Consider the following 55,685-nt stretch of genomic DNA (forward strand, 5'->3'; position numbering starts at 1 on the left):
TCTCGCCGCGCCCGAGCTCGCGGACCATGCGGGACGCGCCGTAGTCGGTCTTCACGTAAACGCGCAACCGACCGCTGACCGTCAGGTAGGCCGCGTCGCCAGGCGCACCCTGTTCCATCAGCACGTCGCCCGCGCGCAACTCCATCCATTGAACGTTGTTCTGAATGTCTTGCAGCGTCTCGTGGTCAATGGCCGGGAAATTTTCGGCAAGATAGCTCGCCAATGCGTTGCGGCGCCGTTGAAATTCGGTGTCGTCTGAAGTCATGTCGCCCTCAAATGTGGTGATGCCACATTTGAGGAAATGCGGCGCTTCAACCTGACGGGGGCTTGATGCCCGCGGCAATTGATAAGCGCGCATACTAACATCGCGCCTGCGGAATCCATGTCGCGTTGGCGTGGACGCAATGGCATGATTCGGTCTTGCATTTGATCCTGAATTCACGGCATCAGTCGGCTTTTCAAAATGGGAGTGATCGCGGTGTTTGAAATGCAAAAAATTCGTTCGCGGATCGCACTGCTGCCGGGCCTTCTGGGCGCGCTGCTCCTCCTCTCAGCCTGCGCTCCCGGCGTGCCGCGCTCCTATGTTGTGCTGGTGCCCGATCTGGACGGCGCTGTGGGCCAGGTCATCGTGAGCGGCCCAAGAGGCAGCCAGGTGTTGACGCGCGCCGGGCAGGCGGCCGGAATCGATGGCAATGAGGTCAAAGCCCAACTCGCCGGCCCGAAATTGGACGCTGACTTTTCAGAGGCCAAGGCCGCGCAGCCCACACCGCCCGAGCATTTCATGCTGTATTTCGTCAGTGGCGGAACTCGCTTGACCGATGAATCTGAAATTCAGTTCACGGCCATATTGGCGCGCTTGAAAGCCCGTGGCGCGCAGGCGATTGTCGAGGTGGTGGTGATTGGACACACCGATACCGTGGGCAGCACCGACAACAACGTTACGCTTTCAGCACAGCGCGCCAAATCGGTAGCCGATCGGTTGCATGCCACCGGTCTGAAGCTCTCGGCATTGACACTGGAATCACATGGCGAAAAAAACCCCCTCGTTCCCACCGGGGACGGCGTGTCTGAGCCACGAAACCGCCGGGTGCAGGTCACGATACGCTGAGTGGCGCGAACCTGCTCAACCACGCTTCCTCCGCGCCGCATACTCCTCCCGCACCCGCTGAAACGCCTCGGTGCATAGCCGGTCGCGCAGACGCTGCATGGCGGGGCGCACCAGTGAGACGGCCGCATCGCGGCCGAGCAGATCGCCCGACGCGACCCTGGTCGAGACCGGATGGGCGTAGGCGCTGTCGACCTGGGCCACGGTGTCTTCGCCTGTCGGCGAGGGCTGCGACACCGGGCCGCGCCAGGCTGCGTCGGCCTCAGACCAGGGATATCCCGAGGGACACATGCAGCGTTCGACCGGCCACCAGGCCAACAACCGCGCTGGCCTGCGGCAGCCTCGCGCGCGCTGCTTCGATGGCCACCGGATCCACGAGTGGCCTGACGGGTGGGGCACGGCCCGCGATCACGTCGGCCTGCGGCGTGCGCGTCACACCCGCCGGGTCGGCGAAGGCTTCCACCCTCGCCTCGATCTGCGTGGTGATCACGTCACAGGGACCTGCCAACCCGGTCGTGACCGGGATGCCGGCCACCGGCACCAGGGCCTCGCCACGCCAGTCCGACAATCCGCGCGCCAGCACCTGGCCGGCGCTGACCACGCGCAAAAGCACACCACCCAGAGCCTCGCCGCCGTCGATCTCGCGCACGCTGAGGCTGAGCGCGGCCCAGTTGGGTCCGAGGCGGCCAATGCAGCTCGGGTACATCGGCACCTGAAGAGGGCGGAACAGCGAACCGGGCAACGCGGTGCCGGAAGGACTGGCGTCACGCGGAAGCTCAACCCGCACCAGACGCGGCAGGTAGTGGCCTGTGGGATCGGAAATGCCCACCGTGAGCGAAAGCATGTCCGCAGGTCCGGGTGGAGGGCCGAGGAACGCCGTGGCATGGTCCACCGGCGGCGCCCATTCCTGGATCACGAACAGCCCGCTGCGGTTGCGCTGGATGCGTGCCCCTGCGGGTGCGTCGATGCGCAGGGCGTAGCGCAAGGGCGCGGATGTGGTGGCGTCGACGCAGCGCAGCGCTCCCAGCACACGGCGCTCGACCCGGTCGAGTTCGCGCGAGGTCTCCAGAACGAAGCTCATGAGAGCGCCCCGAAGCGGCACGAGGGCATGCTCAACCCGTCCCGGCTGACAGGGTAGGTGTTCTGCAGGAACATCGCGATCGACGCGCAGACGGAATGCATCGCGAAGACGTTGGCCATGGAACTCCCTTGCGGTTCGAAACCTTTTTTCACCCCATGCAGGCATCTCGTGGAGACAACTGCTGTGTGATCTATGCGGGGCTTTTTTTATACCTTCCGCAAGCGAAGCGCCGCAGTAGAAATACCTTTTTGCAGTGGGGGTTACATGTATTCACAGCATTCCGCTGTGACGCATCAGGGCCTGCGTGCGCCCATGAAAAAGGGGCCATTCGGCCCCTCGGTCATGGGTGAAGGGAGAGCGTCCCGCCCGGCTCAGTTCGGGCGGATGTTGTTGCGCCGGATCACCTCGGACATGGCGGCGGTGTCGCTCTTGATGCGGCGCGCCAGGCCTTCCGGACCGGTGCCTGCGACCTGCCAGCCCTGCGCGAAGATCTTCTGGCGGATGTCCTCGCGGCGCACGATCTCGGTCAGCAGCGCGGCGAGTTTGTCCACGTGGGCCTTGGGCATGCTCACGGGCGCGGCCACGGCGTTCCAGATCTCCAGCGCGAAGTCGCGCACGCCCGCCTCGGACAGGCTGGGCACCTCGGGCACCACGCTGCTGCGGCCGGCCGAGGTCACGCCGATGGCCTTGAGCTTGCCGCCGCGCACCTGGGCCATGGCCAGGCCCGGCGGCAACAGCGACATCTGCACCTGGCCACCGAGCATGGCCGTGATGACCTGCGGGTTGCCCGGATAGGGCACGTGCACGGGTGCGATGCCCGAACGGCTCTTGAGCAGTTCCATGCCGAGGTGGCCCACGGTACCGACACCGGGCGTGCCGTAGTTCCACTTGTCACCGGCCGCGCGGGCGGCGGCCATGAAGGCCGCGCCGCTCTCCACGGTGGTGGCCGGCACGCTGAGCACGAGCGGGGCCACGGCAATCAGCGAGACCGGGGCCAGGTCCGTGATGGGGTCGTAGGTGGTGGCGGGGTTGAGGATCTTGGCGATCGTCATGTTGCCGTTGATCATCAAGCCGATCGTGTGGTCGTCGTCCGCCCGGGCAACCTGGGCCGCGGCGATGTTGCCACCCGCGCCAGGACGGTTCTCCACCACCACCGGCTGGCCCAGCGCTTGCGAGAGCGGCTCGGCCAGCAGACGCGCGGTGAGGTCGGGCGAGGAGCCACCGGGAAAGCCCACCACCATCTTGACCGGACGGTTCGGCCAGGCGCCGCTCTGCGCGTGCGCCACCGGCAACACGGTGGACGCGACCAGCGCGGCGGCGGTGGCCAGGGCGTGGCGGCGGGTGGAGGTGATGGAGATATGGGTATCGGTCATGTCTGCCTCTGGTTCGGGGGAAAGGATCAGGGACCGGTCACCGGCTCGGGCTCGGGCGGTCCGTCGTAGAGCCAGGTATTGTCCAGCAAACGCTCGCCCAGCAGACCCATGGCCCGGTCGCGCGCCCAGCGCAGCGCTCCGTGGGCGTGAAAAACGGTGCCATTGCGCTGCGAGATCTGCTGCACGCGCGCGTTGCGCCGCCAGCGGGTGCGCGCGTAGGCGGCAAGCAGGCCGTGCCAGTCGGACTGCGCGGCAGGTGCCTGCGCCAGTTGCCCGAGCGTCCACGCGTCTTCGATCGCCATGGCCGCACCCTGCGCGAGGTAAGGCCGCATCGGATGTGCCGCATCGCCCAGCAGCGCCACCGGACCTTGCGCCTGCTCGTGCGCACCGCGCAGGCACGCGCGGTCGTGCAGGGGCCACAGCGTCCACTCGGGCACGGCCGCGATCATGGCCAGCAGCTCGCCGCAGGCCGGCCCCAGCGCGCGCCGCAGGTCGGCCGCGTGCGCGGCATGCGTCCAGCCGTGAGGGTCGCCGCCCGGCGCCAGTGTGCCCTCCACCACGGCGACCACATTGATCCAGTCACCCTGCTTCACCGGGTAGTGCACCACGTGCAGCCGGGGCCCGAGCCAGGCCGTCACCACGTTGGCGCGCAGCGGCGCGGGCAGGTCGACCGCGCGCACCAGGCCGCGGTAGGCCAGGTGGCCGGTGGCGCGCGGCGGCTGATCGCCGAGCAACTGCCCGCGCACACGGCTCCAGAGGCCGTCGCAGCCGATCAGGGCATCGGCCCCAAGAACCTCGCCGTTGTCCAGCGTGACCTGCACGCCCGGCCCCTTGACCTGGAATGACGCCATGCGGGTGCCCAGCATCAGCCGCGCCTCAGGACGCCGCCGCACCGCCGCCAGCAGCAGGCCGTGCAGGTCCGCGCGGTGCAGCGTGGCGTAGTGTTGCCCGTGCCGGGCCAGGGCCATGGCACCCAGGCGCAGGTGGCCCAGTTGCCGCGACTGGTGCGCGTCGCGCACGCGCAGCGCTTCGGGGAATGCCGCGCAGGCCTGCAAGGCGTCCATGAGACCCCATTCGGCCAGAACACGCACCGCGTTGGGCCCGAGTTGCAGGCCGGCGCCTACCTCGCCAAAGGCCTCGGCCTGCTCCAGCACCACCACCTGCACGCCCGCGCGCGACAACGCCAGCGCGCACGCCAGCCCTCCGATGCCGCCACCGGCGACGATGACTTGTTGGTTCATGCCGGCGATTGTGCCGGGCTGTGGGCGGACCGGGTGCGCGAGGTCGCTGCCTCAACGAGGGCGCCAACGCTACAGCTGCACGGTATCCACGTCGCGCTCGGGCCGTGCACCCAGCGGCAACACGCACAGCGTGACGCCGTCCAGTGTGAGCACCAGTCCCAATTGCCCGGCCACCTGCACGACGCCAGAGGGGGTCGCACGCGGCACTGCATCCGCCCTGGCGCCCGCCAGGGGCTGCGCCGCCGCCAACGCACTGACCGGTGGCTGGCGGAGCATGGCCCACAGCGCCCGCGGGTCGCGCAACTGCAATGACTGCAGGTACAGGCGCAAGCGGGCCTCTTCCACCGCATCCAGTTCGGGCTGCGGGCGGCACCCGGGTGCACCACCGACCTGCCGCAGCCGCAACAGCGCCCGACGCAACCACTGCCGGCTGCCGGCTTCGGACCTGCCGCTGGCCAGAGCGAGCTCGGCATGGCCTGCGTCGAACACCTCGTGCAGCAACACGGCGGCTCCCTCTTGCGGCGTCAGGTGGGCCGCGATCAGGCGCAGGGCGTGGTGGACCTCTTGCGCCAGCGCTGCATCCATCTCGGCCGAGGGCGACGCCGGTTCGGCATGTCCGGTTTCTGCCTGGGCCAGCCAGTGCTGCATCCAGTGGCGCCGCCGCAGGCGGTCGATGGCGAGATGGCGCACCACGGTGAGCAGCCAGGCCTGCGCGGCGTTGAGGCTTTCGGAATCGCGCTCCAGCGCGCGGACGTAGGCGTCCTGCACGGCGTCCTCGGCGTCGGCCAGCCCCAGAAGGCGGGTGGCTGCGCGCACCAGGCGGTGGCGGTCGGCGTCGAGCAGGCCCAGCTTGTGTTCGTCGTTCATGCGCAGAGCTTGCCACAGCGCGGACGCGCGCGTGGCGTCACACAACCTGCGCGCCGTTCGTCAAGGCAGCTCAACCACAAGGACCTCACCCTATGAACACCCCTGATACCACCGCGCCGTCCAGCGGCACCGAACCGCGCACCTCCTACCTGGAAGAAAAGGCGTTCAAGGCGCGCACGCTGCTGATCTTCGGCACCGTCACGGACGCCGTGGCGGCCGATGTCACACGCCGGCTCATCGCACTGGACGCAGAGAGTGCCGACCCGATCGACGTGCTGGTGAGCTCGCCAGGCGGCCACCTGGAGTCCGGCGACGCCATCCACGACATCGTGCGCTTCATTGCCGCGCCAGTGAACATGATTGGCACCGGCTGGGTCGGCAGCGCCGCCACCCACCTGTACCTGTCGACATCCCGCGAACGGCGTTATTGCCTGCCCAATACACGCTTCCTGATCCACCAGCCCAGCGGCGGCGCCGGCGGATCGGCCAGCGACATCGCCATCCAGGCGGTGGAAATCGTCAAGGCCCGCGAGCGCATCGCGCGCACGATCGCGCGCCAGACAGGCAAGTCACTCGAGGTGGTGCTGACCGACATCGAGCGGGACCGGTGGTTGTCGGCCGAGGAGGCGGTTGAATACGGGCTGGTGTCCCGGATCATCGAGCGCAAAGTCGAGATACTTGGCGCTTGATGCCCGCAACGGAGGCACAGCGCGCGGTCGAAGGCTTGAGCCGTCACCCCGATCAGCATCCGGGCTACAGATCACGCGCCTTTGGCCGATAGATCCAGAGACAGCCCCGAAACCGACCTCAACAACCCACCCACCATGTCCCTGCCTCCCCTCTCCGGCACATCGGCCGCCGCCATCGGCCTGAGCGGCATGCGCGCCGCGCAGGTGCGTATGGACACGCATGCCCACAACGTGGCCAACCTGCAGACGCCCGGTTTGCAGCGCCAGCTTGTCACGCAGACGGCGCGGCCCGACGCGGGGGGTGTGGACGTGCAGGTCGGCCGGGAGACCGCCGCCACATCGTTGCAAGGCGGTGACGGTTTCGACCACCTGGCGGAGGACCTCGTCGGCCAGCGCATGAGCCTTTACAGCTTTGCCGCCAACCTGCGCACCGTGCAGACACAGGACGACATGCTCGGTACCCTGCTGGACGAGAAGGCCTGAGCGAAGCCCTCGGGCAGTTGCGGCATCATGCGGGTTGCGCGTCCCGCACCGATGGGGTCGCATCGCCAGGAGACCCCATGCTCAAGACCTACCACGGCAGCTGCCACTGCGGCGCCGTCACCTTCGAGGCCGATCTCGACCTGACGCAGACCAGCTACCGCTGCAACTGCTCGATCTGCCGGCGCAACCGCTTCTGGCCGGCGGTGGCCAAGCCGGAGAACTTCCGCTTGCTCACGGGCGAAGACGACCTCACGCTCTACGTGTTCAACACGAAGAAGAACCACCACCTGTTCTGCAAGCATTGCGGCGTGCGCTGCTTCGGCATCGGCAACGAGACGCCCATGGGCACGATGTACGGCGTCAACCTCGGATGCCTCGACGACGTGACCGACGAGGAACTCTCCCGCATCCCCATCACCTATGTGGACGGCCGCGATGACCGCTGGCAGTCCGCTCCCGAGTTCTTCACGCACCTTTGAGCCCGGCAGGCTCGCCGTGTCACAGGATGCGGTTGAACCACAGCACCGACAACCCCGCCGAGAACAGCGCCAGGATCGAAGCCACGAGCGCGAGCAGGCCCGAGATCTCGGTCTCGCGCTTCTCCACCGTCAGTCGCGAGCTCAGCGTCTCGTAGACCTTCTTGAGGTTGTCGGCGGTGCCGGCGTAAAAATACTCGGCCTGCGTCGCGCGGGCCACTTCCTTGAGACTGTCTTCATCCAGACGGACGCGCATGGACCAGCCCTCGAAACCGATGATTTCGCCGTCGACCGTGCCCACGCCCACGGTGTAGACGCGCACGCCACGGTCGGCCGCCATCTTGGCGGCCTCGGCGGTTTCCACGCCGGTGGTGCGCTGGCCGTCCGTGAGCAGGATGATGGCCGCCGAGCTGTACGAGCCCGGCGCCACGGGCGTGAAGGGTTTTTCATCGGGCCGGGGCTGGTCGAGCGAACGGCCCTTTGGCGCGAACGGGTCGGTGTTGCGGCTGTAGGTCATGTCGCCGAGGTTGATGCGCTGCTCGGGGAACAGCTCGGAGAGCGAGACCACGATGGCGCTGCCGATGGCGGTGGCACGCTGCAACTGGAACTTGTCGATCGCGGCAACCAGGTCTTCGCGGCTGAGCGTGACGGGCTGCACCACCTGCGCGGAACCGGCAAAGGCCACGATGCCCACCTTCACATGGCGCGGAAGTTCCGCCAGAAAGGCCTTGGCCGCGTTCTGCGAGGCCACGAGCCGGTTGGGCTGCACGTCCTCCGCGCGCATGCTGCCCGAGACGTCCATCGCCAGGATGATGGTCTGCTGGTTGGACGGCAGCACGATGGTGGCCATGGGCCGGGCCGAGGCCAGGAGCATCGCCGCAATGGCGATGAGCAGCAGCACGGGCGGCACATGGCGGCGCCAGCCTGGACCCTTGCCCATGGCTTCGCGCACGATGGACAGGCTGGCGTAGCGCAGCGCGGCGTGCTTGCGCCGGCGCAGCAACCAGACGTAGAGCAGGACCAGCAGCGGCAGCGCGAGCATCAGCCACAGCAGCTGCGGCCACAGGAAGGTGACGGGCAGGTCGTTCATCATGCTCGGGCTCCTTCACGGTGCGTGGTGAGGCTGCGCCGGTCGCGGGTGGGCAGTTGCGTGGGCACGTGGCGGGTTGCGAGGCCGTTGCGCGCTTCGCGCAGGCGGCGCTTGCGCAGGTCGATGAAGCGCAGCACGGCTTCGGCCAGGTCGTCGTCCGTGGCGAGTTCGAGCGTGTCCACGCCAGCGCGCGCAAGGCTCTCGCGCAGTTGCGCCTCGCGTTGCGCGGCGATGCGCGCGAAGCGCTGGCGAAAACCGGCGTCGTGCGTATCCACCATCAGTTGCTCGCCGGTCTCGGCGTCGCGGATCGGGATCAGGCCGAGGTCTGGCAGGTCGAGTTCCAGTGGGTCGAGCAGGCGAACGGCCACCACGTCGTGCCGGCGCGCGAGTTCACCCAGCGGCTTTTCCCAGCCGGGTTCGCTGATGAAGTCGGACACCACAAACACGGTGCCGCGCTGGCGCACGGTGTGCACCGCCGTGCGCAGCAGGTCGGCGAGCTGGGTCACGCCATCCTGGCGGTTCGCTCCGGGTCTGACCGCGGGCGGTTGCAGCACCATCTGCATCAGGCGCAGCACCTGTGTGCGGCCACCGCGCGCGGGCAGCACCGCGTCCACCACCGGCTGGCCGCGCGAACCGTACAGCACGGCACCCACGCGGTTGCCATGGCGGCCGATCAGCCGCGCGAGCACGGCGGTAAAGTCCAGCAGCACCTGGCTCTTGCGCTGCTCGCCCGAGCCGAAGTCCACCGAGGGACTGAGGTCGAGCAGGAACCAGGCGGCCATCTCGCGGTCTTCGGTGAACACGCGCACATGGGGTGTCTGCAGGCGCGCGGTGACGTTCCAGTCGATGTGGCGCACGTCGTCGTGGTGCTGGTATTCGCGCAGGTCCGCCAGGTCCAGTCCCGAGCCCCGCATCAGCGTGCGGTGGTCGCCCTGCAACAGGCCGTCGAGACGGCGCAGCACAGTCCATTCCAGCCGGCGCAGCAGGGCATCGGCCCGGCGTGCCACGGGCGTGGCCAGCGCACCCGCGCCCGGGTCGGCCCCGGGGGTGGGGGATTTGCCGAGCAGGCGCTGGAAGAACATGGTGGTGGCCCTGGCTCAGGCGGCGCGTTGCTCGCGCTCGAGCGGGCGCGCCGGCGGCGGGATGTGTTTCATGATGCGGGCAATCAGGGCCTCGCTCGTGAGGCCCTCGGACAGGCCTTCGTACGACAGCACCACGCGATGACGCAGCACGTCGGGCACGAGGTCGCTCATGTCCTCGGGCAAGGCGTAGTTGCGACCGCGCAGCATCGCCAGGGCACGCGCGCCTTCAACCAGGCCAATCGTGGCGCGCGGGCTGGCACCGAAGGTAATGAGGTGGGCCATGTCCTTGATGCCGTGCTTCTCCGGCGTGCGCGTGGCCGAAACAAGCCGGACGGCGTACTGCACCAGCGAAGGATCGACATACACCTGCCGGCACTGCGCCTGCAGGCCCGCGAGCTGGTCGGTGGTGGCCACGGCATTGACGGTCACGGCCGGCCCGGTGACACGCTCGACGATCACGTATTCCTCCTCGTCCGTGGGGTAGTCCACCATCACCTTCATCATGAAGCGGTCGACCTGCGCCTCGGGCAGCGGATAGGTGCCCTCGGTCTCGATCGGGTTCTGCGTCGCCATCACGAGGAATGGGTTGGGCACCTTGTGGGTTTCGCCTGCGATCGTCACCTGGCGTTCCTGCATCACCTCCAGCAGCGCGCTCTGCACCTTGGCCGGCGCGCGGTTGATCTCGTCGGCCAGCAGCAGGTTGGCGAACACAGGTCCCAATGAGGTGCTGAAGTCGCCGGTCTTCTGGTTGTAGATGCGCGTGCCCACCAGGTCGGCCGGCACGAGGTCGGGGGTGAACTGGATGCGCTTGAAACGCCCCTGCACCACGCCGGCCAGCGTTTTCACGGTGAGCGTCTTGGCCAGGCCGGGCACGCCCTCGACCAGCAGGTGCCCCTGGGCCAGCATGGCGACCATGACGCGCTCCAGGAACCGGTCCTGCCCGACCACCACGCGCTTGACCTCGTACAGGATCTGCTCCATGAGCTGGGCGGTGTCGGGGGGGGTGCTTGTGTCCATGGAGCGCTCCTGGGAAAGAGAAACAGACTCAGAAAGGTGGCAGGCCGGCGGCGCTGGCGGCGCTCTCGATCGGCACGGCAAAGCCGATACCGACAAACGTGCGGTGGCTGGTGGGGTTGAGGATGCCGGTGACGATGCCGACCACCTCACCATCCAGGGTGACCAGGGGCCCGCCCGAGTTGCCCGGGTTGGCGGCCGCGTCGAACTGGATCAGGTTGCCAATTTCCTGCTCACCCTCGGGCGACTTGAACGCGCGGTCGAATCCGGAGATGACGCCCGAAGAGGTCGAGGGGCCGATGCCGAAGGGAAATCCCACGGCCACGACGCCATCACCCGGCATGAGATCGCTGGTGGAGCGCATGGTCGCGGCGATCAGGTCGTCGGGAATGGTGTGGGCCTGCAGCACGGCCAGATCGTTCTGGGCCTGCACGCCAGTGACGCTGGCGCCGGACTCCGTGCCGTCGGCGAACACGAGCTTGATGATCTGCGCGCCCTGTACCACGTGCAGGTTGGTCAGGATGATGCCCTTGTCGACGATCACCACCCCGGTGCCCACGCCCTGCTCCTGTTCCTCGCCCTTCTTGTCCTTGGCGTAGGACATGACGCGCACCACGGCGGGGCGGATCTTCTCCGCCGCGCGCGCGGCCGCCGAGGGCAGGTTCTGGGTGGTGAGGGTGCGCAGCACAGCCGCGTCGATGTCCTTCTGCGTCAGGGACTTGGGGGCAAGGGCCCCACCCTGCCAGACGCTGGCTGCGAGCAGGGCCGCCAGCAGCGCCAGGGCCGACCACATCACGCGCGGGCTGCTGGCCGCGCGGCTGGCGGCGGCGCGCCAGCGGCGGCGCGGCACCGCGACGCCCGGACCGGTCGTCGCCTCAGCGGGGGCCTGCCCGTCCTGCGCGCCCGCCTTCGGAGCCGCCGGGCGGGCGGACGGGCTGTACAAGGCAGGCTTTCGCATGGCGACTCCTGAAGGAGGGACGAAAACACATCATGCCGCGTTGCGGCATCCGGCTCAAGCGGCCAACAATTGCCTGAGCACGTAGGGGAGGATTCCCCCTTCGCGGTAATAGTTCACCTCCACCGGCGTGTCGATGCGCAGGATCACCGACAGCTGGCGGCGCTGGCCATCCGGGCGGGTGATCACCAGTTGCGCCTCGCTCTGTGGCAGCAGTTCGGGATGCGGAATCACGTCGATGGTTTCGTCGCCGGTCAGCCCCAGGTTCTCCCAGGAATCGCCGGCCTTGAACTGCAGCGGCAGCACACCCATGCCGACCAGGTTGGAGCGGTGGATGCGCTCGAAGCTGCGCGCCACGACGGCCTTGATGCCCAGCAGCTGGGTGCCCTTGGCGGCCCAGTCCCGGCTGGAGCCGGTGCCGTACTCCTCGCCCGCGAACACCACGGTGGGCACGCCGGCGGCCTGGTAGCGCATGGCCGCGTCGAAGATGCTCAGCTTCTGCCCCTGGCCCACGCCTTCGAGCTGGTAGATCGTCCAGCCACCCTCTTCGCGCGAGCCATCGGGCCCGGGAGCCAGCATCAGGTTCTTGATGCGCACGTTGGCGAAGGTGCCTCGCATCATCACCTCGTGGTGACCGCGACGCGCCCCATAGCTGTTGAAATCGGCTTTGAGCACGCCACGCGCGAGCAGCCATTGCCCGGCGGGTGATTGCTCGGCGATGCTGCCGGCCGGCGAGATGTGGTCGGTGGTGATGGAATCACCAAAGAGCGCCATGACACGCGCGCCGCGCACGGCCGGTGGCTCACCCGAAGTGGGCATGGTGAGCTTGAAGTCGGCGAAGAACGGGGGTTCGGCAATGTAGCTGCTCAGGGGCCAGGTGTAGGCATTGCCCGAGACGCCCTTGATGTGCTCCCAGAGCTTGCCCGGCTCGCTGGCCACGCGCGCGTAGTTTTCGCGGTAGGCCTTGCCGTTCATGGCGAACTTCATGAGCTTGTAGATCTCGTCGCTGCTCGGCCAGATGTCCCCCAGGTACACCGGCTTGCCACCCTTGCCCTTGCCGATCGGTTCGGTCATGAGGTCCTTCATGACATTGCCGGCGATCGCATAGGCCACCACCAGCGGCGGGCTGGCCAGGAAGTTGGCCTTGAGGTTGGGATGGATGCGCGCTTCGAAATTGCGGTTGCCCGAGAGCACCGCCGCGCAGATCAGGTCGTTCTGCGTGATCACCGCATTGAGTTCGGGCGTGAGGTCACCCGCATTGCCAATGCAGGTCGTGCAGCCATAACCCGCGAGCGCGAAGCCGAGCTTTTCCAGATAGGGCAACAGGCCGGTCTGCGTGAGGTATTCGGTGACGATGCGCGAGCCGGGCGCCAGTGAGGTCTTGATGTGTGGCTTGACCTTGAGGCCAGCCTCGACCGCCTTCTTCGCCAGCAGGCCGGCGGCCAGCAGCACGCCCGGGTTGCTGGTGTTGGTGCAACTGGTGATGGCCGCGATCAGCACGTCACCATTGCCGATGGTGAGGTCGCCGCGCGGCGCCTGTGCCGGCGCGCGCGCGCGCTCGGGCCGGTTGTCCACCATCTCTGCCACATCGCGCGGCGCGCCCTCGGGCGTGGGTGGCGCCTGCGGCACCGCCGCCTCGCCGTTGTCGGCATGGAAACGGGTGTGCAGCAGTTCGGCCGGGCGGTTGAAGCCGTTCTGCGCGTTGGGTTTGCTGAACAGCTCGGCAAACTGGCGCGCGACCTGGCCGAGCTCGATGCGGTCCTGCGGGCGCTTCGGGCCAGCCAGGCTGGGCGTGACCAAGCCGAGGTCGAGCTTGACCACCTGCGAATACTCGATCTCGCCCGCGGGTTGCGATGCGCCGGCAGCGCCGGGCACGCCGAACAGGCCCTGCGCACGGAAATAGGCTTCGAACGACTCGATATCTGCCTTGCTGCGGCCCGTGCCGCGGAAGTAGTCGAGCGTTTTTTCGTCGACCGGGAAGAAGCCCATGGTGGCACCGTACTCGGGCGCCATGTTGGCGATGGTGGCGCGGTCGGGCAAGGCCAGTGAGGCCGTGCCCTCACCGAAGAACTCGACGAACTTGCCCACCACCTTGTGCTGGCGCAGGATCTCGGTGACGGTGAGCACCAGGTCGGTGGCGGTGACACCTTCGCGCAGGCGGCCGGTGAGTTCGAAACCCACCACGTCGGGCGTGAGGAAGTAGACCGGCTGGCCCAGCATGGCGGCCTCGGCCTCGATGCCGCCCACGCCCCAGGCCACCACACCAATGCCGTTGATCATGGTGGTGTGGCTGTCGGTGCCCACCAGCGTGTCGGGGTAATACAGCCCGCCCTTCATGTGCACGCCGCGCGCGAGGTACTCCAGGTTCACCTGGTGCACGATGCCGAAGCCCGGGGGCACCACGCCGAAGGTGTCGAAGGCCTGCATGCCCCACTTCATGAACTGGTAGCGCTCGTTGTTGCGCTGGAATTCCAGCTTCATGTTGAGGTCCAGCGCCTGCTTGCTGCCATAGTGGTCGACCATGATCGAGTGATCCACCACCAGGTCCACCGGCACCAGTGGCTCAATCTTCTTCGGGTCCTGCCCGAGGCGCTGCGCCACGCTGCGCATGGCGGCCAGGTCGGCCAGCAGCGGCACCCCGGTGAAGTCCTGCAGCACCACACGCGCCACGGTGAACGGAATCTCGTCGGTGCGCGCGGCGTTCGGCTGCCATTGCGCGAGTTGCGCGACGTGCTCTGGCGTCACGCGCTCGCCATCGCAGTGGCGCAGCACGCTCTCCAGCACGATGCGCAGCGACACCGGCAGGCGCTTGATCGAGGGGTACTGTCTGGCCAGGGCCGGCAGCGAATAGAAGCGCCCGCTCTTGCCCGAGGCGGTCTTGAAGGTCTTGACGGTCGAGGCGAAGGGGTGGGAGAAATGGCTGGTCTCGGGCATGGGGAGCTCCTGACGATGGGGTGCGATGGCGACCCATTCTGTCAGGAGCGTGGTTCACCATGCTGACAGTCGTGCTTTGCCGACTGGCCCGCCGGTATTCAGATCGCGGCAGGCGAACGGGAGCGCCGCAACGCCATCCACTGCAACTCGGCCAGCGCCAGCACCGCCAGCGCCTGTAGCACCAGGTAGGCCTGGCCCAGCGGCGTGGGCGACACCGCCCCGCCAAACAGCAGCACCAGGCACGCGGCCACCCAGGCGAAATTGCCCGCCACCAGCACACCCAGCAGGTGGCGCGGCGGCGAAGCCTGCAGGGCCAGCGTGCCGGCCAGCGCCACGTACAGGAGCAACAGAATGCCGGTAGCGCTCAGCAGCCCGGCGGGCAGACCCAGCAGCGTGGACAGATAGCCCGCCAGCGCCAGGTGCAGCACGGTGGTGGCAGAACCGGAGAGGGCATCGACCCAGAGGACACGGCGCAGGCCGGCGGGAGACGTGAGATAGGAAATCACGGACATGACGCACTCCTTGAAACATGGAAATGAGGGAAATCGAATCGATTCGGAATGTGATGCTCGGGCCAGCGAAGCGGCACGTCCATGACGTCGCACGTCATGGCGGATGCGCATGCCGTGCCCTACCATGCCGCCCATGACCGCCCTCACCCCTGCATCCCGCGTCTCGTCGTCCACCCCGTCGCCCTTCGGCGAACGCCTGCGCCACTGGCGCCAGCACCGCCGCCTGAGCCAGCTCGATCTGGCCCATGTGGCCGACGTGTCCACGCGCCACCTGAGCTATGTGGAGACCGGCCGCGCCAGCCCCAGCCGCGACATGGTGCTGCGCCTGCTCGACCGGCTCGACATCCCCCTGCGCGAGCGCAATGCGCTGCTGGAGGCGGCCGGTTACGCGCCCATGTACCGCGAACGCTCACTGGATGCGCCCGACATGGCATCGGCGCGCGCCGCGGTCCAGCGCATCCTGGCCTGCCACGAACCCTGGCCCGCCCTCGCGATGGACCGGCACTGGAACCTGGTGATGGCCAACCGCATGGTGCCCATGCTGATGGCCGGCGCCGCGCCCGTGCTGCTGCAGCCGCCCGTCAACGTACTGCGCCTGAGCCTGCACCCGGATGGTCTGGCGCCCCGCATCGCCAACCTGCGGCAATGGCGCGAGCACCTGTTCGAGCGCCTGCGCCAACAGATCCACGCCACCGGCGACGACACCCTGGCGGCACTGCTGGCCGAACTCAAGGGCTATCCGGAGTCGTTCGGTGCCGAACCCCTCACCCTGCCCGGCGAACACCATGGCGTCCTCATGCCGTTCGAGTTCCGCACGCCAGCAGGGGAGTTGCGGTTGATCAGCACCACCACCGTGTTCGGCTCCCCGGTGGACATCACGCTGCAGGAGCTCGCGCTGGAGACCTTCTTTCCGGCTGACGAAGCGTCGGCGAATCTGCTGCGGCAGCTCGCCGCGGAATCGTAAAAAAGCCGCTGCGTCTGCAGCGGCTTCCGGGCACCCGGTCGCGACAGAACCGACTGGAAGGATGCCCGCCTTACTTGCCCCAATAGCCGGACTTGCTGGGGAAATGACCCGTTTTGCCTTGCTTGCCTCCATAGGCTGCTTTACCCGGGAATTGACCGCTTTTACCCGTCTTTCCTGTGTAGGCGGCTTTACCCGGGAGTTGCTCGGCGTTGTTCACCTTGTCTGAATAAGCGGCCTTACCGGGGAGGGGTCCGACCTTTCCCGTTTTGTCCGCGTGATCCATTTTTTCAGGATATGGGTCGGCCTTGCCCATCTTGTCTGCATGGCCCGATGGTGGGGTCATGCCCTTGGAGGCCTCCAGCTTCATGTTCGAATCCTGCATGCCGCCGGCTCTTGCGGTGTCGTCAATGGCGAACACGGGTGGGGTCCATGCGAGCAGGCTCGTGACGCCGAGCCAGAGCAAGTGATGCGTTCTCATGGGAGTCTCCTTGTCGAGGTGGCACCTGGCAATGGGGGATTCAGAAGGAGTCTGGCTGACCCCGAAAAACCCGACACACGGCCGCAAGCACCTGAAAGACTACCCCACACCAGCCCCAACGTCCACCGGCCGGCCCGCGCCATTCCGCCCATCACGCCATGGTGCCCCGCTCAATCACCTGAGCCAGCGAAAAAAAGGCCCGGAACCATCGCTCCGGGCCTTCTTCCTGACAACAGCATCAATCCTCTCAGGCTGTCACACCCTTGGCCGCTTCGGCGTACTCCTCGATCTGGTCGAAATTCATGTACTTGTAGATCGCGGCACCGTCCTTGTTCACCACGCCCATCGCCTCGTGGTACTCGGCCACAGTGGGGATATGGCCCAGCTTGGAGGCGATGGCGGCCAGCTCGGCCGAGGCCAGGAACACGTTGGTGTTCTTGCCCAGGCGGTTCGGGAAGTTGCGCGTGGAGGTGGACACCACGGTCGCGCCCTCGCGCACCTGCGCCTGGTTGCCCATGCACAGCGAGCAGCCGGGCATCTCGGTGCGGGCGCCGGCGGTGCCGAAGGCCGCGTAGTGGCCTTCCTTGATCAGCTCGCTCTCGTCCATCTTGGTCGGCGGTGCCACCCAGAGCTTGACCGGGATGTCGCGCTGGCCACCGAGCAGCTTGGCCGCGGCGCGGAAGTGGCCGATGTTGGTCATGCACGAGCCGATGAACGCCTCGTCGATCTTGGTGCCGGCCACGTCGGACAAGGTCTTGGCGTCGTCCGGGTCGTTCGGGCAGCACAGGATGGGCTCATGGATGTCGGCGAGATCGATCTCGATCACGGCGGCGTACTCGGCGTCCTTGTCCGCTTCCAGCAGGCTCGGGCTGGCCAGCCAGGCCTCAACCTTCTCGATGCGGCGCTGCAGGGTGCGGGCATCGGCGTAGCCGTTGGCGATCATGTTCTTCATCAGCACGACGTTGCTGGTGAGGTATTCCTTGATCGGCTCGGGATTGAGCTTGATGGTGCAGCCGGCGGCGGAGCGTTCGGCCGACGCGTCGCTCAGCTCGAAGGCCTGCTCCACCTTCAGGTCCGGCAGGCCTTCGATTTCCAGGATGCGGCCGGAGAAGATGTTCTTCTTGCCGGCCTTGGCGACCGTCAACAAGCCGGCCTTGATCGCGTACAGCGGGATGGCGTGCACCAGATCGCGCAGGGTCACGCCCGGCTGCATCTGACCCTTGAAGCGCACCAGCACCGATTCGGGCATGTCCAGCGGCATCACGCCGGTGGCGGCACCGAAGGCCACCAGGCCGGAGCCGGCCGGGAAGCTGATGCCGATCGGGAAACGGGTGTGCGAATCACCACCGGTGCCCACGGTGTCGGGCAGCAGCAGGCGGTTGAGCCAGCTGTGGATCACGCCATCACCGGGGCGCAGCGCCACACCGCCACGGTTGCTGATGAAGGCCGGCAGCTCGCGGTGCGTCTTCACGTCCACCGGCTTGGGGTAGGCCGCCGTGTGGCAGAAGGACTGCATCACCATGTCGGCGCTGAAGCCCAGGCAGGCCAGGTCCTTCAGTTCGTCGCGCGTCATCGGGCCGGTGGTGTCCTGGCTGCCCACGGTGGTCATGCGCGGCTCGCAGTAGGTGCCGGGGCGCACGCCCTGGCCTTCGGGCAGGCCGACCGCGCGGCCCACCATCTTCTGCGCCAGGGTGAAGCCGGCCTTGGTTTCGGCGGGTGCCTGGGGCAGGCGGAACACGGTACTGGCGGGCAGCCCCAGGAACTCGCGTGCCTTGGCGGTGAGGCCGCGGCCGATGATGAGGTTGATGCGGCCACCGGCGCGCACCTCGTCGAACAGCACATCGCTCTTGAGCTTGAACTCGGCCACGGTGGCGCCGTTCTTGACCAGCTTGCCGTCGTAAGGCAGCACGTCGATCACGTCGCCCATCTCGAGCGAGCCCACGTCCACCTCGATCGGCAGCGAACCCGAATCTTCCTGCGTGTTGAAGAAGATGGGCGCGATCTTGCCGCCGAGCGTGACGCCGCCGAAGCGCTTGTTTGGCACGAACGGAATGTCCTGCCCGGTGGCCCAGATCACCGAGTTGGTGGCGGACTTGCGCGAGGAGCCGGTGCCGACCACATCGCCCACGTAGGCCACCAGGTGGCCCTTCTTCTTCAGATCTTCAATGAACTGCATCGGGCCGCGCTTGCCGTCTTCCTCGGGTTTGAACGCCGCGCCTTCGCGCGTGTTCTTCAGCATGGCCAGGTAGTGCAGCGGGATGTCGGGGCGGCTCCAGGCGTCCGGCGCAGGGGACAGGTCGTCGGTATTGGTTTCACCGGGCACCTTGAACACGGTGACGGTGATCTTTTTCTCGACTTCCGGGCGGCTGGTGAACCACTCGGCGTCGGCCCAGCTCTGCATCACTTCCCTGGCCTTGGCATTGCCGGCCCTGGCCTTCTCGGCCACGTCATTGAAGAAGTCGAACATCAGCAAGGTCTTCTTCAGGCCCTCGGCGGCCACGGTGGCCACCTCGGCGTCGTCGAGCAGCTCGATCAGCGGGTGCACGTTGTAACCACCCACCATGGTGCCCAGCAGCTCGGTCGCCTTGGCCTTGGAGAGCAAACCCACCTTCACATCGCCATGGGCCACGGCTGCCAGGAAGCTGGCCTTGACCTTGGCCGCGTCGTCCACGCCGGGCGGCACGCGGTGCGTGAGCAGGTCCAGCAGGAAGGCGTCTTCCCCGGCCGGCGGCGCCTTGATCAGTTCGATCAGCTCGGCGACCTGCTTCGCTTCGAGGGGCAGCGGCGGGATGCCCAGCGCGGCGCGTTCGGCAGCGTGGGCGCGGTAGTCGGTAAGGAAGGTGGACATGGTGCTCTCTCCGGAAGGATTTGAAATGCGTGGGGTCAGGAATGGGATGGGATGGCGGACAAGCAAACTCAATGCCGCAGCGTGATCGTTTCGGTGAACAGCGCACGCGCCGCCTCGGGTAGAAGCAGACCGGTCTGGTGCGCGCGCTCCAGCAGTTGCCAGAAGTAGCGGTAGCTCGCGCGGTCGTGCAGGCGACCATCGAACTGCACCGGCGCCCAGTCGGCGGCCATGGCGCGTTCGATCAGCGCCGCAGCGGTGTCTACTTCACGCGCCGATGGTGCGAACGCCGCCAGAATGGGCCGGATCTGGTCCGGATGGATGCTCCACATGCGCGTGTAACCGAGTTCGCGGGCGGCCTTCTTCGCTGCGGCGCGCAGCGCGTCGAGGTCCTTGAATTCGGTCACCACGCAATGCGACGGCACCTTGCCATGCGCATGGCACGCCGAGGCGATGTCCAGCTTGGCACGCAACACGAGCGGGTGTGCAAACTGACCCGCCACGCTCATGCCATCGGCGGGAATCGCCCCGCCGTGCGCCGAGACGAAATCCATCAGGCCGAAACTCAGGCTCTGCACCCGGGGATGGGCCGCGATGTCGAATGCGCGGTGCACGGCGGTGGGCGACTCGATCAGCACATGCAGCGGCAATGCCGTCGCGCCGGCTGCATCGAGCGCGGCCGCGGCGCGATCCACGTCGGCGACCGATTCGACCTTGGGCACCATCAGGTGCGTGAGCACGTGGCCGGCCCCTCCGGCGATGGTGGCCACGTCGACATCGAACGCCGGGTGGTCCACCGGGTGCACGCGCACCGCCACGCGTGCTCCGGGCGCGGCGCCCAGGGCCAGCTCGGTCACCAGCACGGCGTGGTCGGCCTCGCCACCCACGGGCGCGCCGTCCTCACAGTCCAGTGTCACGTCGAACACGCAGGTACCGAACTCCTCGGTCATTTCGGCCTGCAGCGCCAGGCTCTTGCGCATGCGCGCCTCCACCCCGCTGTAGTGGTCACAGACCGGCAGCGCGAACGCGCCGGCCTGTGCCCCGAGCAGAATGGATCGCGGGTGGGTCACGTTGCGGTTACCAGCCGGTTACAGCAGGTGCTTGACGCCGTCCTGCTCGCCCTGCAGCTCGGCCAGGGTCTTGTCGATGCATTCCTGCGAGAAGGTATCGATCTCCAGACCTTCGACGACCTTGTACTCGCCGTTCTCGCAGGTAACGGGGAAGCCGAACATGGTGTCCTTCGGAATGCCGTACCAGCCTTGCGAGGGGATGCCCATCGTCACCCACTCACCCTTGGTGCCCAGCGCCCAGTCGCGCATGTGATCGATGGCGGCGTTGGCGGCAGAGGCGGCAGAGGACAGGCCACGCGCTTCAATGATCGCGGCACCGCGCTTGCCAACGGTCGGCAGGAACACGTCCTTGTTCCAGACCTGATCGTTGATCATGTCCTTGACCGATGCGCCATCGATGGTGGCGAAGCGGTAGTCGGCGTACATGGTGGGCGAGTGGTTGCCCCACACGGCGAGCTTCTTGATGCTGGCCACGGCCTTGCCGGTCTTGGCGGCGATCTGCGAGGCGGCGCGGTTGTGGTCCAGGCGCAGCATGGCGGTGAAGTTCTTCGCCGGCAGGTCCGGTGCGCTCTTCATGGCGATGTAGGCGTTGGTGTTGGCCGGGTTGCCGACCACCAGCACCTTGACATTGCGCGACGCCACGGCGTTGAGCGCCTTGCCCTGGGCGGTGAAGATCGCGCCGTTGATGGCCAGCAGCTCGGCGCGCTCCATGCCGGCCTTGCGCGGCATCGAACCCACCAGCAAGGCGTAGTCGGTGTCCTTGAAGGCGGTCATCGGGTCGCTGTGGGCTTCCATACCCACCAGCAACGGGAATGCGCAGTCTTCCAGTTCCATCATCACGCCCTTGAGCGCCTTCTGCGGACCTTCCACCGGCACTTCCAGGAGCTGCAGGATCACGGGCTGATCCTTGCCGAGCATCTCGCCCGAGGCAATGCGAAACAGCAGGGCGTAACCGATCTGGCCAGCGGCGCCGGTGACGGCAACGCGAACGGGCTTCTTGTTCATGGTGAAAACTCCGGAAAAGGACGATGAAAGGGGGGGAAAGGCACGGGGGAAGACCCCGGAACATTGGCGGTGGCTGCGCCTGACAGACGACAGCCCGTGGACCCACGGTCAGCCTGCGAGTGTACTCTCGCAAACCCTGATACGTCAATTTGTCTTATGTCTTATATAAGATATGATTCGCATTGGCGCCGCCACCCGGCAAAGCCGCAAAAGCATGGCCACTTCATCACCGAATCCCACCGATGCGTCCCCGGTCGATGCCGGCGTGTACGACGCCACCGCGCCGGCCTTCAGCCCGCTGTACCAGCAAATCAAGACACTCATCCTGCGCAGCCTGCAGGCGGGCGAATGGAAACCCGGCGACATGATTCCCAGCGAATTCGACCTCGCCGCGCGCTTTCGGGTCAGCCAGGGCACGGTGCGCAAGGCGATCGACGAACTCGCCACCGACAACCTTCTGGTGCGCCGCCAGGGCAAAGGCACCTTCGTGGCCACGCACGCCGAGGTCCACACGCAATACCGCTTCCTGCGCCTGTTGCCCGACACGGGCACGCTGGAAGACCAGGGCCGCGCGGAACGCCGCATCGTGGAATGCCGCCGCCTGCGCGCACCGGCCGAGGTCGCGCGCCAGCTCGGGTTGCGCACCGGCGACGCGGTGCTGCAGGTCAAGCGCGTGCTGGCCTTTGCCGGCACGCCAGCGATCGTCGAGGAACTGTGGCTGCCCGGTGGCCCGTTCAAGGGCCTGACCCTCGAAACCCTGTCGGACGACCAGGGCCCGATGTACGCACTTTTCGAAGCGCAATTCGGCGTGCGCATGGTGCGCGCGCTGGAGAAGATCAAGGCCGTGAGCGCCGACCAGGACACAGCCACGCTGCTTGGCGTTTCGCCTGGCCACCCTCTGCTGAGCGTGGAACGGCTGGCCTACACCTACAACGACGAACCGATGGAACTGCGGCGCGGCCTGTACCGCACCGACACACGGCACTACCGCAATGAACTGAGCTGAAGGCGACCCGCAACGACCGCTGTGGCGGTGGCAGCGTCCCAGTGTCAGGCTGAGGTATGGTGCGTTGCAATAGAATTTGACGCACCTTGGTACAAGTTACCAACGCGTTACCAACCTTCCCCCACGCCTCCCCACCGGAAGAAAGCCCCACCATGACCGAGTTGACCAAGAAGCGGCCCGAGTTCCGCAACATCAACGCCTTCAAGGACCTCACCACCTACCGTCTGCCGCCAGCAGGCTGGGTGTCGATCCTGCACCGCGCCAGCGGCGGCCTGATGTTTGTCCTCCTGCCCCTGATCGTCTGGCTGTTCGACACCTCGGTGTCGTCCGAGATCTCCTTCGGGCGGTTCACCTCGGCTTTCTCCGCCGGTCTGGGCTTCGTGCCCGGCTGGCTGTTCAAGCTGGTCGTGCTGGCCCTCATCTGGGCCTACCTGCACCACCTCATCGCGGGCGTGCGACACCTCTACATGGATGTCTGCCACGCCGTAAGCAAGGAGTTCGGTAAATCGTCGGCCCTGTTCACCCTGATCGCCAGCATAGCCCTCACGCTGCTGCTGGGCGCCAAGCTGTTCGGCCTCTACTGAGCGACGCCTCCCCTCAAGGACCTCACAACATGTCTGTCAACTACGGTTCCAAGCGCGTCGTCACTGGCGCCCACTACGGCCTGCGCGACTGGCTCGCCCAGCGCATCACCGCCGCCATCATGGCCCTGTTCACGCTGATCGTGCTGGTACAGGTGCTGTTCACCAGCGGCCCCATCGGCTACGAGAGCTGGGCCGGCATCTTCGCCGCCCAGTGGATGAAGGCGCTGACTTTCGCCGTCTTCCTCGCCCTGGCCTGGCACGTGTGGGTCGGCATGCGCGACATCTGGATGGACTACGTCAAGCCGGCCGGCATCCGCCTCGTGCTGCACGTCTTCACCATCGTCTGGCTCCTGTCCTGCCTGGGCTGGGCTGTTCAAGTTCTCTGGAGGCTCTGAAGCCATGTCCGCATCCGCATCCCTTCCCAAGCGTCAGTTCGACGTCGTCATCGTCGGTGCCGGCGGCTCCGGCATGCGCGCCTCGCTGCAACTCGCGCGCGCCGGCCTCAAGGTGGCCGTGCTCTCCAAGGTGTTCCCCACCCGCTCGCACACCGTGGCGGCACAGGGTGGCATCGGCGCCTCGCTGGGCAACATGAACGAGGACAACTGGCACTACCACTTCTACGACACCATCAAGGGCTCCGACTGGCTGGGTGACCAGGACGCGATCGAGTTCATGTGTCGCGAAGCGCCCAAGGTGGTGTACGAACTCGAGCACTTCGGCATGCCGTTCGACCGCAATCCCGACGGCACCATCTACCAGCGCCCCTTCGGCGGCCACACCGCCAACTACGGCGAGAAGCCGGTGCAGCGCGCCTGTGCCGCGGCCGACCGCACCGGCCACGCCATGCTGCACACGCTGTACCAGCAGAACGTGCAGGCGCGCACCACCTTCTTCGTCGAATGGATGGCGCTGGACCTGATCCGCGATGCCAGCGGCGACGTGGTCGGTGTGACCGCGCTGGAAATGGAGACCGGCGAGACCTACATCCTCGAAGCCAAGACCACCCTGCTGGCCACGGGTGGCGCCGGTCGCATCTTCGCGGCATCCACCAACGCCTTCATCAACACCGGCGACGGCCTGGGTATGGCGGCGCGCGCGGGCATCCCGTTGCAGGACATGGAGTTCTGGCAGTTCCACCCCACCGGCGTCGCCGGCGCGGGCGTGCTGCTGACCGAAGGTTGCCGGGGCGAAGGGGCGATCCTGCTCAACAGCGAAGGCGAGCGCTTCATGGAGCGTTATGCGCCCACGCTGAAGGACCTGGCACCGCGCGACTTCGTCAGCCGCTGCATGGACCAGGAGATCAAGGAAGGACGCGGTTGCGGTCCCAACAAGGACTATGTGCTGCTCAAGCTCGACCATCTGGGCGCCGAGACGATCCACAAGCGCCTGCCTTCCGTGTACGAAATCGGCGTGAACTTCGCCAACGTCGACATCACGCGCGAGCCGATCCCTGTCGTGCCCACCATCCACTACCAGATGGGCGGCATCCCGACCAACATCCATGGTCAGGTCGTCACACCCGACGGCCAGGGCAACCAGAAGGTCGTCAACGGCCTGTACGCCGTGGGCGAGTGCTCCTGCGTGAGCGTGCACGGCGCCAACCGCCTGGGCACCAACTCCCTGCTCGACCTGCTGGTGTTCGGCCGTGCGGCCGGCAACCACATCGTGCAGTTCAACGACAAGAACAAGACCCACAAGCCTCTGCCCGCGGACGCCGCCGACAAAACGCTGGCGCGCCTGGCCCGCCTGGACAGCACCACCAGCGGCGAGTATGCGCAGGACGTGGCCAACGACCTGCGCGCCGCCATGCAGCAGCACGCCGGTGTGTTTCGCACCCAGGCCAGCATGGACGAAGGCGTGGCCAAGATCAACGCGATGCGCGCACGGGTCGGCAACATCGCGCTCAAGGACAAGTCCAAGGTGTTCAACACAGCGCGCATCGAGGCGCTCGAGGTGGAGAACCTGATGGAATGTGCCCAGGCCACCATGACCTCGGCCGCCGCGCGCCACGAGTGCCGCGGTGCGCACACCGTCAACGACTACGAGCGCCCGGCCGACGATGCGCAGTTCCCACTGGGCCGCAACGACGCCGAGTGGATGAAGCACACGCTGTGGCACAGCGCCGACAACAGCCTGACGTACAAGCCTGTCAACCTCAAGCCCCTGACCGTGGAGTCCGTGCCGCCCAAAGTGCGCACTTTCTGACACCACTCGAACCCACGACGCTCGGAGAAGAAAACACCATGGCCCAACGCACATTCAAGATCTACCGCTACGACCCGGAAAAGGACGCCAAGCCCTACATGCAGACCATCGAGGTCGAACTCGACGGCCACGAACGCATGTTGCTGGACGCGCTGATGAAGCTCAAGGCGGTCGACCCGTCCATCTCCTTCCGCCGCTCCTGCCGCGAAGGCGTCTGCGGCTCGGACGCGATGAACATCAACGGCAAGAACGGCCTGGCCTGCCTGACCAACATGAACACGCTCAAGGGCGACATCGTGCTCAAGCCGTTGCCCGGCCTGCCCGTGGTGCGCGACCTGATCGTGGACATGACGCTGTTCTTCAAGCAGTACAACAGCATCAAGCCCTACCTGATCAACGAGACCGTCGCGCCTGAAAAGGAAAGGCTGCAAAGCCCCGAGGAACGCGAGGAACTCAACGGCCTCTACGAGTGCATCCTGTGCGCAAGCTGCTCCACCAGCTGCCCGAGCTTCTGGTGGAACCCGGACAAGTTCGTCGGCCCGGCCGGCCTGCTGCAGGCCTACCGCTTCATTGCCGACAGTCGCGACCAGGCGACCTCGGAACGCCTGGACAACCTCGAAGACCCGTACCGCCTGTTCCGCTGCCACACCATCATGAACTGCGTGGACGTTTGCCCCAAGGGACTGAACCCCACCAAGGCCATCGGCAAGATCAAGGAAATGATGGTGATGCGCTCGGTCTGAGCTCTTCACGACGCCACCCTATCCCATGAACGTCACCACCACCACCACCGCCGAGACTTTGCTCGACGAGCGCGCCCTGAGCAAGCTCCGGTGGAGGTGCCGCCGCGGGCTGCTCGAGAACGATCTGTTCATTGAGCGCTTTTTCGCCAGGCATGAATCTGGCTTGACGGTCCGTCAAGCCGATGCCCTGGGGGCCTTGATGGATCTGTCCGACAACGATCTGCTCGATCTGCTGTTGGGCCGCAAAGCCCCCCAGGGTGACCTGGCCCGTGACGATGTCACGCACCTTCTGGGTCTGCTGCGCGCAACCCGGCCAACCCTTTAAGTCAGCCGCAAAGGAAACCGCATGAAACTCGTAGACAACAAAGCCACCCTGTCGTTTTCCAATGGCAGCCCCAGTGTGGATCTGCCGGTGTACGCCGGCAACATCGGCCCGGACGTGATCGATATCCGCAAGCTCTACGCACAGACGGGCATGTTCACCTACGACCCTGGCTTCCTGTCGACGGCCTCGTGCCAGTCCGCCATCACCTACATCGATGGCGACAAGGGCGAACTGCTGTACCGCGGCTACCCGATCGAGCAACTGGCCACGAAGTGCGACTACCTCGACACCTGCTACCTGCTGCTCAATGGTGAACTGCCCGACGAGAAGCAGCGCGGCGATTTCCACAAGCTCGTGACCAACCACACCATGGTCAACGAGCAGATGCAGTTCTTCCTGCGAGGCTTCCGCCGCGACGCGCACCCCATGGCCATCCTGACCGGCCTGGTCGGTGGCATGTCGGCCTTCTATCACGACAGCACCGACATCAACAACCCGGAGCACCGCGAGATCGCGGCCATCCGGCTGATCGCCAAGATGCCCACGCTGGTGGCCCTGGCCTACAAGTACAAGATGGGCCAGCCCTACATGTACCCGCAGAACAACCTGTCCTATGCCGGCAACTTCATGCGCATGATGTTCGGCACCCCGTGCGAGGACTACGTGGTCAACCCCGTGCTGGAACGCGCACTGGACCGCATCTTCATCCTGCACGCCGACCACGAACAGAACGCATCCACCTCGACCGTGCGCCTGTGCGCCTCGTCGGGCACCAACCCTTTCGCAGCCATCGCAGCCGGCGTGGCCTGCCTCTGGGGCCCGGCCCATGGCGGCGCCAACGAGGCCTGCCTGAACATGCTGGAGGACATCCAGCGCTCCGGGGGCGTGTCCAAGGTCGGCGAGTTCATGGAGAAGGTCAAGGACAAGAACTCTGGCGTCAAGCTCATGGGCTTTGGCCACCGCGTGTACAAGAACTATGACCCACGTGCCAAGCTGATGCAGGAAACCTGCAACGAGGTGCTGCAGGAACTCGGACTGGAAAACGACCCGCTGTTCAAGCTCGCCAAGGAGCTGGAGAAGATCGCCCTGGAAGACGAATACTTCGTCTCACGCAAGCTATATCCGAACGTAGACTTCTACTCGGGCATCGTGCAGCGCGCCATCGGCATTCCGGTCAACCTGTTCACCGGCATCTTCGCGCTGGCCCGCACCGTCGGCTGGATCGCCCAGCTCAACGAGATGATCGGCGACGCCGAATACAAGATCGGCCGCCCGCGCCAGCTGTTCACTGGCTCGCCGCGTCGCGACATCAAGTAAACCGGCGCTCCACGCCGCTTAGTCTGCAAGCCCGCCTCCGAGCGGGCTTTCTTTCGCCCCTGTCTTCGCATTGCGGCAACAGGGTCATCGCGTTTGGAGACGGCCACCGGCCACGTCTAGTGGGAAAATACCCGATCGACATCTCGTATCGAGAAGCCAGTCCCCATGCTCTCCGAACGCAACTTCGCCCGCCAGATCGACCTCACCTCGCTGCAGCTCTTCGTAGCCGTGTGCGAGCTGGGCAGCATCGGTCGCGCGGCCGAGCGGGAGTTCATTGCCGCCTCGGCCATCAGCAAACGCCTGTCAGACCTCGAAGCAGCGCTGGGCACCACACTGCTGCTCCGCCATGCGCGGGGCGTGCGCCTCACGGTAGCGGGCGAAGGTCTGCTGCACCATGCGCGCGCGGTGCTGTTCGGGCTGGAGAAGATGCAGGTGGAACTGGCCGAGTATGCCGACGGCGTGCGCGGCCATGTGCGCGTGCACGCCAGCATCTCGGCCATCGTGCAGTTCCTGCCCGAAGACCTGGGTGCCTTCACCCGACTTCACCCACAGATCAAGATCGACCTGGAGGAGCATCTCAGCCCCGAAGTGCTGCGCGCCGTGCAGGAAGGAGCTGCAGACCTGGGCCTGTGCAACGGAGCCACCGGCATCGGTGGCCTGCAAAGTCTGCCCTACCGGCGTGATCGCCTGGTGCTGGTGGTGCCGCGAGGCCATCCACTGGCAGATGGAGGCCCGGTCGCTTTCGAGACGTCGCTGCCCTTTGACCATGTCGGCCTGCACGCCAACAGTTCGATCCACCTTGCCACGCACCAGGCTGCCTCGCGGGCCGGTACCTCGGTGCGTGTGCGCATCCGAGTGACCGGGCTGGACGCGATGTGCCGCATGATCGCCAACGACCTGGGCGTGGGCGTGATGCCCGAGCGCGCTTTTAAGTTGCTGAACGCCACCGACACGCTTCAGGCCCTGCCGCTCACCGACCCCTGGGCCTTGCGCCAGCTCGTTCTGGTCGCCCGCAACTTCTCGAGTCTGCCGGCCACCGCGCGCCTGCTGGTCGATCACCTGCAGGCCGTCGAGATGCAGCAGGCCGCATAAAATCTTTCCTCCACCACGAGCCCCACCCCATGCCACGTACGCTCTACGACAAGATCTGGGACGAACACGTCGTTCACACCGAAGAGGACGGCACGTCCGTGCTGTACATCGACCGGCATCTGGTGCATGAAGTCACCAGCCCGCAGGCCTACGAAGGCTTGCGCCAGGCGGGGCGCAAGGTCTGGCGCGTGAGTTCGGTGGTGGCCACGGCCGACCACAACACCCCCACCACCGGCTGGGAACTCGGCTACGACGGCATCACCGATCCGATCAGCAAGGAACAGATCACCACGCTGGACAGCAACATTGCCGAATTCGGCGCGGCCGCCTTCTTCCCTTTCATGTCCCAGCGCCAGGGCATCGTGCATGTGATCGGCCCGGAGAACGGTGCCACCCTGCCCGGCATGACGGTCGTCTGCGGGGACAGCCACACCTCCACGCACGGGGCCTTTGGCGCCCTGGCCCACGGCATTGGCACCAGCGAGGTCGAGCATGTGCTGGCCACGCAAACCCTGCTGGCCAAGAAGGCGAAGAACATGCTGGTGCGTGTTGATGGGCAGCTTGCCAGGGGCTGCACGGCCAAGGACATCGTTCTCGCCATCATCGGCAAGATCGGCACCGCTGGCGGCACCGGCTACACCATCGAATTCGGCGGCTCGGCCATCCGCTCGCTGAGCATGGAAGGCCGCATGACGGTCTGCAACATGGCCATCGAAGCCGGTGCGCGCGCGGGCCTGGTGGCGGTGGACGACAAGACCATCGAATACGTCAAGGGCCGACCGCTCTCACCCACCGGCCTGGAGTGGGACCAGGCCGTGACCTACTGGACATCGCTGCACTCCGATGCAGACGCCCGATTCGACGCTATCGTCGAGCTCGACGCATCGCAGATCGTGCCGCAGGTCACCTGGGGTACCTCCCCCGAGATGGTGCTCGGCATCGATGGTTCGGTGCCCGACCCGGATCGCGAGAAGGATGCCAGCAAGCGCGGCGCCATCGAACGCGCCCTGACCTACATGGGCCTGCCCCCTGGCAAGCCGATCAACGACATCTTCGTCGACAAGGTCTTCATCGGCTCCTGCACGAACAGCCGCATCGAGGACATGCGCGAGGCCGCGGCCGTCGTCAAGAAGCTCGGACAGAAGGTCGCAAGGAATGTCAAGCTGGCGATGGTGGTACCGGGCTCGGGCCTGGTGAAGGCGCAGGCCGAGCGCGAAGGCCTGCACGAAATCTTCAAGGCCGCCGGTTTCGAGTGGCGCGAGCCCGGTTGCTCGATGTGCCTGGCCATGAATGCCGACCGCCTCGAGCCCGGCGAGCGCTGCGCCTCGACCAGCAACCGCAACTTCGAAGGCCGCCAGGGCGCAGGCGGCCGCACCCACCTCGTGTCCCCCGCGATGGCCGCAGCCGCGGCTGTACACGGTCACTTCGTGGACGTGCGCACGATCGCCTGACCTGCCCATCCACCCACAGGAGAACCACATGAAAACCATCGCATGGATCGCAACGGCATTGGCACTCTCGCTGTCGCTGGCGGGCTGCAACACCTGGAGCGGCGTCAAGCAGGACGCCAAAGAGGTGGGGCAGGCTGCGGGCAAGGGCATCGAGAAGGCCGGCGAGAAGGTTCAGGACATCGCCAAATAACGCGGACACAAGCTCATGCAGAAATTCACCCTTCACAAGGGCCTGGTGGCCCCGATGGACCGCGAGAACGTCGACACCGACGCCATCATTCCCAAGCAGTTCCTGAAGTCGATCCGCAAGACCGGCTTTGGTGAAAACCTGTTCGACGAGTGGCGCTACCTCGACAAGGGCGAACCGGGCCAGGACCCGGCCAGCCGCAAGCCCAACCCGGATTTCGTGCTCAACCAGCCGCGCTATGCGGGCGCCTCCGTGCTGCTGGCGCGCAAGAATTTCGGTTGCGGCTCCAGCCGCGAACATGCGCCCTGGGCCATCGACCAGTACGGTTTTCGTGCCCTCATTGCGCCAAGCTATGCCGACATCTTCTTCAACAACTGCTTCAAGAACGGCCTGCTGCCGATCCAGTTGCCCGAGTCGCAGGTCGCTCAGCTGTTCGATGAAGTCGCGGCTTTCCCCGGTTACCAGTTGACCGTCGACCTGGAACGACAGGTGATCGTCAAACCCCAGGGTGACGAATTGCCCTTCGAAGTGCAGGCGTTTCGCAAGTTCTGCCTGCTCAATGGCCTCGACGACATCGGCCTGACCCTGCGCTACAAGGACAAGATCGCCGCCTTCGAGGCCGAGCGCCTGGCCACCAAGCCCTGGCTTGCCCACACCATGGCCACCTGAGCACATCCGCCTGTTCTGCCTCGACGAGGCCAACCGCCCCGGCCACGCGCCGGGGTTCCAATTCCGCATCACATGAAAATCGCAGTTCTTCCAGGTGACGGCATCGGCACCGAAATCGTGGCCGAGGCCGTTCGTGTTCTTCAGGCGCTCGAGTTGCCCATGGAAATGGAATCGGCCCTGGTCGGCGGCGCGGCCTACGAGGCCCATGGCCATCCGTTGCCCGAGTCCACGCTCAAGCTGGCGATGGACGCCGACGCAGTGCTGTTCGGTGCGGTCGGTGACTGGAAGTACGACAAGCTGGACCGCCCCTTGCGTCCCGAGCAGGCGATCCTCGGCCTGCGCAAACACATGGGCCTGTTCGCCAATTTCCGCCCGGCCATCTGCTACCCGGAGCTGGTAGGCGCTTCCAGCCTCAAGCCCGAGCTGATCTCCGGCCTGGACATCCTCATCATCCGCGAGCTCACGGGCGACATCTACTTCGGCCAGCCGCGCGGTCGTCGCACCGCCACCGATGGCCACTTCCCGGGCGCCGAAGAAGCTTTCGACACCATGCGCTACAGCAAGCCCGAGATCGAGCGCATCGCCCATGTGGCCTTCCAGGCCGCGCGCAAGCGCAGCAAGAAGGTCACGAGTGTCGACAAGGCCAATGTGCTCGAAACCTTCCAGTTCTGGAAGGACGTGGTCACCGAGGTGCATGCCCAGTACCCCGACGTGGAGCTGGAGCACATGTACGTGGACAACGCGGCCATGCAACTCGTCAAGGCACCCAAGAAGTTCGATGTGGTCGTCACCGGCAACATGTTCGGCGACATCCTCTCCGACGAGGCCTCCATGCTCACCGGCTCCATCGGCATGCTGCCCTCGGCCTCGCTGAATACGAAGAACCAGGGACTGTACGAACCCAGCCACGGCAGCGCGCCCGATATCGCAGGCAAGAATCTGGCCAATCCTCTGGCTACAATACTGTCCGCTGCCATGATGCTCAGATTCACGTTCAACCAGACCGAAGCTGCCGACCGCATTGAACATGCGGTCAGCAGCGTGCTCGCGTCCGGCCTGCGCACGACCGACATCTGGTCGGAAGGCACGACCAAAGTCAGCACCCGAGGCATGGGTGACGCTGTCGTGGCCGCCATCACCAAAACCATTACCAAGGGCTGATACAGCTCCGGTTCGTCACGCCCCTCCCCGGCACGACGAGCCGGGGCACACAGGTTTTTCAACTTGAAAGGGCGTTGACATGACAAAACTCGTAGGACTCGTAGGCTGGCGCGGCATGGTGGGTTCCGTGCTGATGGACCGCATGCTCGCGGAGAGCGACTTCGACCTGATCGAACCGCTGTTTTTCTCCACCTCCAACGCGGGCGGCAAAGCCCCCGCCATGGCAAAGAACGAAACCCGCCTGCAAGACGCCCACGACATCGCGGCCCTGCAGCGCTGTGACATCGTCATCACCGCGCAAGGTGGCGACTACACCAGCGAGGTCTACCCCAAACTGCGTGCAGCCGGCTGGAAAGGCCACTGGATCGACGCCGCGTCCACGCTGCGCATGGACAAGAACGCGGTCATCATCCTCGACCCGGTCAACCTGCCCGTGATCCAGAACGCGCTGGCCCGCGGGGGCAAGGACTGGATCGGCGGCAACTGCACCGTGAGCTGCATGCTCATGGGCGTAGGGGCGCTGTACAAGGCGGGTCTGGTCGAGTGGATGAGCACACAGACCTACCAGGCGGCCTCCGGGGGTGGCGCGCAGCACATGCGCGAACTGCTCACCCAGTACGGCACGCTCAACGCCGAGGTCAAGGCCCTGCTCGACGATCCCAAGAGTGCCATCCTCGAAATCGACCGCAAGGTGATCGCCAGGCAGCGCGCACTGACTGGCGCCGAGACCGCCAACTTCGGCGTGCCGCTGGGTGGTTCGCTGATCCCCTGGATCGACAAGGATCTGGGCAACGGTGTGTCCAAGGAAGAGTGGAAAGGCATGGCCGAGACCAACAAGATTCTCGGCATGGGTGAGGGCTTCGAGGCGCCGGCCATCCCGGTGGACGGTTTCTGCGTGCGTGTGGGGGCCATGCGTTGCCATAGCCAGGCCTTGACGTTCAAGCTCAGAAAGGACGTTCCTCTGGCCGACATCGAAGCCTTGATCGCGGCCGACAACGCCTGGGTCAAAGTGGTACCGAACACGCGTGAAGCGACGGTGCAAGACCTGACCCCGGTGGCCGTGACCGGCACGATGACAATCCCGGTGGGCCGCATCCGCAAACTGGCCATGGGACCCGAGTACCTGGGGGCCTTCACCATTGGTGACCAGTTGCTCTGGGGCGCAGCCGAACCGCTGCGGCGCATGCTGCGCATTCTGCTCGACGCCTGATCCGCGCGGGGTCGACGTACCGAGGTAACAAATCGAGGTGTTCGCGTTGCGCCTCTGCAACGCGAACACCTGCCATCAGGACGACGGATGGTCAGCTGGGAAACTCAAGCGGATTCTCAGCTTGTCACTGTAATCCGTTGATGTTAAGGTCAATTCTCGGTTTTTTACGTCGAGGTCAAAGTGCCATCCAACTCCCGCCACACCCCTTCCCACAAGCCCCGCCAACTGCAACAAAGTGCTGGTTTCAAAGGGCTCGCGCGGTTGCATGCGGTCGCTGCGGCGGCGCTGCTGTGTGCGGGCCTGATCCAGCACAACGATGCGCGGGCACTGGCCCTTGGACGCGTCGTCGTTCAATCGGCTCTCGGCGAACCCCTGCGGGCCGAAATCGATGTGCCGGAAATCAACGCCGACGAAGCGGCCACCCTTCGGGTGGGCTTGGCCTCTGGCGACACCTTCCGCGCCGCAGGCGCTGAAATCAACGCTGCGCTGACCACCCTGCAGGTGTCCCTGCAGCGCCGCGCAGACGGTCGTGCCTATCTGCGCCTGACCGGTTCACGTCCCGTGACCGAACCCTTCGTCGACCTGATCGTGGAGGCCAACTGGTCTTCCGGTCGCATCGTGCGCGACTACACCCTGCTTTTTGACCCCCCGAATCTGCGCGCCGCAACCCCGCCGACACCGGTGGCCCCTGGCGTTGCCGCGCCCGCCACCGCGCAGGCGCAGCGCCCGGCCCCCGCGCCAGTGGCACCGCAGATTCAGCCACCCCGCCCAGCCCCCGCGCCAGCACCCGTGGCACAGCAACCAGTTCCCTCTCCCGCTCCAGCGCCCAGTGGCAGTGAAGGTGGCGGACAGGTTCGTGTGCAACGGGGAGACACCGCCAGCGGTATCGCCGCTGCCAACAAGCCCGCCAATGTGTCGCTGGATCAGATGCTCGTGGCCATGCTGCAGCAGAACCCGAATGCCTTCATTGAGGGCAACGTCAACCGCATGAAGGCTGGCGTGGTGATGGACCTCCCGACGGCCGTGCAGGCAGGCGCCATTCCCGCCGCCGAGGCCCGTCAGACCATCACGGCGCAAAGCCGTGACTTCAACGAGTTCCGCCGCCGCCTGGCCGGTAGCGCACCAGACGCTGGCGTACCAGCGGCGGACCGCCAGTCCGCAGGACAGGTCCAGACCGAGGTGAAGGACGCCAGCCCCGCCGCTCCCGCAGCCGACAAGCTGACTTTGTCCAAGGAAGCCGCGCCCGGCCAGGCCACAGGCGAAGACAAGATCGCCCGGGATCGTCAGGCCCGGGAAGCCTCTACGCGCGTGGCCGAACTGTCCCGCAACATCGAGGAGTTGTCCAAACTCGGCGCGGGTGGTACCGCCCCCGCCGCCACGCCGGCAGCCCCCGCACCGCCAGCGGCCGCACAGGCTGAAACGCCGGCCCCGACGGTGACGGTGCCTACCACCCCCACTCCTGCGCCCGCCGACGCCACGGCGCCCGCTGCGGCGACACCCTCCGCGGAGCCCACGCCCGACCCAGCCGCTGCGCCCGCTGCAGCCGCCCCCTCCACCACGCCCGCGCCGGTGAAGCCACCGCTGCCCGTGCCCACGCCCTTGCCCGACGAGCCGTCGTTCATCGACCAACTGCGCGACAACCCACTGGTCCTGCCTCTCGCCGGTGGCCTGCTCGCCCTGCTGGCCGGCTTCGGCATCTACCGAATGCGCCAGCGCAAGCACGGTTCGAGCGTGGACAGTTCGTTCCTGGAGAGCCGTCTGCAGCCCGACTCGTTCTTCGGCTCCAGCGGCGGACAGCGTATCGACACGGCCGAATCCGTCGCGTCGGGCTCGTCCATGGTCTATTCGCCCAGCCAGCTCGACGCTGCAGGAGACGTGGATCCGGTGGCCGAAGCCGACGTGTACCTGGCCTATGGCCGGGATCTTCAGGCCGAGGAAATCCTCAAGGAGGCCATGCGTAGCACGCCCACGCGCGTGGCCATTCACAACAAGTTGCTCGAGATCTACGCCAAGCGCCGAGACGCCCGGGCGTTCGAGGTGGTCGCCACCGAGGCCTATGGGCTCACGCAGGGTGAAGGCCCCGAGTGGGAACATGCCTGCGAACTGGGCAAGGAACTCGATCCATCCAACCCGCTTTACCAGCCCGGCGGTAGCCCGGCGGTAAAAGTGGCCGCTGCGGTGAGTGCCGAAGGAGGCGCCATGAACACCATGCCATTCGGCAGCAGCACCCTGGCCGAGCCTGGCAAGTCGTCTGGCACGCCTTCCGGCATGGGTGACCTGGACCTGGATCTGGACTTCTCCCTCGACGAGCCTTCGGCATCAGCCCCCATCGAGAAACCGGGCGAGGCGGCCCTTTCCGGCATGGACGACCTCAAGGCCACAGAAGAACTGACCCAGCAGGCAGAAGCTGCCAGGGAAGGCCCTCCGTCGTCCATGTCCATGGACTTCGACCTGGACTTCCCATCAGGCCCCGCACCGCTGTCGACAGCCGATCCGATCAGTGCCGGGCCCGAAGCCGACGCCATTTCGCCTGAGGCACCCACTTTCGACGACGAACCAATCATCGATCTGGGCACGGCGAGCAACACCGACGAGGGCCCGCGGAGCCAGCCTGCGGCAGCTCCCGAGATGATGTCGTTCGATCTCAACAACATCAACCTCGATCTTGGCGCACCACCGGTACAGGAAGAAGTCACATCGGCGGGCCGCCTGACAGAAGAGAACCCGCTCGAGACCAAGCTGTCCCTGGCCGAGGAATTCCGCGCCATAGGTGATTTCGAGGGCGCGCGATCGCTGGCCGAAGAAGTGCTGGCCGAAGCCTCCGGTTCGCTCAAGACCAAGGCCGGCACCTTCCTGGCCGATCTGGCCTGACACACCGCGCCGGTTTCGTCTTTGCCTCTCCCTTCCCCGGCGTCCGATTCCGCAAAGACCCGCATAGCGCTGGGTGTGAGCTACAACGGCCGCGCCTACGACGGCTGGCAAAGCCAGCCGGGCGGTCGCACAGTACAGGACCAGCTGGAGCGGGCTATTGCCCACTTTTCGGCCGGCTCTCCCGTCAGGACGCTTTGCGCCGGTCGCACCGATGCCGGCGTACACGGCCTGATGCAGGTCGTGCACTTCGACTCCCCGCTGGACCGCGCCGAAAATGCCTGGGTGCGTGGCACAAACAGCTTTCTCCCTGACAACATTGCTGTGCAATGGGCGCGCAAGGTGCCGGCCAGCTTCCATGCCCGCGCTAGCGCGCGCTCACGCAGATACGCCTATGTCCTGCTGGAGTCTCCCGTGCGCCCCAGCGTGGATACCGGTCAAGTGGGCTGGGTATTTCGCCCGCTCGCCCTGGAGCCCATGCTGATGGCCACGCGGGCGCTGGTAGGCGAACACGACTTCACTTCCTTTCGCGCGGCGCAGTGCCAGTCCCATTCTCCCGTCAAGCATCTGTTCCGGCTGGACATCGCACGTCGTGGCGGCTACTGGCGCTTCGAATTCGAAGCCAATGCGTTCCTGCACCACATGATCCGCAACATCATGGGTTGCCTGATCGCAATCGGCGCCGGCAACCGCCCGCCCACCTGGATGACCGAGGTATTGCAGGCGCGCAGCCGCGACGCGGCAGCGCCGACCTTTTCCCCCGACGGTCTGTATTTCCTCGGACCGGTCTACGATGCAGCCCTGGGTCTGCCACAGCGCACACCCGCCTTTGACTGGTTGCCATGAACACCCACCGCACCCGCATCAAGATCTGCGGCCTCACGCGTGAGGCCGACGTGGATGCCGCCGTGCGCGCAGGAGCCGATGCGGTGGGCTTCGTGCTGTACGAGCAGAGCCCGCGCCACGTGAGCGCGGAGCGTGCGGGCGAGCTGGCCAGCCGCCTGCCCCCGTTTGTCATGCCGGTGCTGCTGTTCGTCAATGCCAGCCCGGAACACATCGCGCGCGGTTGCATAGCCGTACCGCAGGCGCTGCTGCAGTTCCATGGCGACGAAACGCCGGCAGACTGCCAGGCCGCAGGCCGACCCTACCTGCGGGCCGCGCGCATTCCCACCGGGTCCGCGGGGACAGGCTTCGATCTTCTAGAATACGCAACGGAACACGCAGCTGCCCAGGCCATCCTGCTCGACGCCCTGGTCGAAGGTTATGGCGGCGGCGGTCAATCCTTCGACTGGACAGCATTCCCTTGGTCACATCCACTTCTAAACGCCAGCTCTCGCCTCGTTTTGTCTGGTGGACTCACGCCTGCAAACGTGACCGATGGCATCTCTCGCGTACGGCCCTGGGCCGTTGACGTGAGCTCCGGGGTCGAAGCCGCCAAAGGCATCAAGGACCCCGACAAGATGCTCGCCTTCGTGGCCGCCGTGCGTGCGGCCGATGCGCAGATTTCCCGCCTGCCCTGACCACTCCTGACCGGGAGCCGGGCAAGTGGCCCTATCGAGACTCCCCATGCAGACTTATCAGCAACCCGACCCCCGAGGCCATTTCGGCATCTACGGCGGCAGCTTCGTGAGCGAAACGCTCACCCACGCCATCAACGAACTCAAGGTTACGTACGCGAAGTACCAGCATGACCCCGAGTTCCTCGCGGAATTCCAAAGCGAGCTTGCCCACTTCGTGGGCCGACCAAGTCCGGTCTACCACGCCGCCCGCATGAGCCGCGAGGCCGGTGGCGCGCAGATTTTCCTCAAGCGCGAGGACCTCAATCACACCGGCGCGCACAAGGTGAACAACACCATCGGGCAGGCCATGCTGGCGCGACGCATGGGCAAGCCGCGTGTGATTGCCGAAACCGGCGCCGGCCAGCACGGCGTGGCCACCGCCACCATCTGCGCGCGCTACGGCCTGGAATGCGTGGTTTACATGGGCAGCGAGGACGTCAAGCGCCAGAGCCCCAATGTCTACCGCATGAAGCTGCTTGGGGCCACCGTGGTGCCAGTGGAGAGCGGCAGCAAGACGCTCAAGGACGCACTCAACGAGGCCATGCGCGACTGGGTGGCCAACGTGGACAACACGTTCTACATCATCGGCACCGTGGCCGGCCCACACCCCTACCCCATGATGGTGCGCGACTTCCAGAGTGTGATCGGCAAGGAATGTCTGGTGCAGATGCCCCAGATGCTCAAAGCTGCCGGTTGCCGTGGCAAGCAGCCCAACGTGGTGATCGCTTGCGTGGGCGGCGGCAGCAACGCCATGGGCATCTTCCACCCCTATATCGATCACGAGAAAACGCGCCTGATCGGCGTGGAGGCGGCGGGTGAAGGACTGGACAGCGGCAAGCACTCGGCCTCGCTGCAGAAAGGCAGTCCGGGCGTTCTGCACGGCAACCGCACCTATGTGCTCCAGAACGACAACGGACAGGTGACCGAGACGCACAGCATCAGCGCCGGCCTTGACTACCCCGGCGTCGGGCCAGAGCACGCATTCCTCAAGGACATCGGTCGCGCCGAATACGTGGGCATCACCGACACCGAAGCGCTCGAAGCCTTTCACCACCTGTGCCGCACAGAGGGCATCATCCCGGCGCTGGAATCCAGCCACGCCTTGGCGTACGCGATGAAGCTGGCCAAAACCATGAAACCGGATCAATCCATCCTGGTCAACCTCTCGGGCCGGGGTGACAAGGACATCGGCACCGTCGCCGATCTGTCGGGTGTCGACTTCTACGACAGGCCGTCCATGCGCGGGCACACCGTCAAGGGAGGCAGTCCGAAATGAGCCGCATCGAAAACACGCTCTCACAACTCAAGGCTCAGAACCGCAAGGCCCTGATTCCCTATGTCACGGCCGGCTATCCGTTCGCCGACATCACCCCCGAACTGATGCACGGCATGGCCGAGGCCGGTGCCGACATCATCGAGCTGGGCGTGCCGTTCTCCGACCCTTCGGCCGATGGTCCCGTGATCCAGAAAGCCGGCGACCGCGCCCTGGCTCTGGGCATCGGCCTGGTGCAGGTACTGAGCATGGTGCGCGCGTTCCGCGAGCGCAACATCACCACGCCCGTGGTGCTCATGGGATACGCCAACCCGGTGGAACGCTACGACCAGAAACATGGCGCCGGGGCCTTCGTGCGCGATGCGAGCGCCGCCGGCGTGGACGGTGTGCTCGTTGTCGACTACCCGCCGGAGGAGTGCGAAGACTTCGCAGCCGCGCTGCGCGCACACGGCATGGACCTGATCTTCCTGCTGGCCCCGACCTCGACCGACGAACGCATGGCACAGGTGGCACGCGTGGCCAGCGGCTATGTGTATTACGTCTCGCTCAAGGGTGTGACGGGCGCGGGCACCCTTGACGTCGGCCAGGTCCAGGCGATGCTGCCGCGCATCCGCGCGCATGTGAGCATCCCGGTAGGTGTGGGCTTCGGCATCCGCGACGCGGAAACCGCGCGCGCCATCGGCCAGACCGCCGACGCGGTCGTGATCGGCAGCAAGATCATTCAGTTGCTGGAGAACGAACCACACGAAAAGGTGGTGGCCGTGGCCATCCAGTTCCTTCGCACCATCCGGAAAGCGCTCGACGCATAATTCGCCCATTGCGCCCTGCCGGCGCCACCGCACGGAGAAGCACCATGTCCTGGCTCGAAAAACTGCTGCCGCCGAAGATCACCCCGACAGACCCCACCGAACGCCGCAGCGTGCCCGAGGGCCTGTGGATCAAGTGTCCGAGCTGCGAGGCCGTGCTCTACAAGAACGATCTTGAAAAAAATCAGAACGTCTGCCCGCACTGCAGCCACCACCATCGCATTGGCGCGCGCGCGCGCCTCAACGCCTTTCTGGACGCCGAAGGCCGCTACGAGATCGCTCAGGAGGTGCTGCCAGTCGACGCACTCAAGTTCAAGGACAGCCGCAAGTACCCCGAGCGCCTGAAGGACGCACTGGAGACCACCGGCGAGACCGACGCACTGGTCGTCATGGGCGGCGCAGTGCACGGCATCAGTCTGGTGGTGGCCTGCTTCGAATTCGATTTCATGGGTGGCTCCATGGGTTCGGTGGTGGGGGAACGCTTCGTGCGCGGCGTCGAGGAAGCCATCGCGCAGAAGGTGCCCTTCGTGTGTTTTACCGCCACCGGCGGCGCGCGCATGCAGGAAGGCCTGCTCTCGCTGATGCAGATGGCCAAGACCAACGCGGCACTCACCAGGCTCGCGAAAAAGGGACTGCCTTACGTCAGCGTGCTCACCGACCCGACCATGGGCGGCGTGAGTGCAGGCTTTGCCTTCCTGGGCGACGTGGTGATTGCCGAGCCTCGCGCACTGATCGGCTTTGCGGGTCCGCGCGTGATCGAGAACACCGTCCGGGTGAAGCTGCCCGAAGGTTTTCAGCGCGCCGAGTTCTTGCAGACCAAGGGCGCGGTCGACTTCATCTGCGACCGGCGCGAACTGCGCTCTTCCATCGCCAACACCCTGGCGATGCTGCAGCGCCAGAGCGCAGACGCGGTGGTCGACGATTGATTTCCGTGCGCCCGGCAGAGGCGCTCACGCTGTCGCAACTGCCCCTGTTCCCGCTGCAGACCGTGCTGTTCACGGGAGGCTGGTTGCCGCTGCGCATCTTCGAGGTGCGCTACCTCGACATGATCGGCCGCTGCCACAAGGCCGGTGCACCTTTCGGCGTGGTGTGCCTGAGCGAGGGCAGCGAGGTGCGACGGATCGATCCGGCCTCCCCCCCCACGGGCGACGGCTTCGCGCGGGAGGTGTTCCACCCCGTGGGCACACTGGCACACATCGAAAGCCTGGAGCGGCCTCAGCCGGGTTTGATGATGATCCGCTGCCGCGGCCTGCAGCGCTTTCACGTGACGCGCCGCAGCCAGTTGCCGCACGGCCTGTGGGTGGCAGACGTGCAACTTGACGAGCCGGAGGCCGTGGTGCCGCTGCCCGATCACCTCGTCCACACCCGCGACGCATTGCAGCGCCTGCTGCGGAATCTGCAGGAACGCGATCCGGGCAACCTGGACCAGCTCCCCCTGCAAGCCCCCTATCAGTGGGACGACAGTGGTTGGGTGGCCAACCGGTGGGCCGAACTTTTGCCCGCGCCAGCCGAACTCAAGCAGCGGCTGATGACTCTGGACAGCCCCGTTCTGCGGCTGGAACTGGTCTCGGACCTGCTGGACAAGCTGGGACTGGGCGGCGTTTGAAGCCCCCCCGCCGGCGTGGGCGGCGTGTCAGCCCGGCAGCAGTGACAGCGCCTGCATATAGCGTTCGCTGACCATGAGCGCCTCCCATCGGGGGGATGCCGACCTCGGCAGGAGTGCCAGGCGGCGCCCCTCGCTCGCGGCGCTCGGTTGCCAGTGCCCTTGCAGAACAGCTCGCGAGAGCGCATCGATGGCCTCGTCGATGGGAGCGCCGCCGTCCACCACCGACTGATTGCACAGCAGGACCATGTCAGCGCCCGCCGCGAGCGCGGCCAGCGCGGCCTCGGTGAAACTCACCTCGCGGCCACCGATCTGCCGTGCGGCGGCCATGCTCAGGTCGTCGCTGAAGATGGCCCCCGTGAAACCCAGGCGATGCCGCAGGACGTCCTGCAGCCAGCGCGACGAGAATCCGGCGGGCCGCTTGTCCACCCGGGGGTAGATCACGTGCGCCGGCATCACGGCTTCCAGGCTGGCCGAGAGCCAGCCATAGGGCGCCGCGTCATCGGCCAGTATGGCCCCGAGGCTGCGACGGTCCACCGGAATCGCCAGATGCGAGTCGGCCTTGACGAAACCATGGCCCGGGAAGTGTTTGCCGCAATGCGCCATGCCGCTTTGCCGCAGGCCATGTATCAGGTTCTGCGCCAGCACCGTTACCGCACGGGGGTCACGGTGGAAGGCGCGGTCGCCGATCACGGTGCTTTCGCCGTGGTCGAGATCGAGCACCGGCGCAAAGCTCAGGTCCACGCCGCAGGCACGCAACTCGGCGCCCAGCACGTAGCCCGTGGCCACCGCCGCATTGGCCGCTTCCAGCGCGGCAGAGCCTTCGGACTCGCCGGATTTCGCGGCGCGCATCCACATCGCTCCCAGCGCAGCCATCGGCGGCAGATGAGTGAAGCCATCGGTGCGGAAGCGCTGCACGCGCCCGCCTTCGTGATCCACCGCGATCAGCAGATCGTGCCGCACGGCCTTGATCTGGCGACACAGCGCGCCGAGCTGGGCGCGGTCCTTCCAGTTGCGGCCGAACAGGATGACACCGCCCACCAGCGGATGGGCCAGGCGCTGGCGGTCCAGCGTGGTCAGGCTGTGGCCGGCCACGTCGATGATGAGGGGTGCATGTGCGTGCATGGGATTTCAGTCTCGTTCCACCACCACGAAGCTGGCGGCATAGTCGGTTTCGTCGGTCACGGTCACATGGGCGCGCAGGCCCTGCGCCTCGAACCAGGTCCTGAGCTCACCATGGAGCACGATGACAGGCTGACCACTCGGCAGATTGTTGATTTCGCAGTTGCGCCAGGACATGGGCAGGCGCATGCCCATGCCGACGGCCTTGGAGAACGCTTCCTTGGCCGAGAAACGGGTAGCGAGATAGCGCACCCCTCGCTGGGGCCAGCGCGCACCGCGCCGCTGCCAGACGACGAGCTCGGCATCGCTCAGTACCTTGCGGGCAAAGCGCTCGCCCTGGCGCTGCAACACGGCTTCGATACGCCGGATATCGCAGATGTCGGTGCCGATGCCGTAGATCATCGGGCGTCGTCGATGCAGCGCTGGTACGCGGCGACTGTCTCGCCATAACCGAGTTCGAGCGCATCGGCGATCAGGGCGTGGCCGATGGATACCTCGCTCAACCCCGGCACCGCACGCACGAACGCGGTGAGGTTCTCGCGATTGAGATCGTGTCCGGCATTCACGCCCAGCCCAACATCCAGCGCGGCCTGCGCGGCAGCGCGGAAGCGCTCCAGTTGCGCGCTGCGCTGCGCTGAGTGCCAGGCCGCGGCATACGGCTCGGTATAGAGTTCCACGCGATCCGCACCCACGGCCCTGGCACCGGCCATCTGTTCGGGCTCGGCGTCCATGAACAGGCTCACGCGCGCGCCCAGCGCACGCGCCTCGACCACCAGCGAGCGCAGGCGATCGGCGTCGGCCGGAAAGCTCCAGCCGTGATCGCTGGTGAACTGCCCTTCGCTGTCGGGCACGAAGGTGACCTGGTGTGGCCGCACCGCACGCACGAATCCCATGAGGTTGTGAAACGGGTTGCCTTCGATGTTGAACTCGCGCCCGGGCCAGGCCTTGAGCAGTTCCGCCAGATCGTGCACATCGTGCGCGCGGATGTGGCGTTCGTCCGGCCGCGGGTGCACAGTGATACCGTGCGCGCCCGCCTGCAGGCACAAGGTGGCCGCGCGCGTGACCGATGGAATGCCGAGATGGCGCGTATTACGCACCAAGGCGACCTTGTTGAGGTTCACCGACAGCGCGGTCTTCGGGAGCAGGGTGCGTGAGGCCGCGTTCATGGTGCGCTCAAGGTAGTGAGGGATTCCGGAAGGGCATCGGGATCGATCCCCCTGGGTGGGTGCGACCGGGTCATGGCCTGGACGTCGAGCATCAGTTGACGCGTCTTGAACACGCGCACGCCACTATGGTAGTGCAGCAGATTGCGCAAGGGCTGCCGCAGGGCTTGCAGGCATGCGGCACAGGCACGCAAGGTGGGAACGAACGGTGCCGGGTCGTCCATGGCCTTCTGCAAGTCCAGCCACCGCTCGCCGGTGAGCGCGCTGTCATCGCCGCTTTGCGCAGGGCTCAGCCCGCTTTCGGGCACCAGCACATAGCGCCGCCGCGGGTCAAGATCGGTCAGTGCGCTGCTTTCCTGTGCCAGATCGGGCAACAGGCCGATGTCGCGCAGCAGCAGCAGTTCGAACGCGCGCAGCACCAGTTGCTGCGCATCGCTTTTCTCAGCCAGCAACTGCACAGCCGTAGTGAAGTGATCGAACAGGCGCTCGTGCGGATCATCTCGCGCCAGCAGGCGCATCAGCAACTCGTTGAGGTAACTGCCTGACAACAACGCCTCGCCTGTGGGCATGACGTGGCCACCCTGCCAGTGCGCCGCCTTGAGCGTGCGCACCTCGGCGTCACCCGTCCAGGAGACATGCAGTGGCTGCAGCGGCAGCAGTACAGGGCGGAACTGGGACGTGGGTCGCTTGACTCCCTTGGCCACAAGGGCGATCCGGCCATGGTGGCGGGTGAAGACCTCGAGCACCAGACTGGACTCACTCCAGTCGTAGCGGTGCAAAACGAATGCGGGCTCTTCGGAGAAACGTTTCAGGGCCATGGCATGCGGCCGTGCGCGACTACTCGTAGCCGAACGAGCGCACACGCGCATCGTCGTCAGCCCAGCCCGAGCGCACCTTCACCCAAAGCTCCAGGAACACCTTGCAGTCCCAGAGCTTTTCCAGTTCCTGCCGGGCTTCGGTGCCGATGCGCTTGAGTTTCTCGCCCTTCTCGCCGATGACCATGCCCTTGTGCCCTTCGCGCTCGACGACGATGGTGGCGGCGATGCGTTTGAGCGCGCCCTCCTCCTCGAACTTGTCGATGATCACGGTGGACGTGTAGGGCAATTCGTCGCCGGTCAGCCGGAACAGTTTTTCTCGCACCATTTCGGCGGCCATGAAGCGCTCGCTGCGATCGGTCAGGTCATCCGGGTCGTGCATCCAGGGCTGTTGGGGCAGGTATTTCTCGCAAATGCCGAACAGGCGCTCGATGTCCTTCGGCGTCTTGGCCGACATGGGCACGAACTCCGCGAACGGATGGCGCTCCTGCATGGAGCGCAACCACGGCGCCAGGTCACCCCGGCGGTGCACCAGGTCGAATTTGTTGGCCACCAGCATGGTGGGCACATTGGCGGGCAGCAGCGAAAGTACCTTGGCATCGGCCAGGTTGAAGTGCCCCGCCTCCACCACGAAGAGGATCAGATCCACGTCGTTCACGGCACCGAGCACGGTCTTGTTCAGCGCTCGGTTGAGCGCGTTGCCGTGCCGGGTCTGGAATCCCGGCGTGTCTACAAAGACGAACTGTGTAGGGCCCAGCGTGCGCATGCCGGTGATGCGGTGGCGTGTGGTCTGGGCCTTGCGCGAGGTGATGCTGACCTTCTGCCCCACCAGCGCATTGAGCAGGGTGGACTTGCCTACATTGGGCTTGCCGACGATGGCGACGTATCCACAGCGCTGAACGGCAGGATCCACCGGGGCAGACATGACAGATGTCTCGCTGGCGGGGGCATCGTCCGCGGCGGGCGGACTTGCGGAGTCCTTGCCCAGGACCCGGGCCAGCATGGCATCCAGATCGGGATTGGCGGGCGCGGGAGCAGGGGAAGCAGGCATGATATGTCTTCAGCGAGGCCGAATAGGTTGAGCCGCGGTCGGCGCGTCCGCTTCCGGGGACGTCGTCGCTGCAGCGAGAGGCGGTTGCGCCGTAAGGTGTTGCAGCATGGCAGCGGCTGCGGCTTGCTCACCCGCCCGGCGCGAGGCGCCAATGCCGCGCTCGCTGCGGCCGGTCTCGGAGACGGTGCATTCCACGTCGAACGTCTGCTTGTGCGCCTCACCCAGCGTGGCCACCACGCGGTAAACAGGCAGCCTCATTTTGCGCGCCTGCAACCACTCCTGCAATTCGGTCTTCGGGTCTTTCCCCATGGCACTCATCTGCGCGTTGAGTTCGATGCCGCTGTACAGCCGCCGAACCAGCGCGGCAGCGACGTCAAACCCGGCATCGAGGTAAACAGCGCCGATCACCGCCTCAAGCGCATCGGCCAGGATGGAGGGCCGCTTGTGCCCACCCGATCGCTTCTCTCCGTCACCCAGCCGCAGCCCCGCAGACAGCCCCAGATCGGAGGCGATCTGGAACAAGGTGTCCTGCTTGACGAGGTTCGCGCGCACCCGGGAGAGATCGCCCTCGGGCAATTGGCTGAGCCTCTCGAACAGAAGGCCGGACACGGCCAGACTCAGTACAGAGTCTCCCAGGAATTCCAGCCGTTCGTTGTGGTCGGCAGAGAAGCTGCGATGCGTCAGCGCGCGCTCAAGCAGGCGCGGATTGGCAAACGGATGCTCCAGGCGCTTTTGCAGCGCCAGCAACTCTGAGTTCAAAGGAACCTGCGTCCGCAATGGCGCTGCCGGCCCGTCGCGTTGATCACTTCGACCGGCCTTCGTACTTCATCACGAGATGGGCAGGCCCCGCGAGGTGGATCTCGCGCACGTAGGCAAACGACACCACGACGCGGTCGCCTTCCTTCCCTACCGCCAAGTCCTTGCCGGTGATGGTTCTGATGTCGTCGATGGCTGCGGCCTTGTCGAAGATGCTGCGCACCTCGGCCACTGTGGAACCTGCCGACGCCTTGTCGACCGCCTTCTGGACCGCGATGTACTCGATGTACGTGGGAGCGACCTGCGCCAGGATCACGCCCGAGTAGGCGAGCAGGATGCCCACGATGAGCAGGCCGAAAAAGGTCAGGCCCTGTTGTTGCCGTTTCAGTTTCATAGTCATCTTCCTCCTGAAGCTTGCATGTTCACTCGAACCGGCCGATGCGGCCGAGATCGCCAAAGTTCATCCAGACGAAAAATGCTTTGCCCACGATGTTGGCCTCCGGGACGAATCCCCAGTAGCGCGAGTCGAGGGAGTTGTCGCGATTGTCGCCCATCATGAAATAGTGACCCGCCGGCACCTTGCAGGTGACGCCCTCCACCGAGTAACGGCATTGATCGAGGAACGGGAAGTCCGAGGTGCGGTTGATGAAAGCGGCACGGTCGTCGTCGTTGAGCGTGTTGTAGCTGCGCGTGCCCAGCGTCTCGCGGAACTGGCGGGCATACCGCATCGTCTCGTTGTCGAAGAACTCGGGCTGCGCCGCCCGAGGTACCGGCTCGCCATTTACCGTGAGCTGCTTGTTCAGGTAGGCCACCTCGTCGCCGGGAACCCCGATCACCCGCTTGATGTAGTCCAGGCTGGGTTGCGGCGGGTAGCGGAACACCATCACGTCCCCACGCTGAGGATCGTGGTTGTCCCACAGCTTGGTGTTGAACACCGGCAGGCGCACTCCGTAGTGAAATTTGTTGACCAGAATCAGGTCGCCCACGCGCAGGGTGGGAATCATGGACCCCGATGGAATCTTGAAGGGCTCGTACAGGAATGATCGCAGCACAAATACCGCCAGGATCACCGGGAACAAGCCTGCAGTCCAGTCCAGCCACCAAGGTTGCGCGAGCAGCTTTTCGCGCGCCGTGTCCACATCACCCTCGATGTGAGTAAAGCCTTGTTTGAGCAAGGCCTCCTTGCGCTTCGCGTGCTCAACCATCAACTGTTGGGCTGCGCCACGGCGCCGCGGCAGGAACACCAGTTTTTCGGCCATCCAGTACACCCCGGTCACCGCAGTGGCCAGCATCAGCAACACAGCGAAGTTGCCCTCGACGACGCCGGTGTACCAGGCGCCAGCGTAGCCGGCAAACGCCGCAAGGATCACGGCAGTGATCGTTCCCATGACCGCCTGCATCAGTCCTGCACCTGCAAAATGGCGAGGAAAGCCTCCTGGGGCACTTCGACCGAGCCGATCTGTTTCATGCGCTTCTTGCCTGCTTTCTGTTTTTCGAGGAGTTTGCGTTTGCGCGTGATGTCGCCGCCGTAGCATTTTGCCAGCACGTTCTTGCGCAGTGCCTTGATGGTTTCTCGCGCAATCACGTTGCCGCCAATGGCCGCCTGAATCGCCACGTCGAACATCTGCCGGCTGATGATCTCACGCATCTTGGCCGCCACTGCGCGCCCCCGGTACTGCGCCTGCGTGCGGTGCACGATGATGGACAGCGCGTCGACCTTCTCGCCGTTGAGCAGGATATCGACCTTCACCACATCGGAGGCACGGTACTCCTTGAACTCGTAGTCCATCGACGCGTAGCCACGGCTGACCGACTTGAGCTTGTCGAAGAAGTCCAGCACGATCTCGCCCAGCGGCATGTCGTAGGTCAGCATGACCTGCTTGCCGTGGTAAGCCATGTTGAGCTGCAGGCCACGCTTCTGGTTGGCCAGGGTCATCACCGCGCCCACGTATTCCTGTGGCATGTACAGATGCACGGTCACGATGGGTTCGCGGATTTCCTCGATGCGCCCCTGGTCGGGCATCTTGGAGGGGTTCTCCACCATGATGACCTCGCCATCGGGCTTGACCACCTGATAGACGACGCTCGGGGCCGTGGTGATCAGATCCTGGTCGAACTCGCGCTCCAGGCGCTCCTGCACGATCTCCATGTGCAGCAGGCCGAGAAATCCACAGCGGAAGCCGAAGCCCAGCGCCTGCGAGACCTCTGGCTCGTAGTGCAGCGACGCATCGTTGAGCTTGAGTTTTTCCAGCGCATCGCGCAGCGCGTCGTACTGGTTGGCCTCGGTCGGATAAAGACCGGCGAACACCTGCGGCTGCACTTCCTTGAAGCCTGGCAGGGCCTCGGTCGCCGGACCGGCGTTGTTCGGCAGCTTTTTCTCCAGCGTGATGGTGTCTCCCACCTTGGCGGCCTGCAGCTCCTTGATACCGGCAATGATGTAGCCCACCTCACCCGCCTCCAGTACCTCACGGGACTCGTTGGCCGGCGTGAAGACACCCAGGTTGTCGGCGTTGTAGACCGTGTTGGTGGCCATCATCTTGAAGCGCTCGCCCTTGAGCAGGCGACCGTCCACCACGCGCACCAGCATGACCACACCCACATAGGCGTCGTACCAGCTGTCCACGATCATCGCGCGCAGCGGTGCGTCAGGCTTGCCGCGCGGCGGCGGGATGCGCGCCACCACGGCCTCCAGAATGTCTTGAACCCCCATACCCGTCTTGGCCGAGCAGGCAATGGCGTCGGTTGCGTCGATGCCGATCACGTCCTCGATCTCGCTCCTGGCGTTGTCCGGGTCGGCGTTGGGCAGATCCATCTTGTTGAGCACCGGCACCACCTCCACGCCCAGGTCCAGCGCGGTGTAGCAGTTGGCCACGGTCTGGGCCTCCACGCCCTGGCTTGCGTCGACCACCAGCAACGCGCCTTCGCATGCCGACAGGGAACGCGAGACCTCGTAGGAGAAATCGACATGCCCCGGTGTGTCAATCAGGTTGAGGTTGTACACCCGGCCGTCGCGGGCTTTGTACTTGAGCGCGGCGGTCTGGGCCTTGATGGTGATGCCACGCTCCTTCTCGATGTCCATGGAGTCGAGCACCTGCTCGCTCATTTCGCGATCAGACAGCCCACCGCACAGGGAGATGATGCGATCAGCGAGCGTGGACTTGCCATGATCGATGTGCGCGATGATCGAAAAATTGCGGATGTGATTCATCGGGAAAAAGCTCGGACACGAGAAAAACCGCGCGAACACGGGGAACGGGCGGCCATAAAAAAGGGCGCGTCAGCTGCTGACGCGCCCATAACCAACAATCAATGGCAACTGCGATAGTTGGGGTTTCATTGTAGGCAAAAAGCCCGTGATGCACACCACCGAACCAGCGTCGTCACCTTGTTGCAGCGCAGCAACATCCGAGTTACTCACAGCCTGTCCACAGGGCGCTCAAAGAGTCCATTGGACGGCTGTGGATGACCGGGACGGTGAGCGGCAACACTCCCACATCGTGGGTTTGGCAAGCACATCGGCACAGGAATCTGTTCAGAACGGCCGCCATTTTAGCGAATTCGGTCATGAGCACGGCAATGATTGTGAGCAATCACTAACAAATTGGGCGGGGACAGCTTGATCGCATCAGGAAAACCCGGTGTGGCGAATCGGCCACCTTCAAAAAAATCCCCCCAATCCCAATCGGGACGGGGGGTTATTGGCAGGTCGACGGCGCTTCAGCGTGGTGCGCGTATGACGGCGTACTGCGCCCACTCACCACGGCGGAACAGCACATTCACCGGTCTGGATTTCTCCAGTTTGGCGAGGGCCGCCTCCACTTCCTTGACACTGGTGGTCTCCGTGTTGGCGATCGCCACGATCACATCGCCCTCGCGCAAGCCTGCGCGTGCGGCCGGCCCTTCTGCGGAAGCCACGCGCACACCACCCCGGATGTTGATCGCCTTCTTCTCGGCGGCTGTCAGCTCCGTCAGGCTCAGGCCGAGCGACTGCAGCGCATTGCTTGACTGCGCCTTGGGGGGTTCGGGCGCCGCAGCACGGGTATCCGGGCGCTCGGGTTCAAGTTCAGCCACCGTGATCGAGAGCTCACGCTGGCTGCCGCGTCGAAACACCGTCATGCTGCTCTTGTTCCCGGGCTTGGTATTGCCTACCAGGCGCGGCAGGTCCACCGATTTGTCGACATCCTTGCCGTCAAACTTCAGGATGATGTCGCCCGGCTCCACACCAGCCCTGGCTGCGGGCGAGTCCGGCTCTACGCCACGCACCAGCGCGCCTTTGGGTTGGCCCAGGCCGATCGACTCGGCCACCTCCTTGCTGACCTGATCGATCTGCACGCCGATGCGCCCGCGCGTCACACGCCCCGTCGTCCGCAGCTGGTCGGACACACGCACAGCCTCGTCGATTGGAATGGCAAACGAGATACCCTGAAACCCACCAGAGCGCGAATAGATCTGGCTGTTGATTCCGACCACCTCACCGCGCATGTTGATCAGCGGGCCACCTGAGTTACCGGGGTTGATCGCCACATCGGTCTGGATGAAGGGAAGGAAGTCGCCGGTGTCGCGCTGCTTGGCACTCACGATGCCCGCCGTCACCGTGTTCTCCAGGCCAAAGGGCGATCCGATGGCCATGACCCATTCACCCACCCGCAGGCGGTTGATATCGCCGATCTTCACGGCGGGCAGACCGGTGGCCTCGATCTTGACCACCGCCACATCGGTGCGTTTGTCCGCCCCCACGAGCCTGGCCTTGAATTCACGCTTGTCCGGCAGCGTGACGATGAGCTCGTCGGCGCCGTCCACCACGTGGGCGTTGGTCATGATCAGGCCGTCGGCGCTCAGCACGAATCCTGACCCGACACCGCGTGGTTGCGCTTCATCTGAAGGCCCTGGGCGCGGGCCGCGCGGCGTCATGCCGGGCGGAATCGGAATGCCGAAGCGCTTGAAGAATTCCAGCATCTGCTCATCAGGCGTACCTCCCCGGCTTTCCGCGCTGGCTCGCTCCAGGGTGCGGATATTGACCACGGACGGTCCCACCAGGTCCACCAGATCGGTGAAATCGGGCAGCCCACGCACGCTGGCGGTCGGCGGCACTGTCGGCACCTGAACGGTCTGGGCATGCAATGACGAAGGCAGGGTCAGTCCACCGCCAGCCAGCACGGCGACGGCCAGCGCCGCCTTCAACGGGTTTTGAACCAAGGGGGTGTGCGTCATCGTGATCCTTTACACAAACACCAAACAACCGATCTCGTCGGGACAGGCAACGGGGTCGGGCCTGGCCCCTGTCGACAGGAGTACGGCAACAACTACCGCGTGCGTTCCAACGCCATCGCGAAGCGCCGCAGCGTGGCAGTGGGCACTTCACCCAGCACGGTCAGCCAATGATCGCCCACGCGGCGATTGACCGAGTGCGTGGCCCCTACCACCGCAGAAGACTCCTGCGTATGCCGTTGCGCATCGAACGGTTCGACGAACAGCGACACCGAGGCCAGCCCGTCGGAAAACACCCATTGCATGGGCGCCATACCAGGGGCTGGCGCGCCAGCACTGGTCGCTTCCCGGGTATGGCAGCTCATGGGCATGAAGCCCGGCACGGACTCGCCCAGGCGCCAGCCCTCCGCCTCGGGCGTCGTCTTTCTCAAAAGGGGTTTGTGCACCTCATAGCCGCGGGTGTCTCTCATGAGCCGCTTGAGCTTCTCCATGCTCACCGGCGCGTCCAGCTGCAACTCGGAGAATGCCACCTGCTCCAGTACGGCTCCCTGATCGCCCAGGGTCTGCAACTTCACCACCAGGCCCGTCTGCTGCTCGGACCAGATGCGATAGCCGAAACGCAATTCGTCGCGCGGAAGAATCTCAACCATGTCGGCCAGATGCCCGGCCACGCGCTGCACGCCGACTTCTCGTGCACTGTAGAACTGCGCGATCTGGTTGCCTGGTTTGCCCAACAGTTCAGGGAACATGCCCAGCGACTCGCGCTTTTCAACAAACGCGGTTTTCGCCTCAGGCACGAAGGTGATGACTTCCTTGTTGCGCCGAATCGTGGTGCGGGGCGCACCTGTCAGCGTGTCGACGCGCTCCATCTGTTGCGTGCCATCGCAGACATGCCAGATTTTCGAGGCCGACATGGCCGCCCCCGCCGACACCACCAGCGTGCCGATATAGGCTCGCTGCCGAGAGGCTTCATGCATGCGCGTGAGCCATTCGTTGACGCTGCGCGCGCCATCAGGGGAAGGGGATGCATTCTGCGCATACACCGGCGCCATGACACCACAAGCAAACGCCATCAATGCGGCTGCGCCACGACGCCGCATGCCCCGTCGCCCATGCGGGGGCATGGGCGGCAGCACCGAGCGCACATGACCACCGTCGGAGAACCAGGGAAAGGCGAATGTCATGGTGCTTCAGCGTCCCGCGGCATCGTACGTGGCACTGCGAATGAAGCCCGTGGGCATCTGCAGGGCGGACATGCCACCATTCTGACGGTGCTCGGCCAGCAGTTCTTCGAGGCGGGCGTCACGGATCAGAGGCCCTTGCCCGGTGTTGACCACCACAGTCGTGGATGGCGCGGACTCGGGCGCCGTTGCACGAGGTGCCACCACCGCTGCGCTTGCAGAGACAGCGGCAGGTGCAGCGGCAAGCTGAGGGCCACCGCCTCCAGTGCTGGAGGGCGCGCCGCTCAAGACAGTCCAGCTGACGGCCACAACCGCAGCCAGCGAAGCCATGCCGGCCAGCAATTGCCAGCGGAAGACCGCATCGTTGGCTGCCATGGCGCGCACAGGAATGGCCGAAGGCATCGGCACCGCAATGGGCGCCGTCTCGGACACCAACCGCCCTCGCACCGCGGCAAGAAAGTCACCAGGTGGCTGAGCGGCGAACGTTGCCGACCGGTCACCCCGCAGCACATCGCCAATCACTTGATAGCTGTGCCAGTCCGCCAGGACCTCCGCAGGGTCATCCTTTGCGGCAAACAGCGCATCGAGTTGCCCGGCATCGCTCTCTCCGTCCACGAGCGCGGACAGCACGTGCCGCGGCAAATGACGGCCTTCGTCATCCGGAGAATTCAAACTGACTTGTACGGCATTCATGATGTCTTCCTGAACTTCCCGATTCCCGGGGCAAGCGGTGGCCATTGTGAACGGCTACCCTGCCCACTACCAGCGCTTGCCCGTCTGGCGCTCCAGCATCGGTTTGATGCGCGCTGAAATCGCCTCGCGCGCCCGGAATATCCGGGAACGCACCGTGCCGATGGGGCATTCCAGCGCCGTGGCAATTTCCTCGTAACTCATGCCCTCGATTTCGCGCAGGGTGATCGCCATGCGCAACTCTTCGGGCAGCGCATCCATGGCGGCATTGACCGCCTGGGCGATTTCCTTGCTGGCGAGCACCGCTTCGGGCGTCTCGGCATCGGCCGCTCCCGAATTTAGTTCGCGTTCGGGTCCGGAAGTTTCATCATCCTCCCCGGTTTTCATCTGCGACTGGAAAACCAGCGGGTCGCGCTTGAGTTCCAGAAGCTGCTTTTTGGCCGTGTTGACCGCAATGCGGTACAGCCAGGTGTAGAACTGGGCGTCGCCCCGGAACTGGGCAAGCGCACGGTAGGCGCGAATGAAGGTTTCCTGGGCAATGTCCTGCACGAGATCGGTGTCACGAACCATGCGCCCGATCAGTCGCTCCACTCGCCGCTGGTATTTCACGACCAGCATCTCGAATGCCCGCTGCTCCCCCGCGAGCGTGCGCTGCACCAGCATGACATCGCTGTCGGGCGGCGGTGGAGCGGTATGGTCTTCGAGTGTCATGCGCGCGGAAATATAACCCAGGCCTTGCGCCCCATCAGTTGCGCACGACCAGCGCGCGGCGCAAGTCGTGCCAGCGTTCCGGATTCCGTGCACGCTCTGCCCAGACCCAGCGCGTGAGCGCGTCCGCGTTGTGCAGACGCAGCAGGACGCGGGTTTGCAGATCGACCACCAGTTCCACGCGCTGCAGTGGTGCCCCCTCGGGACAGGATGCACTGCACCACATCCAGCCGCCCCGGGTCTGCGCGTGGGCTTCCCACGACAACTGGCCCGTCGGAGAGCGCCACCAGCTCCATGCGGCAAAGAACAGCCAGACCGCCCAGGCAGCGGCGCCCCACACGCCATGCCACACCCGCTGCGACGCCGCGTACACAGACCATGCTCCCAGCACCAGAGCCCCCACCGCAGCCAGTGCCACCAGAACCCAGCCGTAGAAGCGGCAGCGCCCCACCGGAAACGACACCGATGGGGCGCTGCGCATTCGGACTCGAAAAAAGCGGTGTATGCGGCTTGTTCAAACGCGGCGGAACACCAGCGTGCCGTTGGTGCCGCCGAAGCCAAAGTTGTTCTTCATTGCCACGTCAATCTTCAAGTCCCGCGCGGTGTTGGCACAGTAGTCCAGATCACACTCTGCATCCTGATTGAAGATGTTGATGGTGGGCGGCACCTTCTGATGGTGAAGCGCCAGTACGGTGAACACCGACTCGATGCCCCCGGCCCCACCCAGAAGGTGGCCGGTCATCGATTTGGTTGAACTGACCACCATGTGCTTCGCATGGTCACCCAGCGCGGCCTTGATGGCATTCGTTTCGTTGATGTCCCCCAGCGGTGTGGAGGTGCCGTGCGCATTCAGGTAGTCGACCTGATCCGGATTGACGCCTGCATTCCGCATGGCGCTCAACATGGCACGGCGAGGGCCGTCCATGTTGGGGGCCGTCATGTGCCCCGCGTCGGCGCTCATGCCGAATCCGCTCAGTTCCGCGTAAATCTTCGCGCCGCGTGCCTTGGCGTGCTCGTATTCTTCGAGCACCATCACGCCCGCACCCTCGCCCAGCACAAAGCCATCGCGGTCCTTGTCCCAGGGGCGCGACGCCGTCTTCGGGTCGTCATTGCGTGTCGACAAGGCTCGCATGGCCGCAAAGCCACCAATGCCCAAAGGAGACACCGTGGCCTCGGAGCCTCCGGCGATCATCACGTCGGCGTCACCATATTCGATCATGCGACCAGCTTCGCCGATGCAGTGCAATCCTGTAGTACACGCTGTGACGATGGCGATATTCGGACCCTTGAAGCCGAACTTCATCGAAACATGGCCAGAGATCATGTTGATGATCGATGCCGGTACAAAAAAAGGCGTGATGCGGCGTGGTCCACGATTGGTGAGCTCGGTGTGCGTCTCCTCGATCAGTGGCAGACCACCAATGCCCGAGCCAATCACGCAACCGATGCGAGTGGCCTGCTCCTCGCCCAGTTGGTCACCGATGGGAAGGCCCGAATCCGCAACCGCCTGCATGGAGGCAGCCACGCCATAGTGGATGAAGGTGTCCATCGTCCGCGCTTCCTTGGCGGTGATGTACTCCTCCAGATTGAACCCTCTGACTTCTCCTGCGAACTTGCAGGCGAAATTCGACGCATCGAACCTCGTGATGAAATCGATGCCGGATTGAC

Annotated in this window: 57 protein-coding genes (2 of these 57 running past the window's edge); 25 read left to right on the forward strand and 32 right to left on the reverse strand. The window is 65.5% G+C overall.

Features of this window, described 5'->3' with window-relative positions; genetic code table 11:
• Positions 1-493, reverse strand: the start of a protein-coding gene (locus K5880_RS01060; RefSeq protein ID WP_297647497.1) for a patatin-like phospholipase family protein. It extends 1,559 nt beyond the left edge of the window; the window shows 493 of its 2,052 coding nt (coding positions 1-493); it begins with the start codon at positions 491-493; its stop codon lies beyond the left edge, outside the window.
• On the opposite strand from K5880_RS01060, the gene K5880_RS01065 reads away from it, so the two are divergent.
• Positions 470-1,108 (forward strand): OmpA family protein, encoded by a 639-nt coding sequence (locus K5880_RS01065; RefSeq protein ID WP_297647499.1) that lies wholly within the window; start codon positions 470-472, stop codon positions 1,106-1,108. The genes K5880_RS01060 and K5880_RS01065 overlap by 24 nt on opposite strands.
• 15 nt (positions 1,109-1,123) lie before the next feature.
• Here the strand turns inward: K5880_RS01065 and K5880_RS01070 are convergent, their stop codons facing one another.
• From K5880_RS01070 to K5880_RS01095, 6 genes are all read right to left on the reverse strand, one after another.
• Positions 1,124-1,309 (reverse strand): hypothetical protein, encoded by a 186-nt coding sequence (locus K5880_RS01070; RefSeq protein WP_297647501.1) that lies wholly within the window; start codon positions 1,307-1,309, stop codon positions 1,124-1,126.
• 58 nt (positions 1,310-1,367) lie between these two features.
• Positions 1,368-2,186: a hypothetical protein gene (locus K5880_RS01075; RefSeq protein ID WP_297647503.1), complete on the reverse strand. Its 819-nt coding sequence runs from the start codon at positions 2,184-2,186 to the stop codon at positions 1,368-1,370.
• Positions 2,183-2,305 (reverse strand): hypothetical protein, encoded by a 123-nt coding sequence (locus K5880_RS01080; RefSeq protein WP_297647505.1) that lies wholly within the window; start codon positions 2,303-2,305, stop codon positions 2,183-2,185. The genes K5880_RS01075 and K5880_RS01080 overlap by 4 nt, the downstream gene beginning before the upstream one ends.
• A 252-nt stretch (positions 2,306-2,557) precedes the next feature.
• Complete coding sequence (locus K5880_RS01085; RefSeq protein WP_297647508.1) at positions 2,558-3,559, reverse strand: tripartite tricarboxylate transporter substrate binding protein; 1,002 nt, start codon at positions 3,557-3,559, stop codon at positions 2,558-2,560.
• 26 nt (positions 3,560-3,585) lie between these two features.
• Positions 3,586-4,800, reverse strand: a complete 1,215-nt coding sequence (locus K5880_RS01090) for an FAD-dependent monooxygenase (RefSeq protein ID WP_297647509.1) — start codon at positions 4,798-4,800, stop codon at positions 3,586-3,588.
• Positions 4,801-4,869: 69 nt separating this feature from the next.
• The gene (locus tag K5880_RS01095; RefSeq protein WP_297647511.1) at positions 4,870-5,667 is read right to left on the reverse strand and encodes a sigma-70 family RNA polymerase sigma factor; all 798 of its coding nucleotides are present in this window, start codon (positions 5,665-5,667) and stop codon (positions 4,870-4,872) included.
• 92 nt (positions 5,668-5,759) lie between these two features.
• Between K5880_RS01095 and K5880_RS01100 the strand changes: the two genes are divergently transcribed.
• The 3 genes from K5880_RS01100 to K5880_RS01110 all read left to right on the forward strand — a co-directional run bounded on the left by K5880_RS01100 (position 5,760) and on the right by K5880_RS01110 (position 7,318).
• A complete protein-coding gene (locus tag K5880_RS01100) occupies positions 5,760-6,356 on the forward strand; it encodes an ATP-dependent Clp protease proteolytic subunit (protein ID WP_297647514.1) in 597 nt (198 codons plus the stop codon).
• A gap of 135 nt (positions 6,357-6,491) precedes the next feature.
• Entirely contained in the window at positions 6,492-6,839 is a 348-nt protein-coding gene (locus K5880_RS01105; RefSeq protein ID WP_297647516.1) for a flagellar basal body protein, read from the forward strand.
• Between the two features lie 77 nt (positions 6,840-6,916).
• Entirely contained in the window at positions 6,917-7,318 is a 402-nt protein-coding gene (locus K5880_RS01110; protein WP_297647519.1) for a GFA family protein, read from the forward strand.
• Positions 7,319-7,337: 19 nt separating this feature from the next.
• Here K5880_RS01110 and K5880_RS01115 read toward each other — a convergent pair whose 3' ends face one another.
• The 6 genes from K5880_RS01115 to K5880_RS01140 form a co-directional block, all read right to left on the reverse strand.
• Entirely contained in the window at positions 7,338-8,405 is a 1,068-nt protein-coding gene (locus K5880_RS01115) for a VWA domain-containing protein (protein ID WP_297647799.1), read from the reverse strand.
• A complete protein-coding gene (locus tag K5880_RS01120) occupies positions 8,405-9,487 on the reverse strand; it encodes a DUF58 domain-containing protein (protein WP_297647522.1) in 1,083 nt (360 codons plus the stop codon). Before K5880_RS01120 ends, K5880_RS01115 begins: the two co-directional genes overlap by 1 nt.
• 15 nt (positions 9,488-9,502) lie before the next feature.
• On the reverse strand, positions 9,503-10,504 hold the full coding sequence (locus K5880_RS01125; protein WP_297647525.1) for a MoxR family ATPase: 1,002 nt from the start codon (positions 10,502-10,504) through the stop codon (positions 9,503-9,505).
• A gap of 28 nt (positions 10,505-10,532) precedes the next feature.
• Entirely contained in the window at positions 10,533-11,459 is a 927-nt protein-coding gene (locus tag K5880_RS01130; protein WP_297647528.1) for a trypsin-like peptidase domain-containing protein, read from the reverse strand.
• A gap of 54 nt (positions 11,460-11,513) precedes the next feature.
• Entirely contained in the window at positions 11,514-14,390 is a 2,877-nt protein-coding gene (locus K5880_RS01135; RefSeq protein WP_297647530.1) for an aconitate hydratase, read from the reverse strand.
• 98 nt (positions 14,391-14,488) lie between these two features.
• Entirely contained in the window at positions 14,489-14,902 is a 414-nt protein-coding gene (locus K5880_RS01140; protein ID WP_297647533.1) for a hypothetical protein, read from the reverse strand.
• A gap of 133 nt (positions 14,903-15,035) precedes the next feature.
• On the opposite strand from K5880_RS01140, the gene K5880_RS01145 reads away from it, so the two are divergent.
• Positions 15,036-15,866: a helix-turn-helix transcriptional regulator gene (locus K5880_RS01145; RefSeq protein ID WP_297647536.1), complete on the forward strand. Its 831-nt coding sequence runs from the start codon at positions 15,036-15,038 to the stop codon at positions 15,864-15,866.
• A gap of 70 nt (positions 15,867-15,936) precedes the next feature.
• Here the strand turns inward: K5880_RS01145 and K5880_RS01150 are convergent, their stop codons facing one another.
• The 4 genes from K5880_RS01150 to K5880_RS01165 form a co-directional block, all read right to left on the reverse strand.
• A complete protein-coding gene (locus K5880_RS01150) occupies positions 15,937-16,344 on the reverse strand; it encodes a hypothetical protein (RefSeq protein ID WP_297647539.1) in 408 nt (135 codons plus the stop codon).
• A gap of 247 nt (positions 16,345-16,591) precedes the next feature.
• Positions 16,592-19,192 (reverse strand): bifunctional aconitate hydratase 2/2-methylisocitrate dehydratase, encoded by a 2,601-nt coding sequence (gene acnB / locus K5880_RS01155; RefSeq protein WP_297647542.1) that lies wholly within the window; start codon positions 19,190-19,192, stop codon positions 16,592-16,594.
• Positions 19,193-19,260: 68 nt separating this feature from the next.
• On the reverse strand, positions 19,261-20,259 hold the full coding sequence (locus tag K5880_RS01160; RefSeq protein WP_297647544.1) for an aldolase/citrate lyase family protein: 999 nt from the start codon (positions 20,257-20,259) through the stop codon (positions 19,261-19,263).
• Between the two features lie 18 nt (positions 20,260-20,277).
• Positions 20,278-21,264, reverse strand: coding sequence for a malate dehydrogenase (locus K5880_RS01165; protein ID WP_297647547.1), 987 nt, complete (start codon positions 21,262-21,264; stop codon positions 20,278-20,280).
• A gap of 214 nt (positions 21,265-21,478) precedes the next feature.
• Between K5880_RS01165 and K5880_RS01170 the strand changes: the two genes are divergently transcribed.
• The 20 genes from K5880_RS01170 (at position 21,479) to K5880_RS01265 (ending at position 41,326) form a co-directional block, all read left to right on the forward strand.
• Positions 21,479-22,270 (forward strand): GntR family transcriptional regulator, encoded by a 792-nt coding sequence (locus tag K5880_RS01170; RefSeq protein ID WP_297647552.1) that lies wholly within the window; start codon positions 21,479-21,481, stop codon positions 22,268-22,270.
• Between the two features lie 152 nt (positions 22,271-22,422).
• Positions 22,423-22,854, forward strand: a complete 432-nt coding sequence (gene sdhC / locus K5880_RS01175) for a succinate dehydrogenase, cytochrome b556 subunit (protein ID WP_297647555.1) — start codon at positions 22,423-22,425, stop codon at positions 22,852-22,854.
• Between the two features lie 29 nt (positions 22,855-22,883).
• Entirely contained in the window at positions 22,884-23,249 is a 366-nt protein-coding gene (sdhD, locus tag K5880_RS01180) for a succinate dehydrogenase, hydrophobic membrane anchor protein (RefSeq protein ID WP_297647557.1), read from the forward strand.
• Between the two features lie 4 nt (positions 23,250-23,253).
• Positions 23,254-25,059, forward strand: a complete 1,806-nt coding sequence (gene sdhA, locus K5880_RS01185) for a succinate dehydrogenase flavoprotein subunit (protein ID WP_297647561.1) — start codon at positions 23,254-23,256, stop codon at positions 25,057-25,059.
• 38 nt (positions 25,060-25,097) lie between these two features.
• Positions 25,098-25,802 (forward strand): succinate dehydrogenase iron-sulfur subunit, encoded by a 705-nt coding sequence (locus K5880_RS01190; RefSeq protein ID WP_297647564.1) that lies wholly within the window; start codon positions 25,098-25,100, stop codon positions 25,800-25,802.
• Between the two features lie 25 nt (positions 25,803-25,827).
• A complete protein-coding gene (locus K5880_RS01195; protein ID WP_297647567.1) occupies positions 25,828-26,127 on the forward strand; it encodes a succinate dehydrogenase assembly factor 2 in 300 nt (99 codons plus the stop codon).
• Between the two features lie 21 nt (positions 26,128-26,148).
• Positions 26,149-27,444 (forward strand): citrate synthase, encoded by a 1,296-nt coding sequence (locus K5880_RS01200; protein ID WP_297647569.1) that lies wholly within the window; start codon positions 26,149-26,151, stop codon positions 27,442-27,444.
• A 165-nt stretch (positions 27,445-27,609) separates the two neighbouring features.
• The gene (locus K5880_RS01205; RefSeq protein WP_297647570.1) at positions 27,610-28,536 is read left to right on the forward strand and encodes a LysR substrate-binding domain-containing protein; all 927 of its coding nucleotides are present in this window, start codon (positions 27,610-27,612) and stop codon (positions 28,534-28,536) included.
• Positions 28,537-28,565: 29 nt separating this feature from the next.
• Positions 28,566-29,987 carry a 3-isopropylmalate dehydratase large subunit gene (gene leuC, locus K5880_RS01210; protein ID WP_297647572.1) on the forward strand — a complete coding sequence of 474 codons (1,422 nt, stop codon included), beginning with the start codon at positions 28,566-28,568 and terminating at the stop codon, positions 29,985-29,987.
• Between the two features lie 28 nt (positions 29,988-30,015).
• A complete protein-coding gene (locus tag K5880_RS01215) occupies positions 30,016-30,177 on the forward strand; it encodes an entericidin EcnAB (RefSeq protein ID WP_297647574.1) in 162 nt (53 codons plus the stop codon).
• A 15-nt stretch (positions 30,178-30,192) separates the two neighbouring features.
• Entirely contained in the window at positions 30,193-30,843 is a 651-nt protein-coding gene (gene leuD / locus K5880_RS01220) for a 3-isopropylmalate dehydratase small subunit (RefSeq protein ID WP_297647577.1), read from the forward strand.
• A 72-nt stretch (positions 30,844-30,915) separates the two neighbouring features.
• Entirely contained in the window at positions 30,916-32,004 is a 1,089-nt protein-coding gene (gene leuB, locus K5880_RS01225; RefSeq protein WP_297647579.1) for a 3-isopropylmalate dehydrogenase, read from the forward strand.
• 79 nt (positions 32,005-32,083) lie between these two features.
• Positions 32,084-33,214: an aspartate-semialdehyde dehydrogenase gene (gene asd / locus K5880_RS01230; RefSeq protein WP_297647581.1), complete on the forward strand. Its 1,131-nt coding sequence runs from the start codon at positions 32,084-32,086 to the stop codon at positions 33,212-33,214.
• Positions 33,215-33,475: 261 nt separating this feature from the next.
• Positions 33,476-36,085 carry a FimV/HubP family polar landmark protein gene (locus tag K5880_RS01235; protein ID WP_297647583.1) on the forward strand — a complete coding sequence of 870 codons (2,610 nt, stop codon included), beginning with the start codon at positions 33,476-33,478 and terminating at the stop codon, positions 36,083-36,085.
• Positions 36,086-36,106: 21 nt separating this feature from the next.
• The gene (gene truA, locus K5880_RS01240) at positions 36,107-36,928 is read left to right on the forward strand and encodes a tRNA pseudouridine(38-40) synthase TruA (RefSeq protein WP_297647585.1); all 822 of its coding nucleotides are present in this window, start codon (positions 36,107-36,109) and stop codon (positions 36,926-36,928) included.
• The gene (locus tag K5880_RS01245) at positions 36,925-37,602 is read left to right on the forward strand and encodes a phosphoribosylanthranilate isomerase (RefSeq protein WP_297647588.1); all 678 of its coding nucleotides are present in this window, start codon (positions 36,925-36,927) and stop codon (positions 37,600-37,602) included. The genes truA and K5880_RS01245 overlap by 4 nt, the downstream gene beginning before the upstream one ends.
• Positions 37,603-37,648: 46 nt before the next feature.
• A complete protein-coding gene (trpB, locus tag K5880_RS01250; RefSeq protein ID WP_297647591.1) occupies positions 37,649-38,917 on the forward strand; it encodes a tryptophan synthase subunit beta in 1,269 nt (422 codons plus the stop codon).
• The gene (gene trpA / locus K5880_RS01255; protein ID WP_297647594.1) at positions 38,914-39,723 is read left to right on the forward strand and encodes a tryptophan synthase subunit alpha; all 810 of its coding nucleotides are present in this window, start codon (positions 38,914-38,916) and stop codon (positions 39,721-39,723) included. The genes trpB and trpA overlap by 4 nt, the downstream gene beginning before the upstream one ends.
• A 44-nt stretch (positions 39,724-39,767) precedes the next feature.
• Positions 39,768-40,646: an acetyl-CoA carboxylase, carboxyltransferase subunit beta gene (gene accD / locus K5880_RS01260; RefSeq protein ID WP_297647597.1), complete on the forward strand. Its 879-nt coding sequence runs from the start codon at positions 39,768-39,770 to the stop codon at positions 40,644-40,646.
• Positions 40,646-41,326, forward strand: coding sequence for an LON peptidase substrate-binding domain-containing protein (locus K5880_RS01265; protein WP_297647802.1), 681 nt, complete (start codon positions 40,646-40,648; stop codon positions 41,324-41,326). Before accD ends, K5880_RS01265 begins: the two co-directional genes overlap by 1 nt.
• A 27-nt stretch (positions 41,327-41,353) precedes the next feature.
• Here the strand turns inward: K5880_RS01265 and nagZ are convergent, their stop codons facing one another.
• From nagZ to fabF, 15 genes are all read right to left on the reverse strand, one after another.
• On the reverse strand, positions 41,354-42,448 hold the full coding sequence (gene nagZ / locus K5880_RS01270; protein ID WP_297647600.1) for a beta-N-acetylhexosaminidase: 1,095 nt from the start codon (positions 42,446-42,448) through the stop codon (positions 41,354-41,356).
• A gap of 6 nt (positions 42,449-42,454) precedes the next feature.
• Complete coding sequence (gene acpS / locus K5880_RS01275) at positions 42,455-42,847, reverse strand: holo-ACP synthase (protein WP_297647603.1); 393 nt, start codon at positions 42,845-42,847, stop codon at positions 42,455-42,457.
• Entirely contained in the window at positions 42,844-43,611 is a 768-nt protein-coding gene (locus tag K5880_RS01280) for a pyridoxine 5'-phosphate synthase (RefSeq protein WP_297647605.1), read from the reverse strand. The genes acpS and K5880_RS01280 overlap by 4 nt, the downstream gene beginning before the upstream one ends.
• Positions 43,608-44,426: a DNA repair protein RecO gene (gene recO / locus K5880_RS01285; RefSeq protein ID WP_297647608.1), complete on the reverse strand. Its 819-nt coding sequence runs from the start codon at positions 44,424-44,426 to the stop codon at positions 43,608-43,610. Before recO ends, K5880_RS01280 begins: the two co-directional genes overlap by 4 nt.
• A gap of 19 nt (positions 44,427-44,445) precedes the next feature.
• On the reverse strand, positions 44,446-45,474 hold the full coding sequence (gene era / locus K5880_RS01290; RefSeq protein WP_297647611.1) for a GTPase Era: 1,029 nt from the start codon (positions 45,472-45,474) through the stop codon (positions 44,446-44,448).
• A gap of 9 nt (positions 45,475-45,483) precedes the next feature.
• Positions 45,484-46,233, reverse strand: a complete 750-nt coding sequence (gene rnc, locus K5880_RS01295) for a ribonuclease III (RefSeq protein ID WP_297647614.1) — start codon at positions 46,231-46,233, stop codon at positions 45,484-45,486.
• A gap of 43 nt (positions 46,234-46,276) precedes the next feature.
• Positions 46,277-46,624, reverse strand: a complete 348-nt coding sequence (locus tag K5880_RS01300; RefSeq protein WP_297647805.1) for a DUF4845 domain-containing protein — start codon at positions 46,622-46,624, stop codon at positions 46,277-46,279.
• Between the two features lie 28 nt (positions 46,625-46,652).
• Positions 46,653-47,630 carry a signal peptidase I gene (gene lepB, locus K5880_RS01305; protein WP_297647616.1) on the reverse strand — a complete coding sequence of 326 codons (978 nt, stop codon included), beginning with the start codon at positions 47,628-47,630 and terminating at the stop codon, positions 46,653-46,655.
• A complete protein-coding gene (gene lepA, locus K5880_RS01310) occupies positions 47,630-49,438 on the reverse strand; it encodes a translation elongation factor 4 (protein ID WP_297647619.1) in 1,809 nt (602 codons plus the stop codon). The genes lepB and lepA overlap by 1 nt, the downstream gene beginning before the upstream one ends.
• A 509-nt stretch (positions 49,439-49,947) precedes the next feature.
• Entirely contained in the window at positions 49,948-51,441 is a 1,494-nt protein-coding gene (locus K5880_RS01315; protein ID WP_297647622.1) for a DegQ family serine endoprotease, read from the reverse strand.
• 92 nt (positions 51,442-51,533) lie between these two features.
• Positions 51,534-52,622: a MucB/RseB C-terminal domain-containing protein gene (locus K5880_RS01320; protein WP_297647625.1), complete on the reverse strand. Its 1,089-nt coding sequence runs from the start codon at positions 52,620-52,622 to the stop codon at positions 51,534-51,536.
• Positions 52,623-52,628: 6 nt separating this feature from the next.
• Positions 52,629-53,312, reverse strand: a complete 684-nt coding sequence (locus K5880_RS01325) for a sigma-E factor negative regulatory protein (RefSeq protein ID WP_297647628.1) — start codon at positions 53,310-53,312, stop codon at positions 52,629-52,631.
• Positions 53,313-53,378: 66 nt separating this feature from the next.
• Entirely contained in the window at positions 53,379-54,020 is a 642-nt protein-coding gene (gene rpoE / locus K5880_RS01330) for an RNA polymerase sigma factor RpoE (RefSeq protein ID WP_297647631.1), read from the reverse strand.
• Between the two features lie 34 nt (positions 54,021-54,054).
• A complete protein-coding gene (locus K5880_RS01335; protein WP_297647634.1) occupies positions 54,055-54,498 on the reverse strand; it encodes a hypothetical protein in 444 nt (147 codons plus the stop codon).
• A gap of 33 nt (positions 54,499-54,531) precedes the next feature.
• On the reverse strand, positions 54,532-55,685 hold the 3' portion of the coding sequence (gene fabF, locus K5880_RS01340; protein ID WP_297647637.1) for a beta-ketoacyl-ACP synthase II. The gene runs 91 nt beyond the window's last position; the window shows 1,154 of its 1,245 coding nt (coding positions 92-1,245); its start codon lies beyond the right edge, outside the window — the gene reads right to left on this strand; it ends in the stop codon at positions 54,532-54,534.

Source organism: Hydrogenophaga sp. (assembly GCF_025699295.1).
Taxonomy (GTDB): domain Bacteria; phylum Pseudomonadota; class Gammaproteobacteria; order Burkholderiales; family Burkholderiaceae_C; genus Hydrogenophaga.

Excerpts from the sequence above, each read along its gene's own strand:
- K5880_RS01325 (WP_297647628.1), bottom strand. The coding sequence starts at position 53,312 with ATGAATGCCGTACAAGTCAGTTTGAATTCTCCGGATGACGAAGGCCGT.
- accD (WP_297647597.1), top strand. The coding sequence starts at position 39,768 with ATGTCCTGGCTCGAAAAACTGCTGCCGCCGAAGATCACCCCGACAGAC.
- trpB (WP_297647591.1), top strand. The coding sequence starts at position 37,649 with ATGCAGACTTATCAGCAACCCGACCCCCGAGGCCATTTCGGCATCTAC.
- K5880_RS01080 (WP_297647505.1), bottom strand. The coding sequence starts at position 2,305 with ATGGCCAACGTCTTCGCGATGCATTCCGTCTGCGCGTCGATCGCGATG.
- K5880_RS01190 (WP_297647564.1), top strand. The coding sequence starts at position 25,098 with ATGGCCCAACGCACATTCAAGATCTACCGCTACGACCCGGAAAAGGAC.
- lepB (WP_297647616.1), bottom strand. The coding sequence starts at position 47,630 with ATGCAGGCGGTCATGGGAACGATCACTGCCGTGATCCTTGCGGCGTTT.
- K5880_RS01245 (WP_297647588.1), top strand. The coding sequence starts at position 36,925 with ATGAACACCCACCGCACCCGCATCAAGATCTGCGGCCTCACGCGTGAG.
- sdhA (WP_297647561.1), top strand. The coding sequence starts at position 23,254 with ATGTCCGCATCCGCATCCCTTCCCAAGCGTCAGTTCGACGTCGTCATC.
- K5880_RS01150 (WP_297647539.1), bottom strand. The coding sequence starts at position 16,344 with ATGAGAACGCATCACTTGCTCTGGCTCGGCGTCACGAGCCTGCTCGCA.
- K5880_RS01280 (WP_297647605.1), bottom strand. The coding sequence starts at position 43,611 with ATGAACGCGGCCTCACGCACCCTGCTCCCGAAGACCGCGCTGTCGGTG.
- K5880_RS01135 (WP_297647530.1), bottom strand. The coding sequence starts at position 14,390 with ATGCCCGAGACCAGCCATTTCTCCCACCCCTTCGCCTCGACCGTCAAG.
- K5880_RS01090 (WP_297647509.1), bottom strand. The coding sequence starts at position 4,800 with ATGAACCAACAAGTCATCGTCGCCGGTGGCGGCATCGGAGGGCTGGCG.
- K5880_RS01130 (WP_297647528.1), bottom strand. The coding sequence starts at position 11,459 with ATGCGAAAGCCTGCCTTGTACAGCCCGTCCGCCCGCCCGGCGGCTCCG.
- K5880_RS01205 (WP_297647570.1), top strand. The coding sequence starts at position 27,610 with ATGCTCTCCGAACGCAACTTCGCCCGCCAGATCGACCTCACCTCGCTG.
- era (WP_297647611.1), bottom strand. The coding sequence starts at position 45,474 with ATGCCTGCTTCCCCTGCTCCCGCGCCCGCCAATCCCGATCTGGATGCC.
- trpA (WP_297647594.1), top strand. The coding sequence starts at position 38,914 with ATGAGCCGCATCGAAAACACGCTCTCACAACTCAAGGCTCAGAACCGC.
- K5880_RS01145 (WP_297647536.1), top strand. The coding sequence starts at position 15,036 with ATGACCGCCCTCACCCCTGCATCCCGCGTCTCGTCGTCCACCCCGTCG.
- K5880_RS01125 (WP_297647525.1), bottom strand. The coding sequence starts at position 10,504 with ATGGACACAAGCACCCCCCCCGACACCGCCCAGCTCATGGAGCAGATC.
- K5880_RS01200 (WP_297647569.1), top strand. The coding sequence starts at position 26,149 with ATGAAACTCGTAGACAACAAAGCCACCCTGTCGTTTTCCAATGGCAGC.
- asd (WP_297647581.1), top strand. The coding sequence starts at position 32,084 with ATGACAAAACTCGTAGGACTCGTAGGCTGGCGCGGCATGGTGGGTTCC.
- acnB (WP_297647542.1), bottom strand. The coding sequence starts at position 19,192 with ATGTCCACCTTCCTTACCGACTACCGCGCCCACGCTGCCGAACGCGCC.
- K5880_RS01315 (WP_297647622.1), bottom strand. The coding sequence starts at position 51,441 with ATGACGCACACCCCCTTGGTTCAAAACCCGTTGAAGGCGGCGCTGGCC.
- K5880_RS01170 (WP_297647552.1), top strand. The coding sequence starts at position 21,479 with ATGGCCACTTCATCACCGAATCCCACCGATGCGTCCCCGGTCGATGCC.
- K5880_RS01075 (WP_297647503.1), bottom strand. The coding sequence starts at position 2,186 with ATGAGCTTCGTTCTGGAGACCTCGCGCGAACTCGACCGGGTCGAGCGC.
- rpoE (WP_297647631.1), bottom strand. The coding sequence starts at position 54,020 with ATGACACTCGAAGACCATACCGCTCCACCGCCGCCCGACAGCGATGTC.
- sdhC (WP_297647555.1), top strand. The coding sequence starts at position 22,423 with ATGACCGAGTTGACCAAGAAGCGGCCCGAGTTCCGCAACATCAACGCC.
- K5880_RS01085 (WP_297647508.1), bottom strand. The coding sequence starts at position 3,559 with ATGACCGATACCCATATCTCCATCACCTCCACCCGCCGCCACGCCCTG.
- K5880_RS01195 (WP_297647567.1), top strand. The coding sequence starts at position 25,828 with ATGAACGTCACCACCACCACCACCGCCGAGACTTTGCTCGACGAGCGC.
- K5880_RS01140 (WP_297647533.1), bottom strand. The coding sequence starts at position 14,902 with ATGTCCGTGATTTCCTATCTCACGTCTCCCGCCGGCCTGCGCCGTGTC.
- sdhD (WP_297647557.1), top strand. The coding sequence starts at position 22,884 with ATGTCTGTCAACTACGGTTCCAAGCGCGTCGTCACTGGCGCCCACTAC.
- acpS (WP_297647603.1), bottom strand. The coding sequence starts at position 42,847 with ATGATCTACGGCATCGGCACCGACATCTGCGATATCCGGCGTATCGAA.
- K5880_RS01100 (WP_297647514.1), top strand. The coding sequence starts at position 5,760 with ATGAACACCCCTGATACCACCGCGCCGTCCAGCGGCACCGAACCGCGC.
- recO (WP_297647608.1), bottom strand. The coding sequence starts at position 44,426 with ATGGCCCTGAAACGTTTCTCCGAAGAGCCCGCATTCGTTTTGCACCGC.
- K5880_RS01215 (WP_297647574.1), top strand. The coding sequence starts at position 30,016 with ATGAAAACCATCGCATGGATCGCAACGGCATTGGCACTCTCGCTGTCG.
- K5880_RS01105 (WP_297647516.1), top strand. The coding sequence starts at position 6,492 with ATGTCCCTGCCTCCCCTCTCCGGCACATCGGCCGCCGCCATCGGCCTG.
- K5880_RS01110 (WP_297647519.1), top strand. The coding sequence starts at position 6,917 with ATGCTCAAGACCTACCACGGCAGCTGCCACTGCGGCGCCGTCACCTTC.
- K5880_RS01165 (WP_297647547.1), bottom strand. The coding sequence starts at position 21,264 with ATGAACAAGAAGCCCGTTCGCGTTGCCGTCACCGGCGCCGCTGGCCAG.
- nagZ (WP_297647600.1), bottom strand. The coding sequence starts at position 42,448 with ATGCACGCACATGCACCCCTCATCATCGACGTGGCCGGCCACAGCCTG.
- leuB (WP_297647579.1), top strand. The coding sequence starts at position 30,916 with ATGAAAATCGCAGTTCTTCCAGGTGACGGCATCGGCACCGAAATCGTG.
- leuD (WP_297647577.1), top strand. The coding sequence starts at position 30,193 with ATGCAGAAATTCACCCTTCACAAGGGCCTGGTGGCCCCGATGGACCGC.
- K5880_RS01095 (WP_297647511.1), bottom strand. The coding sequence starts at position 5,667 with ATGAACGACGAACACAAGCTGGGCCTGCTCGACGCCGACCGCCACCGC.
- K5880_RS01115 (WP_297647799.1), bottom strand. The coding sequence starts at position 8,405 with ATGAACGACCTGCCCGTCACCTTCCTGTGGCCGCAGCTGCTGTGGCTG.
- leuC (WP_297647572.1), top strand. The coding sequence starts at position 28,566 with ATGCCACGTACGCTCTACGACAAGATCTGGGACGAACACGTCGTTCAC.
- K5880_RS01335 (WP_297647634.1), bottom strand. The coding sequence starts at position 54,498 with ATGCGCAGCGCCCCATCGGTGTCGTTTCCGGTGGGGCGCTGCCGCTTC.
- K5880_RS01300 (WP_297647805.1), bottom strand. The coding sequence starts at position 46,624 with ATGAAACTGAAACGGCAACAACAGGGCCTGACCTTTTTCGGCCTGCTC.
- K5880_RS01120 (WP_297647522.1), bottom strand. The coding sequence starts at position 9,487 with ATGTTCTTCCAGCGCCTGCTCGGCAAATCCCCCACCCCCGGGGCCGAC.
- K5880_RS01320 (WP_297647625.1), bottom strand. The coding sequence starts at position 52,622 with ATGACATTCGCCTTTCCCTGGTTCTCCGACGGTGGTCATGTGCGCTCG.
- lepA (WP_297647619.1), bottom strand. The coding sequence starts at position 49,438 with ATGAATCACATCCGCAATTTTTCGATCATCGCGCACATCGATCATGGC.